The following is a 47230-nucleotide window of genomic DNA, read 5'->3' as shown; positions in this document are numbered from 1 at the left end:
TATGGTGACCCGTGGGGGAATCGAACCCCCGATACCGCCGTGAAAGGGCGGTGTCTTAACCGCTTGACCAACGGGCCATGTTGAGTAAATGGTGACCCACCCGCGACTCGAACGCGGGACACCCTGATTAAAAGTCAGGTGCTCTGCCAACTGAGCTAGTGGGTCATAAAATGGCAGGGGTGGATGGGATCGAACCATCGCATGTCGGAGTCAAAGTCCGATGCCTTACCGCTTGGCTACACCCCTGTGTTGTGGGGTGAGTAATGGGGATCGAACCCATGCATAACGGAGCCACAATCCGCCGTGTTAACCGCTTCACCATACCCACCACAGGATATTTATTCTGTTTAGCACTATCGTGCCTTACAACGATATTTAGTATATCAGCTAATGTTTTTTGTGTCAACCACTTTTTAAAAAACTTTTTTAACTGTTCTACTATCTCATGTTAACCATCTAGTTCATTACATGAGCATCGCTGATGTTTTTAAAGTATATCAAATAATCTTTTTCTTGTAAACCCCTTTTTAATATTTTATTTTCTAATTTTCTCTGATGAAGCTTTCCTTCTATTTATACTTTTATTTTCTATTACATTGTTTACTCTTAATGCTTTTATTTTATATGTATTCTTTTACTTTTGTTAGTAGTATTTAATGTAAAGTATATTCTCAATATTTACCTTATCAATTCATGTTCATCACTATCAACGGTAATCTTTTAGTCTTATTATCTATAGTTTATATCTTTATTTGTTCTTACTTACCAAATATAAAAATAGAGGAACGTCAATTGCTTTCAATCATCGTTCCTCTAGTTCATTTAGGACTATTTCACTGCTGCCCTTTTCCATGTATTTTTTTAATATATTTCAGGTATCACCTTGTATCTAATTTATCTGCTACCAGCTTATATCAATACTATACTTTCTACTAAATTAGCTTAGCTACATCATTTAAATTTTCAGCCATTGTTGGATGTGTAAAGATTTGGTCACGCAAGTATGTATACTTGATGTCATTATCCATCGCCATTTTGATGATGTTGATCAACTCTTCGGAGTTTTTACCAAATAAAGTGGCACCTAGGATCAAACCAGTATCCTTATTAACAGTTAATTTAAATACACCGCGTGGATCTTGGTTTACTGCATGACGCGGCATATTATTTACTGATAATGCCACTGTCACCGCACTTGGATATTGTGCTTTCGCTTCTTCTTCATGTAAACCTACATGGGATAAAGCAGGTGTAATGAAAGTAGAATACGGCACATGTGCACGATTGCCTAACTTATAACTTTCATCTCCGTGCAATACACGATTCACAATGCGGAAGTCATCAAGGGATACATACGTAAATTGTTGTCCTCCGTTTACATCGCCTACGGCAAACACATTTGGAACCGCTGTCATCAATGTATCATCTGTTACGATGGATCCATTAGGGCGTACTTGAATGTCTGTGTGCTCTAATCCAAGACCTTCTGTATTCGCTTTGCGACCTGTAGCATGCAGCAAGGCATCGAAGACAAACTCTTCTCCACTTTCAGTCACCACTACTACAGTATCACCTACATTTTTAATTTCTTTTGTAACAACATTGAAGTGGAAATGAACACCATCTTCTTCTAAGTATTGTTGCGCTAACGCAGCTACGTCTGTATCTTCACGTTTTAAGATTCTGTCGCCACTTTCAAAAGCAGTCACCTCAGCACCTAAACGTGCATATAGATTAGCGAACTCAATACCAATGTTACCGCACCCAATGATACCTAACCGTTTTGGTAATGTAGGCAACGCTTGTAGTTCAGTGCTGTTGTACACAAATTTAGATGTAGATAGACCTGAAATTGGAAGTACTACATTAGTAGCCCCTGTGTTGATGATGATAATTTCAGCTGTCAATGTTTCCACGCCATCTGCTGTTGTTACTTCTACTTCTTTATTGGAAGTAAATTTACCATGACCAGTATACATGGTTACATTCGGATTGGATGTTAACATGTTTAAGTTCTTTGCATTTAACTTTCCTACTACTGTATCACGAGTTGCCTTTGCAGCTTCGTAGCTTTTGCCTTTATCCGCACCAACAATCATCGTTTTTGTAGGGATACATCCGATGTTGATACATGTACCACCATACATAGCTGGATCTTGTTCAATTAAAGCGACTTGTTTTCCTTCTTTGCCAAATGTGGCAGCTAATGTTTTACCTGCTTTACCAAAGCCGATAACGAGTAAGTCATATTGTTTCATTATAGTCTCCCCTTTTGTTAATTCACATGAATAAAAATATATTATATGTTTCATTGTAAATACAATATTGTTTTTATTGTATACCTATTTACTAGGAATTTCAATACTATATATCACAAATGTTTTTCCAGCTACATAGTTTCAACAAGTTTTTTAACTAGCTGCACTTTTAACTAGCTGCACTTAGATACTGTATTTTAATATATCTACTTACTGACAAAATTATCATGCGTTTACCTATTATTTATGAACTTGCCCTATTCGGTTGTATAACTCATACGCAAAACTAGCACTTTCACAAAGAAAGTGCTAGTACGTCACTCACTATAGCACACTTAGGTAAAGAGTTTATTCTGCAATTCGAGCTTGTAAATATTGTTTTACAAATGTTGGCAATACGAATGCAGATTTTTGGATGCCGTAGTTATAGTATTTAGTTGTAAAATCTTGAGCACGATTTGGATCCCATTCTAATGGGTCATGTTTCTTAGATCCCATAGTAAAGCAATGCATACCTGTTGGATATAACGGAATGAATGCTGTATATAGGCGAGTCACAGGGAAATGTTTATTTACATAGTAGAATACATCAGATACTAGTTGTTGATGCATCACTGGAGATTCTGTTTGTTGTACAAATAAACCATCTTCCTTCAAGGCACGATATGTATTTTTGTAGAATTCTTCTGTAAATAAACCTTCACCAGGTCCGATTGGGTCAGAGCAGTCTACGATAATCACATCATAGAAATTTTCTTTTCCCGCTACATGACCAATACCGTCACCAATGGTTACTGTCAATTTTGGATCTTGGCGAATCATAGCGTCAGCAATAGATGGCAAATATTGTTTTGCCAATTCCACTACTTTACCATCAATTTCTACCATTGTCACTGTTTCTACACAGCTATGGCGTACACATTCTCTAGCCACGCCACCATCACCGCCACCAATGATCAATACATGCTTAGGGTTTGGGTGCAAGAATAACGGAATGTGGCTCATCATTTCATGATACACAAATTCTTCTCGTTCTGACGTTTGAAACACACCATCCAACACAAGCATATTACCATATTCTAAACTATGAGCGACTTCTATGGTTTGAAAGTCGGATTTTCCAGAATATAAAATTTCATCCACTTCTGCGCATAATGCAAGATGAGGGGACTGTAATTCTTTAATCCATTGTGTCATTTCTTACTCCTCACATTGTGACTGGATGTATAAAAAAGCTCCACCCAGTAAATTATCTCGTAACCAACGGCGTAGTGAAAAAGTTCGTTCCATACCTTCATCATAGACAACACATCGTGTGTCATCATAATTAACTTGCATAGATACGATAGGAACCCAATGCCATGTAGATAGCCCTTCTTCCTGTCCACGATGACGATTTAAAAAAGCAACAGGACAATTTTGTTCCAGTCCACGTTGTATGAAAGCCGTTACTTCTTCCACCGTATAAGGACTTCCTTTTAGAGGAAAAATCGGCAATCGTTTCACATTATAAGACAGGTTGTTATCTGCCATATATTGGTTGACACCTTGTTCCCACCAAGTACTTTTATAGAGCCCCCCACCATAGCGAGGACGCACGTATTCCCATACTTGGTTCATGCGCACCAAAGCTTGATCACCGTCTACAGCAGTCTCAACAGGTAAATATCCATCGCGGAAAAGGACATAGGAAATGACCTGCGTCGCTGTAGTTGGGCCACAACCTGCTAAGCGTTTCCACGCATCTTCATACCACTCTTGGTCATACCCATAGGAAAAGTTCCCATCCTTTTTTACTTGTAACCATTCAGGATGTTCTAACCGATAGCGTTTAATGCCTGCCATTACGCTTCTACTACCTCAACAGTTTGCATGCGGTCACCTTGTTGGATTTTATCTACTACATCCATACCTTCAATGACTTGACCGAACACAGTGTGAACGCCGTCTAAATGAGGTTGTGGTTCGTACACGATAAAGAATTGGCTACCCCCTGTGTTAGGTCCACGATGTGCCATGGATAAAGCACCCCGAACATGTTTATGTGGGTTGCCTTTAGTTTCACATGGAATTGTGTAACCAGGGCCACCTACGCCAGTACCCATTGGGCAACCACCTTGAGCCACAAAACCAGGGATAACACGATGGAATTTCAAAGTATCATAAAAACCTTCTTTGATTAATTTTTCAAAGTTAGCTACTGTACCAGGAGCTTCATTTTCAAATAATTCGATAACAATGTCACCGTATTCCATATGAATAATTGCTTTTTTCATTACTGTACCTCCAAAAAAGTTCTAATTACATGACCCGCTAAATGCAATCCTGCTACAGAAGGAACAAGTCCACAGGAACCTGGACTTCTTGAATCGTCATCTCGGTTCGGTGTCATCGGTTGTTCTGTAGAGAATAATACAGTTTGCTTTTTAATGCCACGACGACGCAATTCTTTACGCATAACTTTCGCCAATGGGCATGTATGGGTCTTATTAATATCTGTAATCTTCAATTGATCAGGCCACATTTTATTGCCCGTCCCCATAGAAGATATACATGGTATATGACTATTATAACACGTTTCGATGATGGATAGTTTGGCACTTACCATATCGATTGCATCAATGACAAAATCTGGGGCTATATCGGTGATGAAAGTCGGATGACTTTCACCAGTATAGACCATATCATAAGCCTCAATATGTAGATTAGGATTGATTGCTAAGGCTCTCTCTTTTGCGACCTCTACTTTACGTTGACCTACCGTGCTAGGCAAAGCAATAAGCTGACGATTAATATTACTCACCGTCACTTTGTCACCATCGACAATAATTATATGCCCTACGCCAGAACGAACCAACGCTTCTAGGGCAAAGGAGCCTACACCACCGCATCCAAAAAGAAGGACTTTTTTACCTTGTAGGGTTTTAATTTTTTCTTCCCCTACCAACCATTGTAAGCGCGTTAACATATGTTCCATATTAATAGGCTCCTGCTGGGATAATTTCAGTCCAATATCCATCTGGATCAGCAATAAAATAAATGCCCATTGCTTCATTCTCATAGACAACGCAGTTCATAGCCTTATGTTTTGCTAACGCTCCTTCGTAATCATCTACATAGAATGCTAAGTGGAATTCATTATCTCCTAAATTATATGGGCGATCCCAATCACGTAGCCATGTTAATTCTAACCGATGTGGATTGGTACCGTCTCCTAAATAGACAATTTTAAAGGATCCATCTTCCCCATCGATATGACCGACTTCTACTAACCCCAAAGCTTCTTTATAAAAAGCTAGACTTTTGTCCAACTCTTTCACATTAATATTATTATGAGCAAAGCTAAATTTCATACTTCCTCCTTAATTCCTAGTAAATAACAGTATTATTCTAACATAGGTACTACGGGAATACAATCATTGCACCTGAAAGTAGACTCTGCTTCCCTCATCGGTTTTTGTCACCACCAAGTGTGCACCAATTTGTTGTTGTAATTCTGGCACATGGGATATAATGCCTACCAATCGACCTTGGGATTGTAATGCCACCAAAGTTTCCATCGCCACATCTAATGTATCTGGATCTAATGTACCAAATCCTTCATCAATGAACATAGTATCCAAATGAATACCTCCCGCATAGGATTGGATGACATCCGCTAATCCCATAGCAAGCCCTAAGGATGCCAAGAAAGTTTCTCCACCAGACAACGTATTAGCAGGACGGCTTGCCCCTGTATAGGCATCAAAAACAGCAATATCCAACCCCCGTGCGCCACGACCTCCGTCTTCTAAAGATCGTTCCAGTCGATAGCGACCACGACTCATATCATGAAGTCGTAAGTTCGCTGCACTCAATACTTCTTCTAGAATAGCGCCTAGTACATAGCGTTCAAAGCTGACACCTTTCATACCCGTATCCCCACCATTGGCCAAATCGGTTAATCCGAAGATAAATGCCCGACGGTCCGACAACTCTTTGGTATCCGCTTCTAACTTGGCAATCTCTTGGATAGTTTTTTCCTTGGCAGTCACTTGTGATTTCAAGGTACCAATAACTTCCCCTAGATTTTTCAATTCTTGTTGTAATGACTCCACCGACTCCTTTCGAATCTCTTCAGGTACCTTAGCATAAGATGCCAAGTCCTGTTGCACTCCTTCTAAGAGAGAAGTCAACCTCAACGATTCATTGTGATAGGCACTAAAGGTTTCTTTCCATACTGGCAATTTATCAAATGCATGAGATTCCTGTTTAAATGCATCAATGGTAAGAGATTCCGCTGCTAACACTTGCTCGATTTCCTTGTCCAAGAATTCTATATCCTGCGCCATGCGATCCTGTTGTTCTTTAATAGTCCCTATTTCTGTGATGAGCGCCACCTTTTGTTCTTGGCTAGCTTGACGCGCGGCTTCTACCTCTTTACGGTCCGCTTCATACCGTTTCAGAGAATCTGCGAGATCTTTCACCTCAGCCGTATACGTTTCCACCGTAAAAGGAGCTATACTCTTTTCAATACGATGCATTTCTGTTGTCATGTGGTGAACATCTTGTTTAATCGTCTCTATCTGACCAGCTAAAGTAGTCAATTCCAGTTGTTTTGTATGAAAGTTAGCTTCTTCTACTTGTATTGCCTTATGTAATGTTTCTAATCTTTCTTCCAATTCTACTTTAGTGGTTTCAGCAACAACTAACTCATTTTGTATCGTTTTAAACGCTTGGTCTATAGTTTCTATATCTGCAGATACCTTCCACCATTGGAGGCGTTCAGCTACCCTATCTATGTCCTTGACTTGTATAGCCGATTCCAACATATTCCCCAAGTGAATAATAGCTTTTCTTTGCACACCTTCTGTTACATTTGGATAGCTTTCACATAAACGATTCCATTCTTTACTATATCGTTCTACTTCTTCTTCACTGTGGCTTAGCTTGGTTTCTATCGTTGCCACCTGTGTTTGACTAGCTTGGAACTCTCTGCGGAATCTATCTACCGTTTCTCTAACAATGTCTTCCGACGGGGCTTGTGCTAGTTGTGGATGTTCTAAGGAACCACACACAGGACACGGCGAATCATCTTCCACTTGCAAACTCACTTCATAGGCTTGGTGTTGTCGTAATAATTGCTCATTATGATGATATAGACCTTCACGCGTCTTGCAGACCTGTCGTTCTTCCTCCAACTGTTGACTATGAAGATTTCTAGCATCCCAAGCAGTTTGGAGTTTGTTAACAACCCCCTTTAAGGAATCCCACCAACTCCGCAGTTCACTGGTACATAATTTTTCCTCACCTAAGGAAGCATAATTTTGTAACTCTATCTTTATACCTTCTAATGTTTTACGATGCAACTCCAGCTCTGCCTGACTTGTAGTTATCTCCTGTTGTAGAGCCTGTTGTTGCTCCACTTGCTGTGCTTTCGAAGCCTCTATATCAGTCCTTTTTATCACAAGTTCGCCATACCGCTCCACCTCTTGTTGCAAGGCCTGTAATTGGTGATATTGCTCTTGTTGCTTTGCATACATTTCCTCTTGAGCTACTAGCTGTTTCCACTTAGACTCTAAGGTTTGTAAACTTCCTTCCACGGACTGCAACGATGTTTTCAAGGCTTCTAATTTTTCTTTGTCCGTTCTGAAAATATCTTGCAATCTCTCATAGTCTTTCATAGACCTCCGAACTTCTTGCAACCGTTCCCAACGGCTAATAGCCTCCCCTAATGCAAGATGCGCCGACTCTCCTTCTTGATGAGTAGCCACGGCTTGACTGTATTGATCTTTGCGCGATACTAGGTTGGCATAGGTTTCGTACTTAGCATAGGCTGTTTGCAAAACATCGCACTGCTCCTGTTTCTCCTTACGTTCTTTTTCACGAATCCCTAATACAGCACGTTCTTCTTCCGTCAATGCCACTAAGTCCTGTAAGGTATCTACTGTGTAGGTACTCAATAAAAACTCAACCTTTTGTAATGTATCTTGAATCCCTACGGTAGACTCGGCCAATTCCTCTTTCAGTAGGTCTTGCATGCGTTTATACACAGAAGTTTTAAAAATCGTATGTAACAATACTTCCCGTTCTGATGTGGGAGCTACTAATAGTTTTCTAAAATCACCTTGGGGAAGCAAGACAACTTGCAAAAATTGATCCACCCGAAATCCAATGATCTGTTGTACATAGTCACGAATTTCTTGGGCTTTCGTAGTGAGTAATTTCCATTCATCATCAATCCATTCACTGATAGAAGCAGTTGCTAATACCGTTCTTGTACCAGTGCCTCGTTTTTTCTGTAATTCTTGTTTTGGAGTTCTCTCCATCCGATATCGATGATCACCTACTTGAAACTCAAACAGCACTGATGTAGGTGTAGTAGCATCTGCATAATCGCTACGCATATCAGATCCATCACGAAGACCACCACTAGTTTGACCATACAGAGCATATACAATGGCATCTAATATACTTGTTTTTCCTGCTCCTGTAGGTCCTGTAATTAAAAACATGGATTGATTTGCCAATACAGCAAAATCAAGGATTACTTCCTTAGGGTACGGACCAAAAGCAGTCATTTCTAATCGTAAGGGTCTCATGCTTCTTCCTCCCTTAATACACGACGCCACAACTGCTCCATGTAGTCTAATTCTTCTTGTGAAAGTTCTTCATTACGAGCTTCCTTAGCAAATTGGGCAAATAAATCTTTCTCATTTAGTTCCTTGAATCGTTTAGCACCCGTTGTATCTCGCACCACTTCCATACGACCTACTAATTCTAATCGCATACAGTAAGGGAATACTTTTCGCAAGCGGCGCATTCCGTCCACTACAGGTGCGGTATCTAACAATCGTACTTCCACATAATCATTATGATGCCGTGTATGAAGACTTTCATCTGCTAGCAAATCATCAAAATACCCTGTCAAACTCACAAATTGGCGGCGCCCTACAATAGGAATCTCACTGATTGTTGTAGCCCCTTTGCCATCTATATCAACGATAGTGAAACTTTTATTATACCCTACCTCGTCAAAGGAATAGGTCAACAAGGAACCACTATAGCGAATATGGTTAGATCCAATTCGCTGCGGTCTATGCAAATGACCTAATGCCGTATAGTGAAAGTCTTTAAATACCGTTGTCGGTACTTGTCCAGATCCGCCTACCAAGAGAGGTCGTTCGGACTCACTTTCAGCACCACCTGCCACAAAGGCATGGGCCATACACAGAGTACGGCAACCTTTAGAACGACGTGTTGCATAGTCGGACCACCGTTCATAGGCATCAGCAATAGTCCAATTATATTTGTTTGTATCAGAACTTATATCATTTTTCACAGTGCCAATGCCAGACATATCACCATTATCGCTATAAGAAGTAATGTCTAGATTTGCAATACTTGCATCACTTAAAGAAGCAAATAAATCTGCTAATTCACATTGCGTTCTATGCTTTTTAGATGTCTTAACAGATTCGATATTCTCTGTTATTTCTATCGTTTCATTTCCAATACCTTGCCGATTCAGAGCACTTTGCATATCACGCACTTCTCCATATGGTAATGCCCATACATCGAGTTGACCGTGTCCATCTTGGAATAGGATAGGATTCATCCCTTGGTGAGCCTGCCCAAGCAAATAGATGCCATGCGTTTCCCAAGCACTACGCCCCATCGCTAAGCGAGGTCCGCTATCGTGATTTCCAGAAATAACCACCATTGGAATTTTTTCTGTAAATGCTAATCGATGCAGAACAGAATCCCATAACTCAATGGCCTCAATAGGTGGCACTGAGCGATCAAAGACATCTCCACTAAGCACCACTAAATCAATATTTTCATCTTTTAATACTGAAAAAAATTGATGCTCCAACACATGGGCTTGATCCGTTGTTAAATGTTCATTGTAAAATAGTCGTCCCAAATGCCAGTCTGCTGTATGTAGTATGCGCATACTTACACCTCGTTTGCATAAATCTCCCGTAAGATAGAAATTTCTTTTGCATATCCATCTAACTCATTTGGTGTTTCTAAATAGAATGGTAGATGACGTAATTTAGGATGGGTGATGAAATTAGCAATGGCCTCGATACCAATGTGTCCTTCCCCGATTTTTTCGTGACGATCTTTATGAGCTCCTCTAGGATTTTTAGAGTCGTTCAAATGCACTGCATGGATTCTGTCTAAGCCTACAAAATGATCAAACTCCTCCAATACACCGTCTAAATTTTCAATGATATCGTATCCACCTTCATGAATATGGCACGTATCTACACAAACACCAATGTATTCTTTGTGTTTCACGCCGTCAATAATACGTCCTAATTCTTCAAAATTGCGACCTACTTCCGTGCCTTTTCCTGCCATAGCTTCTAATAGAATGGTAGTTTTCATACCTGGAAAAATCACTTCATTCAACATATCTACGATATATTTGATGCCTTGGTCCACACCTTGTTTCACATGGCTACCAGGGTGAAAGTTATATAAATGGCCAGGTAAATACTCCAACCGCTCCAAATCTTCACGCATGGAATTTTTAGCAAACTCACGGAGCCCTGGATCGGCGGCACACGCATTTAAAGTATATGGTGCATGTCCTAATAATTTACCAAATTGATGTTCTTTCAGGAATGTATCTAAAGCTTTCATATCTGCTTCATCAAAAGCACGAGCCTTACCGCCTCGTGGATTTCTTGTAAAGTATTGAAATGTATTGGCACCAATAGACAGCGCCTCTTTTCCCATATGTAAATATCCTTTGCTAATAGATAAATGACATCCGATTGTTAATTGACTCATATATAACTCCTTCTCTTACCGATTCATTTTCTTACTTGTAAGTATATCATGTAACCTTCTATGACATATACAGTTACATAGAAAATAGGGGATAATTGTTTATGTAAGCAATTATCCCCTATTCATCTGTTTCTAATCTAAGACTAGATGGTTTCCATTACTGTTAATGTGAGCTTTTACGCAAACATTCTGGACAAATGCCTTCAAAAGACACATGAAGTCTTGTAATTTCATATTCACTGTGGCGTGCCACTTCTTCTCTTAGACAGTTGACTTGTACATCATGCAAATCATTAATACGATTACACATTGTACAACGTACATGTGGATGATTTCTTGTATCCCAATCATATCGGCTACAGTCATCACCCAAGTCCAAGACACGAACTAAACCAATGCGTTCAAAAATCTCCATCGTTTTATATACAGTCGCCAAGCTCATACTTGGATGGTCTTCCCGCAAACTTTGGTAGATCATTTCCGCAGTGGGATGGTTGTTTTCTGCGTAAAGAACATTATAAATGGCAATACGCTGTGGCGTTACTTTATAACCTTCTTCTCGCAATTTTTGTGCAATATCCATAAAGCACATCCTTTCCACTTGGAAGCTTAACTGTGAGATTAAAACACTATTACTCTAACTATATTATATCAGAAAGTTCATTCCCAAACAATAATCAGAATTGGTTAATTTTAAATATCCTTACTTAAGGAGATTAATCTTTAAAATATGGTTTGAAACCGCTACCTTGATGTTTTTGTTGTTTTTGTCCATCACGGGAACGACGTTCTCCACTATTGGAACGTTGACTGCGATCGCGAGAGGAACGTCTTCTATCTCCGTCACGACGATCATCACGACGGCGACCATCTCTACGACGATCATCACGGCGACGGCCATCTCGACGTCCACTGTCACGGCGACGACGTATACGAAGTGGCGCTTCTTCTGTAATGCTAACAGGAGTTGTATCTGGCTCTTTTGTCAACAATTTCAAAGCAGCAGCCAACAAAGTAACGGAATCGATATCATTCAACAACTCTTCTGCACTAGAACGGTAGCTTGCTAATTCTTCACGATTATCTGCTAAAGCAATCAATTTCTCTACTGCAATTTTTTGTTGACCTTCTAATACTTCTCCTAAGGATGGAGCTTTACGACGAGCAATCTTGCGTTTTGTCAAACGTTCAATAGCATGTAAATGCTCAATTTCACGTGGGATAACAAATGTCATCGCTACGCCTGCCTTACCAGCACGACCAGTACGACCAACACGGTGTACATAGCTTTCAGGATCTTGTGGCAAATCATAGTTATATACATGCGTCACACCGCTAATATCTAATCCACGAGCTGCTACGTCTGTAGCCACTAAGATATCGATAGTGCCTTCACGGAATTGTCGGATGACAGAGTCACGTTTTTGTTGAGACAAGTCACCATGAATGCCTTCTGCCATGTAACCACGCTTTTTCAACGCTTCTGTTACTTCATCTACACGACGTTTTGTACGACCGAACACGATAGCCAACTCTGGCGCTTGGATATCTAGCAAACGACACAATACATCAAATTTTTGACGATCTTGCACTTCAATGTAATATTGCTCGATTAAATCCATTGTCACTTGTGTCGGTTTCATACGGATTAATGTTGGCTCTGTTAAGTATGTTTCTGCCAACTCTTGAATTGCTTTTGGCATAGTAGCAGAGAACAATAATGTTTGACGCTCTTCTGGAACAGCTGTCAAAATTTTATTGATATCATCTACGAAGCCCATGTTTAACATTTCATCCGCTTCATCTAAAATGACAACTTTTACATGGTCAAAAGAAATAGATTTTCGCTCCATGTGATCCATCAAACGACCAGGTGTCGCTACAATCACTTGTGGATGTTTTTTCAACATACGGAATTGACGTCCAATATCTTGACCACCATAAATTGGTAGGGCTTGGATATTTGTATGTTGCGCCATTTTATTTAATTCTTCTGCCACTTGAATAGCTAACTCACGGGTCGGTGAAAGAATCAATACTTGTGGATCTTGGATTGTTGGATCAACTTGCTCTAACGCTGGGATACCGAAGGCAGCTGTTTTACCTGTACCAGTTTGCGCTTGACCAATCATATCTTGACCGGACTTCGCCACTGGAATGGCTTCGCGTTGAATCGGTGTTGGTTCTTCAAAGCCCATATCGTTTAAAGCTCGTAAAATAGGTTCGCTAATGTGTAAATCTTCAAATTTAATTTGCATATATAAAAGGGTCCTCCTTTAAAATCTTGTATATGTATCATGCGAATTAGTATATTATAACACAAGTAAGATGTCCTTGTATATGAGAGTATGATAGAAATCGAGAACTTTCAATGTGTGATGAATCACCTTCCCTATTGTACTACCAAGTATTTCATGGTATACTTTAACGGTATACACGCGCCTATAGCTCAGGGGATAGAGCGCCGGTCTCCGGAACCGGGTGCGCAGGTTCGATTCCTGCTAGGCGCACCACTGATATAACTGGATTCTCACTGTTGTTGAGAGTCCATTTTTTGCATTTGAGCCCAATTTTGAGCCCAATTTAAATTTTCATAAAAAATACCGAAAAGCCCCAATGTTATATCTACTTCAGATAACATTGGGGCTTATTACATTATACTTTTACTTAAATAATTGCTCTTTGATCAACTCTAATAAGGCATCACAGCTACGACTTACATCATCATAGGTTTCGTCAAAATTTCCCGTATACCAAGGGTCTTTTACATCTCGACTTTCTCCAACAAACGTCATAGCCTTATACACCTTATGATCAACCTCATCATCGATAATAAGGCGCAAGTTTCTTGCATTATTTTCATCCATGATGATGAGGTAATCAAAGTTACGGTAATCATCCATCGTTACTTGGCGGGCCTTGCGACGAGTATAAGGAATATCCATTTCATCTAATTTTTGTTTAGTTCCATAATGGGTATCGTTTCCTATCTCCTCACGAGATGTAGCTGCGGACTCAATATAAATAGAATCGGTTAAGCCCGCCTTGTTAACGATATGCTTCATATAAAACTCTGCCATCGTAGAGCGACAAATATTACCGTGACAGATGAATAAGACTTTTACCATACTATCCTCCTTACATACTAATAGTCCTTACAGCATACGCTATAAGGACTATTAGTACAAGATTTAATTAAAAGTTATGTCGTACTCCCGCATCCAGACGCCATGTATTGTCTATAGTAGCACCAAAGTTTTTAGTAAATGTACCATATACGTATGTACTTGGACTAATGCTCCAAGAGCCTCCAATTTCAGCATCAAGCCATGTATCTTTCAAGTCAAGTTCTGTATGCACTGTTGGATTACCTGGCGCTGAATATGTTGTATTCATTTTACCAGAGAATTCGTGAACCAATGCGAGTTTTGCAAAAATGTTGGATGTTTCTGTTTCTCTACCAATGCCAAATCCCAATCGACCTACAGTAGAATTAACAGCATCAGCTTTCACATCCATAGAGCTACCACCAACAACATTAGCATCATAGGATACGCCGTTCAAATGGCCTACAATAAATTCTACGCTAGGATCCATGTAGAAACCATTTTTTTTCTTAATACGTTTACCGTATTCAGCACTTAAAGAGGTACCAAATCTATGATACTCCCCATTCAATTGATGTCCCCCTAATGAGTGAAGTTTGTAAGTATTGGATAAGCGGTTTCCACGAGCGATGATATCTAAGTAACGTCCATCATCATGTTGTTTTGTACCATATAACCCAATACCAACGGTTTTGCTGTCTCCGTTGCCAACGGCATAGGAGTTACTAGACGTACTGTAATCTAGAGCGCCACCAAATGTCCAACCATTGGATACCTTATGATCATAACCAACTTGTACACCATTATATGTCATATGAGCATCAGCACCATTTGTCATGTTAGATTTGCCACCAATGTATTTAGCCCATACACCTTGGTTCGTATTAGTCAAACGAAGGTCCCCTAAACGTCGTTGTAAATCGTTCGTAGTATTGCGCCAAGCCATCGCTGTAGATGCAATAGCAGATTTCGTACCACTTACCAACGAAGATTCACTAGCATGTGTGACCGCCGCGGTATCAGCAACAACAAGATTACCTTGTGCATCAAATGCATTTGTACCAAGTTCAGTCATAGCAGCCGGTCTTGTAATACCTTCATTAACTTGAACAGCTGCAGCTAGTTTCTTATCATTTCCCGTATATTGTAATTTATTGGCTAACGATTTCATTTCTGCACGATAACTTGCATCATCAGTCAAATTCTTAGCACTATCACCTTGTATAGTAATATGACTATGATCAGTAGCATGTTCAATAATGATTTTACCATTATTAGCTTCACTTGCTGGTACACCTGTTTTATAATCAGCATTTACAAAACCACTATAGTTTTGAATCGTAATAGGACGCGCATCGATAGGATGAATCATACCTGCTGCAGTTGGATTTGCACCACCTACAAGATTACGAACTTTACTGCCTTTATATAAGTATGCTGCATCATCTCCTGATGGACGTGGTTTTTTGGGTGTAGGTCGTTCCTTACCAATCCATTCATTATTCCAAGTAGCACCATTTTGTAAATATATATCGGCACCAGAATTATGAGGATTTTTATTACTTTCAGCATATTCATTTAACACAGCACCAATAAGACTAGAGTTAGAGGTTGTAAAAGCGAGTCCGATATTTGCTGCCGCTTCATTAAGATTTGGATTCTCACCATAATCTTTATTAATTAACCCTACATTACCAACAGCTACTAAATCCTTCGTACCTGGGTGTTTACCATCGGTACCTGCATTCACATATACATCGCCCTCTTCTGCCACAACAGAATAGGTATCTGACGTTTTAAGAGGATAGGTTATAATACGACCACCGCCATCAACGATAATATGACCTCGGTGATTCGCTTGCAATCCTACTCCGACAGCGTCAATATCTACATTGCCTTTCACATGAATATTGCTATCACCATAGTCTCTGTCAGGATTATCGTTATGATGTGGCACCTTACCACCAAGACCAGCATAGACAGCACTCATATAATAATGCCCCAAATCTTTTTTATCTGCTGGTGCATCATTTTTTAATCGTACAATAAGATCTTTATCTATAGTCAATTGCGATCCAAATACAGTATAAACCCCTGTTACATTTTTAGATTTACCTGTGTCCATCAAGCTTTTACCATGTACATTTACGGTTAATGTATCTTCTATATGCTTAACCTCAGGTTCCGTTTGCTTTTGATTGCCCAACGATAAACCAATTAAGTTTTCTGCTTTATCACTATACTTAGTAATATCTGTAGCCATTACTGAATAAGACATTCCTGTTACTACTAATGCAGCCATTACGGCTGATACATGACGTGTAATTTTCATAATAACCTCCACACCCAACAACAGATATCAATAATAGATATCAATAAACTACCGTCATTATACATTGTTATTTGTACTTCGTACATACTTATATATCTATAAATATGCTATTATGCATACTTTATATAGTAAAGCATTATTATGCCAATTAGTTATAATTGATAAAATTATCATAAAGATTGACATTGTAAAACAGTGCGTAGCGATACCTTCCAAAAAGAAGCATATGACTGGATTCTCACCTTTGTTGAGAATTCATTTATTTTGCATTTGAGCCAATTTTTAAACCCAATTTGAGTCTAATTTGAATTTTTTTCTTGCCAAACTTAAATGAATAGAGTATACTAAACGCAATTATTGAAAGAAAGGAGTCACTACAATGATGAAGCAAGCCAATTTAGCTACAACAAATGTAAATACATTTTTTTGGTTCTTTATCCACACTGCGGGTAAAGAACTATTTGAGCTACGCTAATTTAGGTAACATCACTGAGTGGCTTTAAATAGTGGTAAGGGCTACCCGTACTAGGTATAGGCGGGTAGCCCTTTTTGCATATCTTCCTATACCACCACTCACGAATACCTACATACACAAGATTTAATTTAGGAGGACAATATGATTATTCGTTTACACACTACAGCAACAGAAGCACAAATTGCAGAACTACGTCAACTACTAGAAGCCACTGGCGTTATATTACATCCTGTCCATGGAGAACAACAAGATATCATCGGTTTAATAGGTGATACATCCCGTGTCGATTTACGCACTATTGAATCCCTTCCATACGTTGAAAAAGTGATGCGTATCCAAGAGCCTTTCAAAAAAGCAAATCGTAAATTCCATCCTCAAGATACGGTGGTTACTGTAGGAAATGCAAAAATTGGTAGCGGTCACTTTGCTATCATCGCAGGCCCTTGTTCTGTAGAAACACCAGAACAAGTCATCGAAGTAGCAAGGGCTGTGAAAGCAGCTGGTGCTGGTATTCTTCGTGGTGGCGCTTTCAAACCTCGCACTTCTCCATACTCTTTCCAAGGCATGGGCCCAAGTGGCTTAGCCTTACTAGAAGAGGCAAAAAAAGAAACTGGTCTACCGATCGTATCTGAAGTTATGGATATCTCCCAATTGGAATACTTCGACAATGTAGATATGTTGCAAATCGGTGCCCGTAATATGCAAAACTTCAACCTGTTAAAAGAAGTCGGCAAATTAAGAAAACCAATCTTATTAAAACGTGGTCTATGTGCTACATACGAAGAATGGTTAATGGCTGCGGAATACATCATGAGCGAAGGTAACGAACAAATCGTTCTTTGCGAGCGTGGTATTCGCACCTTCGAAACACGCACTCGTAATACTTTAGATGTAACCGCGATTCCAATGATGCACGAGTTATCCCACTTGCCAATCATCATGGACCCTAGCCATGCAGCAGGTATGAGCCGTGTGGTTCCATCCTTGTCCTTAGCCTCCGTTGGTGGCGGTGCTGATGGTTTAATGATTGAAGTTCACAATAATCCAGAAAAAGCATTATGTGATGGTCCGCAATCCTTACACCCAGAGCAATTCGCTACTTTGGCAAACCAAGTATTCGCTTTACGTGATGCATTAGGTCATAAATAGGTCACTCCTATGGATACAATTCATATTCAAGCCTCCACTGCTTACGATGTGATTATCGAGCGACATAGCTTGCCTCGCATTGGTAAGTACTTACACGCTATCAAACCTCCTTGCTCCGTCATGATTGTCACCGATGACAATGTGGCCCCTCTCTATGCATCTACAGTTTCTAAATCTCTAGAAACAGCAGGCTACACCGTTCACACCTATACGTTCCCTCATGGTGAAAGTGAAAAGAACGGCCATCGCCTCATGGATCTAATAGAAACATTAGGAACCGCAAAATTGACTCGGAAAGACCTAATCATCGCCTTAGGTGGTGGCGTCGTCGGCGACCTAGGTGGGTTCGCTGCTGCCACCTACTTACGAGGTATCGATTATGTACAAGTACCTACGTCACTGTTGGCTGCTGTCGATTCCTCTGTAGGCGGTAAAACAGCTGTGAACCTAGAGTGTGGTAAGAATTTATGGGGTGCTTTTAAACAACCTATCCTCGTTCTCTGTGATCCAGAAACACTTTCTACCTTACCTAAAGAGGAATGGATTAATGGATGTGGTGAAATTATCAAATATGGTTTCTTAGATCATCCAGAGTTACTAGCTCAACTTCAAGAACGCCCTCTCTTACAATATCCAGAAGATGTAGATAGTATCATCGCTCAATGTGTACGCATCAAAGCTCATGTAGTGGAAGTAGATGAAAAGGAAAGCAGCCTCCGTGCGACGTTGAACTTAGGTCATACCTTTGGACATGGTATCGAGCACGGTAGTGCTTTCACCATTCCTCATGGTAATGCGGTGGCATTGGGATTACTCATTATGGCAAAAGGTGCTGTAGCCAACGAAGAGCTAGACCCTACCATCATTTCTTGTATTGAACAGATACTAATAGCCCATGAATTACCCACCACAACGACGATTTCAAAAGATCTTATCTTAGAAGAAGCTAGTCATGACAAAAAAGCCTCTGGCTCTTCTATTACCATCGTGGTTCCTACCGGATATGGCACGTCGGTGCTAAAAAAAGTTACCTTCCAAGAACTTGGTACCTACTGCCATATGTAAGTATAGTACTCAATGTTTTATAATTAGAATACATTACTAAACTAATTTTGATATACCCCGATTCTAGAGTTACTATGTATGATATATTAAACAAATTATACTTACCTTTTATAGTTATACTTGTAATTATCACCTCATGGTGATAGCTCAACCATAACAGAAAGGATTCCTATGCAACATGTTTCTAATGTGCCCTTATGTGGCACAATCCCATCTATACCGGCTAAGGCTCATGCCCATCGGGCACTCATTGCAGCTGCCCTTGCCACGAGTCCTAGCTCGATTTTAATCTCTCACTCTTCCAAGGACATTGATGCTACTATGGATTCCTTGCGAGCCCTTGGTGCAACGATTACCTATGAAAATGGTGTGGCTCATATTACTCCAGGTCCTCCCCCTTCTATAGGACAAGTATTACCACACGAATCAGGTACGACATTGCGATTACTCTTACCTGTGTCCGCCTCGATTTGTGACACTGTGAAAGTAGATGCCAAAGGACGTCTACCAGAACGACCACTAGAACCATTGTTGAGCGAAATGAAAGACCACGGCGTATCGTTTTCACAAGACGCACCGCCTTTCACTATGGCAGGTCGTCTGCAAGGTGGTACCTTCACCATGACGGGGACCGTAAGTTCTCAATTTTTCTCAGGTCTTCTTCTGGCAGCTCCACAACTGGGGCACACCACCGTTAATTGCACAAGTTCCTTACAATCGAAAGACTATGTGACATTAACCATAGAAACGATGAAAGACTTTGGTGTGCAAGTAACAGAAGGCATCACCAAGGAAGGTTATCCAAGTTTTACTATCGAAGAGAACCAATACTTCCACGGCAATGAACAATACCCCATTGAAGGAGATTGGTCCAATGGCGCCATTTGGCTAGTGGCGGCAGCTATGACAGGGCAATCTATTTCTGTCACAGGTTTACGTTCCGATTCTGTACAAGCAGATAAACGGATTCTTTCTATTTTAGAAAGCGTTGGTGTCACTTGTACGTGGAATGGTACTACTGTCATGGTTACTGGCAAAGCACATCAGCCAATCCATGTGAATTTAGAACAAATACCAGATTTGTTGCCTATTTTATCTAGCTTAGCTTGCTCCATAGAAGGTGAATCTTCTTTCATCAATGGCGCCCGCCTGCGCTTAAAAGAATCAGACCGTTTAGAAGCAGTAGCACAACTTATTCGCGATTCTGGCGGCATTGTTCGCATGGAAGGAGATAATCTATATATCACGGGAACAGGCACTCTTACGGGTGGAACTGTAGACTGCGTGAATGACCATCGTCTCGTCATGGCTGGAGCCTTAAACGCACTCATCGGCACTTCTCCTATGATTTTGAAGGACAGCGAAGCCATCAGTAAGTCGTATCCTCACTTTTTTGAAGACTGGAAACGATTAGGTGGGCAGACACATACTATATAGTAGCATTCAATCTCTGTATATGACGTGACATATGCCTCTTAATGTGGCATATATGTTACCCTAACAAAGGTGTCCTATAGATGTTTCTATATATCTTTTTTATTCTGTTTACTATACACGTATACAACGTATCTACGAATATATAGTAATACATATACCATACTTTATATATAACATACGATAAGGAGTAATTATGGCATCCTATTTCGGTCGCACCGTAAAAGTCTCCACCTTTGGAGCTTCTCACGGTCAAGCTATTGGCGGAGTTGTAGACGGACTTCCTTGTGGGTTTCCAGTCAATCTAGAAACCTTGCAAGATTTCCTAAAACGACGGGCTCCAGGTCAACATCAATTACAAACACAAAGAAAAGAAGCAGATATCCCTGAGTTTCAATCAGGCCTCGTACAAGGAAGACTGAGCGGTTCTCCTTTGGCTTTCACTATTCAAAATACATCACAACGAAGTGGGGATTATGATAACCTACGAGATGTGCCACGCCCATCTCATGCGGATTACACTGCTCGCATGCGCTATGGTGAGTATGTGGATATGCGTGGGGGCGGTCACTTCTCTGCTCGCATAACAGCCCCTGTTTGCGTAGCTGGTGGCATTGCTATACAACTATTAGAATCCATCGGCATTCACGTGCACGCTCACTTAGCGCAAGTGGGCACTGTCCCAGATACATCTATCGATTATACTAACCCACCTATGGACAAGCTCGCTAGTATCAGCACTGAAGCGATTCCTATGTTAGACCCTGTACAACGCCATACAGCAGAGCAACTTGTATTGGAGTTAAAAACATCTGGCGATTCCACTGGTGGTATCGTAGAAGTCTTAGCCACCGGTTTACCTGTTGGCATGGGAAATCCTAATTATGATGGCATTGAAAATCGCTTAGGTGCTACGCTCTTTGGTATGCCTGCGGTAAAAGGCATTTCGTTTGGATCTGGTTTCCCTGGCTGTGCCTCCCGTGGAAGCGAGCAAAACGATCCTTTCATCATCACTGATGAAGGAGTTCGTACAGAGAAAAATAACAGCGGTGGCATCCAAGGTGGTATCACCAATGGCATGCCCCTTGTCATGCAAGTAGGGATTAAGCCCACACCTTCTATTTATCTTGAGCAATCTTCCGTGTCCCTTAGCAACCACAGTGCAGAAGTGTTACAAATTCAAGGTCGCCACGACCCTTGCGTAGCCCTACGTGCCGTGCCTGTGGTAGAGGCCTTGACGGCTCTTGTGCTCTTAGATTTTGTACTGGAACATGATCCACATGTATTCCGTCATTTCAGTGATCGTACGTTGGAGGTGTAAATGTTTGGATTATTAGGCCGTACTTTGGGCCACACCTACTCCCCCATGATTCATCAATCCTTAGGAAATACATCCTATGACATATTTGAAATGGAACCAGACCAACTACAAGATTTTTTTAATCGTTCTGACTTGCAAGGCTTAAATATTACCATTCCCTATAAAATCAATGCCTTACAGGCTTGTCATCACATCAGTGATATTGCAGAAGCAATTGGTTGTGTCAACACTATGGTGCGCGAAGCAGATGGTTCTTGGTATGGGACCAATACGGACTATGATGGCTTCCTAGCTACCTTAGATTGGTCTGGTATAGAAGTGACAAATAAGCATTGTTTAATTTTAGGTGATGGGGCCTCGTCCAATACAGTGCATGTGGCATTAGAAAGATTAGGCGCCGCCTCTATTACCCATATCAGCCGTCATCACTTTCCTACATATGAACACATTGCACAATTTTATGAACGGGCACAGGTAATTATCAACTGTACTCCAGTTGGTATGTATCCTCATTGTCCTGACCAAAGCATCCGATTAGCCCCTTTCACTCACTTAGAAGGTGTTATCGATTTAGTGTACAATCCACATCGTACTGCCATTCTAATAGAAGCGGAATCCTTAAATATACCCCATGTGAATGGCTTTGTATTTCTATTAGCCCAAGCCATAGCAGCCAGCGCATTGTTTTTACATCGCACCTATGATGAAAGTATCCTTTCAGACCTATACAAACAATTTCGACAAGATCAAGAAAATATCATTTTAATTGGTATGCCTGGGTCTGGTAAAAGTACCATTGGAAAAGCCTTAGCTAACCTAACAGGACGACCACTAGTAGATATCGACAGCCGCATAACAGAGGAGATCGGTTCCATCAGTGATTACATTTTAACGCACGGGGAACCTGCATTCCGTATTATAGAATCTAAGATTATCGCCGATGTAGGCAAACAAACAGGCCTCATCATCTCCACTGGTGGCGGTGCCGTCACCATGCCAGAGAACTTTGCTCCCCTAAGACAAAATGGACGTATCTATGAAATTTATCGTCCTTTAGAAGAATTAGATACAACAGGGCGTGTTCTCTCCTCTGGTGGAATAGAACGATTGCAACAATTGTACACAGTACGGGCTCCCCTATATGCACGATTCCGTCAAGCACAAGTTCTAAACACTGGTACTCCTGAAAGCGTGGCTCAACGCATCCTAACGGACTTACATAGCAATCTAGTATAACTTGCTATTAAGATATATACTGTATCAGTCTTTCTTTTCTTATATCTACTCATCACTATTGGTATTCAAAGTTGAATGTATCAGGTAGGTTTCTTATAGATACATGCTACTACAATATATATATAAACTATTGTCTACATCCTCTAGAAAAAAGATATAAAATCATGAGATTATATGAAAGAATGTAATCTATTTTTAAGCATACGCTAAGATATTAATATACGTAATCGGCTTTCAAAGGTGTTTCTTAGAAACACATGAAAGCCTTTTTACTGTCTAACCATAGTAATTCACTACCATTAATTGACATTCTATAGAAAATAGTTTACTATTATCAAATATAAAAGTTTATATTGTATTAAGGAGGTTTTACTATGACGGACTCGCAACAAGAGTTAAAGCGTGGTCTTAAAAATCGCCACGTTCAATTATTAGCCATCGGTGGTGCCATCGGTACCGGTTTATTCCTTGGCTCTGGGCGATCTATTAGTTTAGCGGGCCCCTCTATCCTCCTCACGTATCTAATTACAGGTATTATCTGTTTCTTCATGATGCGTGCTTTAGGAGAGTTATTGCTTTCCAACTTGAATCACCATTCCTTCATCGACTTTGTAGAAGAATATTTAGGTGATCGCGCGGCCTTCATTACAGGTTGGACTTACTGGTTCTGTTGGCTTTCACTAGCCATGGCGGACTTAACGGCAGTTGGATTGTATATGCAATATTGGATTCCCTGGATGCCTCAATGGATACCAGCCCTAGTCGTACTTGTCATCTTATTAGTCATGAACTTAACGGCGGTAAAACACTTTGGAGAAATGGAATTTTGGTTCGCTTTAATAAAAGTAATCGCCATCGTATCACTCATCATCATTGGTCTTATCATGATCCTCACAGGATTCACTACCAATGCAGGAGCGGCTGCCTTTGATAACCTATGGAATTACGGCGGTTGGTTCCCAAATGGAACGATGGGCTTTATCTTATCTTTTCAGATGGTAGTATTTGCTTTCACAGGCATTGAACTAGTAGGCCTCACAGCTGGGGAAACGGAAAATCCAAAAAAAGTGATTCCTATGGCCATTAATAATATTCCATTGCGGATTATTCTATTCTATATCGGATCCCTTGCGATCATTATGAGTATTTACCCATGGATTGCGGTGGACCCAAATTCTAGTCCCTTCGTGGCTGTGTTTAATGCAGTGGGCATCCTAGCTGCTGCAAGCATCGTAAACTTCGTTGTTCTAACATCCGCAGCATCTGCTACGAACTCTGGCATCTTCTCCACGAGCCGTATGATCTACGCATTATCCAAACGTGGACATGCACCGAGCCGAATGAAACGATTAACGAACCATGCCGTACCCTATCAAGCAACACTATTCTCCGCTGCGGCCTTACTATTTACCGTAGTCTTGAACTATGTTATGCCTGAAAGCGTATTTATCATGATTACGTCCATCTCCACATTCTGCTTCATCTATATTTGGGCCATCATCGTCGTATGCCATCTCAAATATCGCAAGCAACGACCAGAATTGGCGAAGCAATCTACTTTCAAAATGCCACTGTACCCATTTATGAACTACCTAATTCTAGTGTTCTTCCTATTCATCTTGGTCGTACTAGCATTACAAAGTGACACACGCATCGCCCTCATGTTTACACCATTCTGGTTCATCCTACTATGGGCCTTCTACTCCATGTTGGCACCTAGCGATGACGACGAAAGCGATACTAACTAACACACAAACATAAAAAAGATCACGATATACTCCAAATACTATGACTTATCATTTGTGAGGAGAATACCGTGATCTTTTTGATTGTACTATGCTTTGACAAATTCATTTATGTATATACTATAACAATATCATATGTCGTTCATAGCAACAGAGAGTTATACATAACAATTTTTGTAATTTCTATAAAAATATGGTATACTATATGTAATAAAAAGAAGGGCCACCAACGTGTCGAAGGCGTTAGGCTCATCTCAAAAGCAAATAAATAGATGCGCCTAACGTATTAAGGTCTAGGAAACCTTATGTCGTTAGGCGTTATCATTATTTATATAAAGCAATGATATTAACTACTAATGTTAAAATAGAAATAATTAAACTAATCTTTTCAAACTTTTTCATAGTACCACCTCCTCCCATAATTAGGAAGAGATGAGCCCAACTCACGTCGGTGACCCTTCTATACTTTCATTATAGCACAAAATATGCAAATCGTTATCTTTTGAAAAATATTTTTAGAAAATAGACGATCTATCCATAAGGAACGCAGCACTAGTGTAGAAGATCTTGCGGCGCCCTTATTGACTAAATCAAACAACACCAAAAACGAGCAACATGTTCCGGAGCAAACCTAACCACTGTATCAGTTTGTGGAGGAATATGTTGCTCGTTTCCTTTGCTATATAAACACGCGCCACAAGATTTCATAACAAAACAAGTGACGCCCCACCTGCGGATGAGTTCTTTCCGTGGGGCATCCAAATTAAACTAAACAAGAAACGGGCAACCTTTAATATAGATATGCTATTACGGATAGAGGTCTTGTGGCGTTTCTTTATTACCTAAATATAACAAACACAAGAAGAGCACGGTGTGCCCCGAACAAACATTATGAAATACCGTTTGTGAGGGGTATGTCGTGCTCTTCCCTTTATCATATTCACATAAGAACGCCACAAGGCACAAACCACAAGTAGTGCTTGCTCGTTTCCCTTAACGTTGATTCCGCCGAAAGAACTCATACACAGCCAAAGCCGCTTTTTTGTTCATTCCCTCCACGCTTTCCAATTCTTCCAACTCCGCCACTCGCATGGCATCTAAATTACCAAAGTGTTTATACAGCGCTTTTCTTCGTTTTGGTCCTATGCCCTCTACATGATCTAGAACGGATTCTAAGTTCCGCTTTCCACGCAATCTACGATGGTAGGTAATAGCAAAGCGATGAGCTTCGTCACGTATTTGTTGGAGCAATTGTAATTCTGGCGTATGATGTTCTAAAATAATACTTTCTGATTCCCCTTCTACGAATACTTCTTCGATTCGTTTTGCCAAAGATATGACAGGTACATCAGTAACTCCCATAGCACGGATGACTGGTAATGCTGCATTTAACTGACCTTTACCACCATCAATGATAATCAAATCTGGCATAGGCCAATCTTTTTCATTGCCGTAACGCCGTTCCATAATCTCCGCCATAGATGCAAAGTCGTCAGGCTTCCCTTGTACTGTTTTTAGCTTGAATCGACGATACTCTCGTTTCGCCGGCTTTCCACTTTCAAAGACGACCATGGATGCCACCGTTTCTGCCCCTTGCATATGAGAAATATCGTAACATTCCATACGCTCTGGCAATCTTGGCAAGCCGAGTACTTCTGCTAATTTTTTCACAGCCCCACCGGACTTATCTATTGTGTATTGCCACTGACGACGACGTTCTGCCAAGAAGTTCTGAGCATTTTCCTCCGCCATCTTGATAAGGTCTTTTTTATAGCCCCGTTGAGGTACAGATACGTCCACTTGTTGCCCTTTCATAGAGGAGAACCATTCACTAAACAGTTCACGGTCCACACTATCCATCGGCAATAGCAATTCTTTAGGTATGAACGTAGATCCTCCATAATACTGTTTAATGAACTCCGTCATCACTAAATCTGGACTATCCCCTTCATGTTGGACAAAGTAATTTTCTCGTCCCAATAAACGACCACTACGAATAAAAAACAATTGAATGCATGCCATAGGACCATCTATGGCCATACCTAGTACATCCATATCGCCTCGCTGTGTGACCATACGTTGCTTTTCTTGTACCTTTTGGATGCTCAAGAGGTCATCTCGATACTTAGCAGCGAGTTCAAACTCTAAGTCCTCCGAGGCTTGCTCCATCTTGGATGTAATCTCTTGGATGATCTGTACTTGTTTGCCTTCGAAGAGAGCTACAATATCATCGATATATCTTCGATAGGATTCTACCGTCACATAGTTCATGCAAGGTCCTTCACAATAATGCATATGATATTGCAAACAAGGTCGTTCTACTTTCATACTTTTACAAGTACGCAATGGATAATAGGAACGCAAAATACGCAGTACATGATGTACCGCTGTCACATCTGTGAAAGGTCCAAAATACTTCGCTCCGTCGCGTTCTAAGCGACGAGTCATAAAGAGTCGTGGAAAATCCTCTTGCACAGTGATCTTTACATAGGGATATGTCTTGTCATCACGAAGCATAATATTATATTTCGGATGATGCTCCTTAATTAAAGTTGCCTCTAGGATAAGAGCTTCCATTTCTGTTTTTGTTTGGATCGTTTCCACATCCCACGCACGACGCATCATGGCGGTTACTTTCACAGATCGATTCACATCTTGCTGCACATAAGACCGCACTCGATTGCGCAAGTTGATGGCCTTTCCCACATAGATGATGCGCTGGTACTTGTCACGCCATAAGTAAACTCCTGGTGTGGTTGGTAGATGACTGACCTTTTCCAGTATATACGCTTGCTGTTCCGAATCACCCATCATCATATCTTGTTGACGTGATGGCTGAAAGTCTACTTCTTCTGCTTGCAATTGTCTATCGATAGGATTCATGGTGTGTCCTCAGTGTGCAACGGATGTTGTTCCATATAGGTTCTAGTTTTGTCTAACACAGGACCTAAGAATTTACCCGTGTAGCTTTCAGGTAAAGCAGCAATCTCCTCAGGTGTTCCAGTACCCACAATGGTACCGCCACGGAAACCACCTTCTGGACCTAAATCGATAATATGGTCCGCCGTTTTGATCACATCTAAATTATGCTCGATTACCACCACAGTATCCCCACCATCGGTTAGCTTTTGCAATACTTCTAACAATTTACGAATATCTTCCACATGAAGGCCCGTAGTCGGCTCATCTAGGATATATAACGTTTTCCCTGTACTGCGCCGGGCCAGTTCAGTGGCTAGTTTCACACGTTGCGCTTCCCCACCAGATAAGGTAGTCGCCGCTTGACCTAAACGAATATAGCCTAAGCCTACCTCTTGTAAAGTTACCAATTTACGGTGAATTTTTGGGATTGCACTAAAGAAATCTACCGCTTCATCGACGACCATGTCCAATACATCGGCAATACTTTTACCTTTGTATTTCACTTCCATCGTCTCTCGATTGTATCGAGCCCCTTTACATACCTCGCACGGTACATACACATCTGGCAAGAAATGCATTTCAATTTTGATGATACCATCGCCACGACACGCTTCACAGCGACCGCCTTTGACGTTAAAGCTAAATCGTCCTGCTTTGTATCCCCGAATCTTCGCTTCATTGGTTTGACTATATAACTCACGGATGGCATCGAACACACCTGTATAGGTGGCTGGATTCGAACGTGGTGTTCGTCCGATCGGACTTTGATCAATATTGATGATTTTATCCACATACTCTAAGCCACGAATCTCCTTATGGGCTCCTACCTTATGATGACTTCTGTAGAGTGCATTGGCTACACCTTTATATAAAATTTCGTTGATTAATGTCGATTTACCGGATCCACTCACACCGGTCACAACAGTAAATAAACCGATAGGGAATTTCACATTCACTTGTTGTAGGTTGTTCTCTTTAGCTCCACGAATCTCTAAACAAGCTTTTGTTGGTTCTCTCCGTTCTTTTGGTAATGGAATATACTTTTGACCACTTAAATATTGACCAGTAATGGATTCTTTCACAGCCATTACCTCTGGTACTGTACCTTGTGCCACGATTTGACCACCATGTTCACCTGCCGCAGGTCCAATATCTACCAAATAGTCCGCTGCTAGCATCGTATCTTCATCGTGTTCTACCACTAACAAGGTGTTCCCTAAATCTCGCAAACCTTTCAGTGTTTCAATTAAGCGGTCATTATCTCGTTGATGCAAGCCAATGGATGGTTCATCTAAAATGTATAAGACCCCAACGAGGCCAGAACCAATTTGTGTGGCCAAACGAATCCGCTGTGCTTCCCCACCAGATAAGGTGCCGGCACTGCGGTTCATGGTCAAATAATCTAAGCCCACATTGTTCAGGAATCCCAAGCGAGCATTAATTTCTTTCAAAATTTGTGCCCCGATGAAATCCTCTCGTTCCGTCAACTGTAGATTACTAAAATAGTCCACCGCTTCACTAATGGTTAGCTGTGTCACTTCATCTATATTTTTATCCCCTACACGGATGGCAAGGGATTCCGGTTTCAAACGAGCGCCCTTACAAGCTGTACATGGTTTAATAGACATATAGGTTTCAAACTCTTCCCGCATGCTATCTGTAGTAGCCTCTGCATGACGGCGTTTAACCATTGGCAAAATACCTTCATATTCAGTGTGGAATGTTTTGACCTCTCCACGCATATTTTCGTAGTCAAAGGTCACTTTCTCAGTACTACCATACATGACTTCTTTTTGTAAGGCTGTAGGCAGTTCTGAAAAACTTGCCTCTAATGTATATCCATGCGCTTTCAACAAACCTTCTAATTGACGCATGAACCACGCATTAGGATTCGAACTCAATGGGGCTACTCCCCCATCTATAAAAGGCACCGTTGGATCTGGAATGACACGATCTTCATCTACCTCCATGGTACTGCCTAATCCCAAACAGGATGGGCAAGCCCCAAAGGGACTGTTGAAGGAAAACATACGAGGTTCAATTTCCGGCAAGGAAATATGACCATTAGGACAGGTAAAATGAACACTAAATTGGTGAGCTGGGCCATCTACCTCTTGAATAATGACAAAGCCTTCCCCATGATGAATAGCCGTTTCTAAGGAGTCCGTCAAACGACTTTCTAAGCCTTCCTTAATAACAAGACGATCTACCACAATTTCAATATTGTGTTTTTTATTTTTATCTAAGTTGATTTCGTCCTCAAAGGTATGAATCTCTCCATTGATGCGAACACGAGCAAATCCATTTTTACGAATTTGTTCCAACACTTTTTCATGGCGCCCTTTTTTGCCCCGTACCACTGGTGCCATCACCATGATTTTTGTACGTTCCGGCAATTTCATGACTAAGTCTGTTATTTGCTCAATCGTCTGTTGGGCAATCTCTTCTCCACAAGTAGGGCAATAGGCACGACCGATACGAGCAAATAATAATCGTAAATAGTCATAAATTTCTGTCACCGTTCCCACTGTAGAACGAGGATTGCGGCTTGTTGTCTTTTGGTCGATAGATATAGCCGGTGAAAGCCCCTCAATGTAATCTACATCAGGTTTATCCATTTGCCCCAAAAACTGGCGAGCATAGGCAGATAAGGACTCCACATATCTCCGTTGTCCTTCTGCATAAATCGTATCAAAGGCTAGGGATGATTTACCGGATCCACTTAATCCTGTTAATACAATAAATTGATTTCTTGGTAGAGCCACGTCAATATTCTTCAAATTATGTTGACGGGCTCCTTTTATAATTAATTGATCTTTCAAAATAACTCCTATTCTTCATTCATGTCTGACCAAATTTGGCGCAATCTGCCCAATTCATCACGCAACTCTGCAGCTCGTTCAAATTCTAATTGTTTTGCCGCTGCTTTCATGAGGCGAGTAGTCTCTTCAATGGCATTGAACACATCTTCTTTCGTTTCGTACTGCGGTTTCTGTGAAAGTGGTTGCCCTCTTTCTGCCACCACTTCTATCGGCGCTGTACTGTCATACACCACAGGACTATCCGCTTTAGACTTGCGACCTTTTTTAGGAGCAGCCACTTCACCTTCTACTTTGGTCAACTCAATTAAGTCTTTCACTTCCTTACGCACTGTTCGTGGTGTAATACCATGCTCTGTATTATAAGACTCTTGCAAGGCACGACGACGTTCGGTTTCATCCATGGCACGTTGCATAGATCCCGTGATGCGGTCCGCATACATGATAACTTTCCCTTTTTCATTACGAGCCGCACGGCCTATGGTCTGAATCAAGGACGTATCACTGCGCAAGAAACCTTCCTTATCGGCATCTAAGATAGCCACTAAAGACACTTCTGGCATATCTAAGCCTTCCCGCAATAAGTTAATCCCTACAAGGACGTCAAAAACACCAGCTCGCAAATCACGGATAATATCAGCCCGCTCAATGGTGGCAATGTCGGAATGTAAATAGCGTACGCGAATCCCCATTTCTTTTAGGTAATTTGTTAAATCCTCTGCCATTTTCTTCGTTAACGTCGTTACCAACACCCGTTCATCCGACTTCGCACGGTCTTTAATTTCTCCTAATAGATCATCCATCTGCCCCTTGATAGGTCGGATTTCGATAATAGGATCTAGCAAACCTGTTGGACGAATGATTTGTTCTGCTACATTCGTCTGTACTTCCATTTCATAGGGCCCTGGTGTAGCAGATACATAGACAATTTGGTTGATTCTCTCTACAAACTCTTCAAATTTTAACGGTCGATTATCCGCCGCTGATGGCAAGCGGAATCCGTAGTCGATCAAATTATGTTTCCGAGCTTGGTCACCATTATACATGGCACGAATTTGTGGCAAGGTCACATGGGATTCATCAATGATGATAAGGAAATCATCTGTAAAATAGTCGATAAGGGTCATTGGCGCTTCTCCTGGTTGACGGTTAGACAACAGACGGGAGTAGTTTTCAATCCCCGAGCAATAGCCCATTTCCTGCATCATTTCAATGTCATATCGTGTTCGTTGCTCCAATCGTTGCGCTTCTAAGAGACGGCCATTTTCATTAAAGTATGCCAAACGTTCAGCCAATTCTGTCTCGATGCGCCCAATGGCAAGGTCTAACTTTTCCTTTGTCGTTACATAGTGAGAAGCTGGATAGATAGCCACATGTTTACGCTCTACAATCACATCACCTGTAAGCACATCAATTTCCACTAAACGATCGATTTCATCGCCAAACATTTCTACACGAATGGCTCTTTCACTGGTACCAGCTGGGAAAATTTCCAACGTATCCCCTTGTACTCGGAAAGTACCTCGCACAAAATTCATATCATTACGAGTGTATTGAATAGATACCAATTTACGAAGTATATCATCACGGCTATATTCTTGACCTTGTCGCAAGGATACACAAAGCGTGCTATAGTCCTCTGGGTCCCCTAAGCCGTAAATGCAGCTGACGGATGCGACGATGATTACATCTTTCCGCTCAAATAAATTCATTGTCGCCGAGTGGCGCAACTTGTCGATTTCTTCATTGATGGACGCATCTTTTTCAATGTATGTATCTGTAGAGGCAATATACGCCTCTGGTTGGTAATAATCGTAATAGGATACGAAGTATTCCACTGCATTCTTAGGGAAAAAACTTTTAAACTCACTAGCCAATTGAGCTGCTAATGTTTTATTGTGTGCAATGATCAAAGTCGGCTTTTGTACGGCCTCAATGAGTTTCGCCATAGTATATGTTTTTCCCGTACCTGTAGCACCTAGTAATACCTGTGCCCATTCCCCTCCTTCGATGCCCTCTGCCAAGGACTGGATGGCCTTTGGTTGGTCACCCATCGGTGAATAAGGGGCCTCTACTTGAAAAGGAATCCCTTCCTCAGGAAAATGATGCAATCCGCTCATAGTCACTCCTTATATTCTCTATCTGTAAACAAGTAACATTCACTTGTATCTATATCTAGTAACTTCTATATTATACCATGAAAGTCCATTTTATTGTACTGTATGTTCGATACAAATACTATATATACCAACCACCTATGCTTATTAGAAAGCAGCCGTTTTGATTTTCTACTATCTCTTAGATTGTTTATATAATCATACGTATTCTTACTATAATTTTCTGAACTTTAACTAATACGAATATCGAGTATACAAAAAGAAAAGCTGAATCTAAGATCCAACTTTTCTCTCACTGTCTACTATATGATTGTAATAATATGTATATCCGTGCCCTATAGTACTTTTACTACAGACTAAGCGCTATTAGCATTAGTCCTATCAATAGGCGCCAGATATCTACCCTTTGCCACGAATACGGCGCAATTCTTCTTCTGTAATTGGCGTATCTCCTTGCAAGTTTTGTGTGGCTGTGTCATCACCTTCTAACATTTCAATGAAGATGGCAATCCCTTTGTCAGATAAATGATGAGTTTCATCACCATGATCATGTTCTAGAGAGTCCTTCATGTTCTCAGCAATACGATGGACAAAATTCCATTGCTCATCCGTATAACTTCCAATACGGTTAGCAATTTCTTTCCAATTGCTCAAGAGTAAGCGTGTAAGAGGACGATATAAATCACCGCCAACAAATTCCATAATATCTACAGCACATTCAATACTGTCCCCATCAATATCATAGCCATTCATTTCATTTTGGTCCACCACATAGTCATATAATTGTTTTCTAGTCATGGTCCACTATTCTCCCTTGTCAAAGAGGGCATTAGCAAATTCTTTTGCATTGAATGGACGCAAATCATCCATTTGCTCACCCACTCCAATCCAACGCACAGGAACACCCAACTCTTCTTTGATAGAGATAACTACACCACCTTTTGCAGTACCATCTAATTTGGTCACCACAATCCCTGTCACAGGTACTGCTTCACCGAATAGTTTTGCTTGGCTTACTGCATTTTGACCTGTTGTACCATCCAGTACTAATAAGGTTTGATGCGGTGCCCCTGGAATTTGTTTGTCTGCCACACGGCCGATTTTCTTCAATTCTTCCATAAGGTTGACTTTGGTATGCAAACGGCCTGCTGTATCTACGATGACTAAATCTGCTTCTTTAGCAACTGCTGAGGCACAGGCATCGAATACCACTGCTGCTGGATCCGCACCTTCCTTATGTTTTACAATCGATACACCTACACGGTCCGCCCAAATCGATAATTGTTCCGATGCAGCGGCACGGAATGTATCCCCTGCTGCAATGATGACTTTTTTGCCTTGCTCTGCATAATAATGAGCTAATTTAGCGATGGTTGTCGTTTTACCAACACCATTTACACCCACCACCAAGATCACTTCTGGTTTGTGGAGCTCCAACACTTCCTCTTGAGCTCCTAGCATTTCTGTAATGCGCTCTTCCATGAAAGGCATCACTTCGCTAGTATTGTTGATAATCCCTTCCGTAACACCACGGCGGATTTCTTTCATTAAATAGGCCGTTGTTTTAGGACCTAAATCACCTACTAGCATGGTAGCTTCTAAATCATCTAAGAAATCATCATCGATTTCAGCATAACCAATGACAATGGTTTCTACTTTTTTTACAAAATTATTTTTTGTCTTTTCTAAGCCCGCTTTCACACGGTCAAAAAAACTAAATGCCATAGTCACTATTCTCCTTCACTTCATCAAAGGCCACAGTTAACAAACGGGATACTCCTCGCTCAACCATAGTCACCCCTTGCAAGACATGGGCCGATTCCATAGTCCGTTTACGATGTGTTACAACAATAAATTGTGTGGCATCCCCTAAATTATGCAAATATTGGCTAAATCGTTCCACATTGGCATCATCTAAAGCAGCGTCTACTTCGTCAAGTACACAGAATGGAGCAGGTCGATAATCTAGCAGTGCAAAGAGCAAAGCTATAACCGTCAATGCTCGTTCCCCACCAGATAATAAGCTCAATTGTTGGCGCTTCTTTCCTGGCGGTTGGATATAAAAATCAATGCCACTTTCTAAAATTGATTCTGGGTTCGATGCCACGATTTGTGCAGTGCCGCCGCCAAACAGTTGAGCGAATACATGTTGGAATTTCTCACGAATATCACTTAAAACACCTTGCAACTGTTCAGACATAGCCCCATCAATTTCAGCGATAACACCTTCGAGTTGCTCTTTAGCTGTCACCAAATCTTCTTTTTGTGCATGATAGAATGCTAATTTTTCTTCCGCTTCTTCATATTCTGCAATAGCATTAGGATTGATTGCACCTAAGCTTTCAATTTGTCTTGCCAAATTCGTCTGTTGTTGTTTCCACTCATTTACGGAACCACCTAAGTGTATATTCTGTGCCTCTTGTTTAGTATACCCTAAAGCGCCTAATTGTTCCAATGCTTGTTCGCCTTGTAATTGATATTTTGTTAACCCTTCTTGTAAGTCTACTAGTTTTTTCTGCACAATTCGTTGCCGCTGCTCATGTTGATTTCGTTCTTCTTGCAATTGACTTAATTGCAACTCCCTGGTACGTACTTTTTCTTGTCCACCTTTACGAGCTTCTCCAATGGCTGCTATCCGTTTTTCTATCGCTTGTTTCTCTGCTTCTAATTCTAAAGCAGGTTCACCACCTAAGCGTATAACGTCCTCACCTAATTGGCTTAATCGTCTATCTAAGCTTGCAATATTCACTTCCTTATCTTTGATATGTTGTTCTAATTGAGCTAATTCTTTTTTGCTTTGTTCTAACAACAATCTAGATTGTTCCCATCGTAAGCGTACTCCTTGCAATTCTTCATTTTGTTCACGTTCTAGTTCTTGTAACGTTTGCTCTTGAGCAACTAAGGTTGCGACTTGCTCTTGATGTCCTTCTCGATTCTCTAACTGTGAAAGTTCATCTGCTAGCCTTTTGATATTCTCTCCTAAGGTAGTTTGCTTTTCTTGAACCTTTTGTAGCTCCTCATGATAGGTCTGCACCATTCCACTTAAGTTAACTTGTTCTCCTTGGGAGCGTTGTTGCTCTTGCTGTAAGCTACGTAATTGCAATTCTTCTTGTTCATAGGTTTGACGTAATCCCTTACCAGACTGTGTCAAAGCTTCCATTTCTTTGTCTAGTCCTTGTAAAGTCTGTTGCAATACCTGTACTGTATCACGTAATATATGAATATCTTGCTGCAATGTATCTTGCTCTTCTTTACGGGACAAGATAGACACTTTTTTCCGTTTCGTAGCACCACCTGTTAGCGCACCACCTGGTTGCAATTGCTCTCCTGTTAAAGTAACAATCCGCAGTTGTTGATGATATTCTTTTTGCAATGCTAATCCATGATCCAAGGTATCTACAATAAGAGTACGCCCTAATAGCTGATTAAATACGCCTGTATATTGTGTATCAAATTGAATGCAGTCTACACCTAGTCCCAATACATAAGGCGATTGTAAGGCTTTATGATCCAGACGTTTTCCTCGTACCATATCCATTGGTAAAAATGTAACACGGCCACCTTGTGTGCATTTTAAGTATTGTACTGCTTCCGAAGCAATCTTTGCAGTCTCTGTGATAACTTGATGAATAGCACCACCTAAAGCAGTTTCAATGGCCACTAAGAATTTTTCTTCCACAGTGAATACATCACCAATAGCTCCACGAATATGTGAAGACCAAGCTTCTTTCGCTTGTAATACATGTTTTGTGCCTTCCAAATAACCTTCATGCAACTCTTCCCAGCTATGTAGCAGTTCTAAGCGCCCTTCTTTAGCTTGCAGTGTTCTTTGTACTTCTACTAATTCCTGATTTTTTTGTCGACGTGTATCCTCTAGCTGTTGTAATGATTGACGTGCTGTCGTCAATGCTTGCTGTGCTTCACTAACAACCTGTTGTTGCGCCTCTAATTGTGCTTGTACTTCTTCTACAGATTGTTCTATATCTTGTAAAGTAGCCTTCAAACGTTGTGCATCATCTTTCTTTTGTGTTTCTAACTCTTCCGCTCTTGCTAATTGATGGCGAGCTTCTTCCAATTCACGAACCACACGAATATGATGCTCATGAGCATGTTGCTCCGCAACACGCATACCATCTAAATTGGCCTTCACTTGACTAAGAGAGTCTCTAGTGCTTTGCAAATTAGATTCCGCTTGTCTTACCTCTTGTCCAATGGATGTTAAGTTACTTTCTTGGTCTTTCAAAGATGTCAAGTCACAATCATATTGTTGTGCTTTAACTTTCAGTTCTTCCTTCCAAGTTCTTAACTGTTCTTCTCCATCTTGTAACTCTTCTACCATATTGGCTTCTTTTAAGCGAGCTACTTCAATTTGTCCAGTCAGTTCCCCTAATTTACCTTGTAAAGTGGCATATTCATCTTCCATACTTTGGTGGGTTTCACGAAATGATTGAAGCTCATTTTGTGTGGTCTTATAGGTCTCTTGAATTGTATCTAAGCTAGTTTCTAATTCTTCTTGCTCACGAAGGTAGGATAAGTTTTCATTTTCTTGGCGTGTAAATAAACGATCCGCCGTTTTATATTCATGAAAAGCAATAGCTCCATCATAGCTACGCTTATCCTGTGATAATGTATTGTACTCACGTGTTACATTAGCTTTCGCCTCTAATTCTACTAATTGATCTCCTAGCGTACTCATCACATCATCTAATCGTTCCATATTACGATCTGTACTATTGATACGCCGAATAGCATCTTCTTTATTCATTTTAAAGCGAGAGATACCTGCCACATCTTCAAATATTAAGCGACGTTCTTCTGGTTTACTATTCAAGATAGCATCGATACGATTCTGCCCGATGATGGCCATAGAATCTTTACCTAAGCCTGTATCAGCTAATAATAGATGAATATCTTTTAACCGGCAATTTCTCTTATTGATTTGGAATTCACTTTCACCATTGCGATACATACGGCGTGTGATAACAACTTCTGCTAATTCTTTGCCCAAAGTGCCATCACTGTTATCAAAAATTAAGTTTACCTCTGCCGTATTGTGAGGGCGACGAGCTTCTGTGCCAGAAAAAATAATATCTTCTGCTTTTTGTCCACGCAAATGGCGTACATTCGATTCCCCTAAAACCCAGCGAATCGCATCAGTAATATTACTTTTACCACTACCATTAGGTCCTACAATCCCAGTCATGCCTGGAGAAAAAGACACTACCGTTTTATCAGCAAAGGACTTGAATCCTTTCATTTCTAGTCGCAATAATTGCATGACTGCTTCCTTTCTATGTATACATAGGTATGTTTCAAATTTACACAATATAACATATTGTTCATACTATATCCTAACCTGACACCTATTTCCAACCTCTCATCACATACTCTCTCTACAGAATATTAGTTAATCCATTGTTGTATAACCATAACCCACTATTTAAAGAACCAAGCTATATAGTATATGATCTATCGTGACATGCAATACTCCAGTATTATTATTTTCCTGTTTTTCTTGCCAAGTCCATTCTATCTGCTTATATTCCTGTCCAAAGTACTCTATATTTCTGTTCTTCAATCCACGTATCTTTGATGTGAAAGGTCTTGGATATTCTACAATGACCTTATGAATCACACCAAATACTTCGAGGTGTTCTTCTATGGTCTGCTGGATAGCTTGAAGCCATTCATAATTGACTACCAATTCTCCAAAGGCAGGAGCATAGGGGCCTCCTACAATACCACGACCAGCATCAAAATCTTCTGTACTTTGTAATCCTACACGTATGATCTGTGTACCTTTGCCTTCTAAATAGGATTTTAAAAAAGAACTATAGGCTACCGCTTGTTCTATTGTTAATGGTACATAACTACCTTCACGGACACGATCAGCTAGTTCGGTATCTTCAATAACAATCACAGGATAAATGCGACATAAGTCAGCCTGTAATTGACCGGCTTTCACCGCTGTTTTTACTAAAGTAGTCCAGGTTTCGCCAGGTAAGCCTGGAAGCAATTGTATACCCAAGGTTATCCCTTGTTCACGTATCATCTTACACGCCTGTTCTACATCTTCTACCGTATGCCCTCGCTTAGCATCTACAAGCATATCCTCATCTAATGTTTGTACCCCTAATTCAATGGTTCTTACACCACTGGCATAGAGTTCTTTCAATCGATCTTCTCTGATGGCATCAGGTCGAGTAGACAAGCGGATTCCTTGAATTAATCCCTGTTGAAATGCTTCTGTAGCAGGTTCTAGCAGCTTATCTTGTACTTCTTGCGCTATCGCCGTAAAGCTGCCACCAAAGTATGCCACTTCCCATTGTCCTTTGTGACCTTGTTCAGATATTGCCTCACGAATGGACCTACGGATAGTATCCACCGATACCATGTCTTGTTGTCCAGAAATACGTGGCTGATTACAAAATACACAAATATAAGGGCAACCAATATGAGGAATAAAAAATGGAAGTAGTCTAGTTTTCTCTTTTTTTACTTTCCTCATAGGATCCCCCTTAACTATAGGTATTTCGTGTATGTAAACAATTCTTTATAAACTACATCATACAAATTGATATATGACAATCCTATCAGTACTTAATAGGTACTCATTTATTGTATCATGACAGTCAGTTTCATGGTATCACAACCATATAATCCATTTTACTCTTATCAAAGAAAAAGGGAGTGGTTCCCCACCCCTCAATCCTTACTATTGTATAAGCTTTTCATAAGCCTCTTTTGCAGCTGCTTGAGCTGCTACTTTTTTATTTCGTCCAGAACCTACCCCTGATGGAATTCCATCAACGACCACTTCCATAGTAAAAAATTTATTATGATCCGGTCCTTCCTCATTAATGACATGATACCATATCACAGATTCTCCTTTTTGTTGTACCAACTCTTGGAGCAATGTTTTAAAATCTTTTCCTACTTTTCCTGAAAGTGCCATTTGGAGATATCCATGCAAATGACTCAAAACAAACTGTTTTCCCACTTCGTAACCACACTCTAAATAGATAGCTCCTAAGACAGCCTCAAAAGTATCTGCTAAAATAGAGTTTCGCTCTGCTCCACCACAATGACGTTCCCCTCTACCTAGTCGTAAGTAGGTACCTAATTCCAACGTACGGCTACATGCAGCTAAAGAACCTTCACATACAGTACAAGCTTTTAAACGAGTTAGTTCACCCTCAGTCATTTCTGGATATGTAATAAATAAATATTCTCCTATAATAAGGTCTAACACAGCATCCCCTAAGAACTCTAAACGCTCATTATGATGTTCATGAGATAATTTATGTTCATTCGCATAGGAAGAATGTGTCAAGGCACGATTCAAAGTACCTATATTTTGTAATGGCAATTGTAAATTCGCAATAAGCTCGTGAAGTGATTCTTCACGAGCCTTGCTAGTTACTTTGCTACTTTTAGGCGCACTCACAATTATGCCTCGTAACGACGAACAACGATAGTACCGTTGTGTCCACCGAAACCAAAAGAATTGGAAAGAGCTACATCAACTTTCATGTCACGAGCTCCGTCAGATACATAATCTAAATCCAATTCTGGATCTGGATTATCAAGGTTAATTGTTGGATGCACTTTGCCAGTCTCAATAGCCATTGCCATAACAATTGCTTCAATAGCACCAGCAGCACCTAATAAGTGACCTGTCATAGATTTTGTGGAGTTTACTGCTAATTTACTAGCATGATCTCCAAATAATTGTTTGATTGCCAATGTTTCATTTACATCATTGATGGATGTAGATGTACCATGAGCATTAATATAATCAACTTCTTCAGGTTTGATACCTGCATCATTTAATGCTAATTCCATACATTTACGAGCTTGTGTGCCGCCTGGTGCAGGAGAAGAAATATGATATGCATCACCATTGGTACCATATCCCACTACTTCTGCGTAGATATGCGCACCACGTGCTTTTGCATGTTCTAATTCTTCCAATACGATCATACCAGAGCCTTCACCCATTACGAATCCATCGCGGTCAGCTGCAAACGGACGAGATGCTTTTGTAGGTTCATCATTACGTGTAGACATAGCTTTCATTGATGCGAAACCAGCTACTGCTGCTGGAGAAACTGCCGCTTCTGTACCACCTGCGAACATAACATCTGCTTGGCCATGTGCAATCATGCGGAATGCTTCACCAATTGCATTAGTACCAGAAGTACAAGCTGTAACAACAGTTTCTACTGGTCCTTTCAATCCTAATTGGATAGATACACGACCAGATACCATGTTAGCAATCATCATAGGTACTGCAAATGGACTTACACGACCTGGACCTTTTTCAAATAGAGTCACATATACATCGTGGATAGAATCAATACCGCCGATACCAGTACCAACTACAGTACCACAACGATCTGCTTCTTCTTTATCTAAATCTAAATCAGCATCTTTTTGTGCAAGCACTGCCGCTGCAATAGCAAATGCTGCAGAGCGGTCCATACGGCGCGCTTCTTTTTTATCAATTCCAAATTGTGTTGGATCAAAATCTTTAATTTCTCCTGCAATACGAGTTGCATAATCACTTGCATCAAATCGAGTAATTGGACCGATACCAGATTCGCCACGTAGCAATGCATTGTAAAAGTCATCTTTACCGATTCCCACTGGTGTCACAGCACCTAAACCAGTAATAACAACACGTCTTTCCATTATTCCACCTCTTTATAATCTCATTTAATCAATGGCTGCTGCCTCTGAAACTAGGCGAGCAAAAATCTCATGCACAGGTAATATGGAATCTACTTTTCGCATATTATTACCTGAGAACACTAATCCCGTTTCCACATCCCCTTGTTGAGCACGTGAAAGGGCTTTAATAATACAGAACTTGTGAGAACAATGCTTCAAGCATCGATGACACTCTGTAGGTGGCGGTACTGTACCGTCTAATACTGTTTCTGCAAACTTATTACGCAACGCTTGTCCTGGAAGTCCTACTGGACTTTGAATCAAGACAATATCTTCTGGAGCATCTGCACGAACGTACATTTTTTTCAATTCATCAGAGGCATTACACTCCACACTAGCAGCAAAACGGCTTCCCATTTGTACACCACTAGCACCAAGTTTAATCATCTCTACAATATCTGCTCCATCAAGAACCCCACCAGCACCAATGACTGGAATGTTTTTTACAGCTGCTACTACTTCTGGTACTAACTCACGAGAGGAGCGGTCTGTACCTAAGTGACCACCTGCTTCACAACCTTCCACAATGACTGCGGAGGCTCCTAATCCTTCAGAAATACGAGCTAATTTAGGCGTGGATACGATAGGTACGATAGGTGTACCAGATTCACGTCCTAAAGCAAACATATCTCTGGAAAATCCAGCGCCAGCTACAACAAGGTCAATGCCCTCTTCAATGGCCGTTTTTACAAGGCCTAAAAATTCTGTAGCGGCTACCATTGCATTTATACCGATAATGCCCGTAGGCGATAATTTTCTTGCTAATTGTATTTCGTATCGTAATTCATCAAAAGGCATGCCAGATGCTGCAATCAGGCCGATACCACCTTCATTTGCAACTGCTGCAGCCAACCGAGCTGTAGACAATCGGATTGCCATTCCACCTTGAATTACCGGTACTTTGGCTACCAATTTCCCTATTCGAAGTTCAGGGAGTTTCACTATTATTCCTCCTATGTGCACATCCACTGAGGGGGCTAAGCCCCCTTTCGTGGTGCATAAGTGCTAAGACTTATTTTGTAGAATCGATGTAATCAACTGTGTCTTTTACAGTTTTGATTTTTTCAGCAACATCATCAGGGATTTCAATATTGAATTCCTCTTCAAATGCCATGATCAATTCAACGATGTCAAGAGAGTCAGCGCCCAAATCATCGATGAAAGTGGAATCGATAGCCACTTCAGATTCGTCAACGCCCAATTGTTCAACAACAATAGCTTTTACTTTGTCAAATGTGCTCATTACATACACCTCCTTTCACATAGTCTATGTATAGGATCTTGCGTTTACATCACCATTCCGCCGTCTACATTGAGAACTTGGCCAGTAATATAACTTGCAAAGTCAGACGCTAAAAATGTTACTACACTAGCAATTTCTTCCGGTTGCCCCATACGACCAAACGGAACTGTAGCTGCAATACCTTCTTTAATTTTTTCAGGTAATACATCTGTCATTGCTGTTTCAATAAATCCTGGTGCTACTGCATTCACAGTAATACCACGAGCCGCTAATTCTTTGGCACAAGTTTTAGTAAAGCCAATTACCCCTGCTTTAGCAGCGGCATAATTGGCCTGACCCACATTACCTGTAACACCAGATACAGATGTCATGTTGATAATGCGACCAGCACGTTGTTTTACCATAAGCTTAGCAACTGCTTTTGTCACTAGGTATACACCTTTTAAGTTGATATTCAATACATCATCCCAGTCGGAATCTTTCATACGAATCAATAATCCGTCACGAGTGATGCCTGCATTGTTTACAAGAATGTCAATATGACCAAATGCAGCTACTGCTTCATCCACCATAGCCTGTACATCCTCAGCATTACCTACATCAGCTTTAATTTTAATTGCTTTACGGCCTAATGCTTCAATGGCATCTACAGTTTCTTGTGCTACTGCTTCATTACCAATAAAGTTTACTACTACATCTGCTCCAGCTTTTGCTAAATCGATAGCAGTGGCTTGCCCGATACCACGGGATGCACCAGTAACTAACGCTACTTTACCTGTTAAATTCATGTTATTCTCCTTGTAAGAATGCAATCGCTGCTGCTAAGGATGCTTCATCTTCAACATTGGCTAATTCCATTGCTTTATTAATTTTTTTAGTGAAACCTGTTAATACTTTGCCAGGTCCTACTTCTACAAATCTTGTAGCACCAAAGTCTACCATGGTAGCTACACAATCTTCCCAAAGTACTGGTGCTGCTGCTTGTTTAACTAAGGCTGCTTTAATAGTAGCACCATCTTTTAGAATTTCACCTGTAATATTCGCTACAACAGGAATTTGTGCATCTTTCACTTCGATTTTGTCTAATTCTTCTTGTAAGCGTTTCGCTGCTGGTTCCATCAAACGACTATGGAAAGGCGCACTAACTGGTAACATAACAGCACGCTTAGCACCAGCTTCTTTCATTTTTTCAGCTGCCACTTCTACGGCTTTTGTAGCACCAGCAATTACAATTTGTCCTGGGCAGTTAAAGTTAACTGCTTGTACAGATCCTACAGTATCATTCACTTCTCCGCAGATGCGAACTACTTCTTCACGTGGTAATGCTAAGATAGCCGCCATAGCGCCTTCGCCCAATGGCACCGCTTCTTGCATATATTCACCACGTTTATGCACTACGTAAACAGCATCTTTAAAATCAAGAACACCTGCTGCTACCAAGGCACTATATTCACCAAGGCTATGACCACCTACAATATCAGGTGTAAAGCCTTTTTCTTTTAAAATTTCATAGCATGCCACACTAGCTGTTAAAATTGCAGGTTGTGTGTTTGCTGTTTTTACTAATTCCGTATCTGGACCTTCAAAACATAATTGTGAAATGGAATATCCCAATGCTTCATCTGCTTGTGCAAAACGCTCTCTTACGATAGGATACGCTTCGTACAAATCTTTCAACATACCTACTTTTTGAGACCCTTGACCAGGGAATACAAATGCTGTTTTCATAAGGCTTCCTCCTGCTTATCGTATAACAGATTTTAAGTTCAACATTACTTCTTCTGCTTCACGAACAATATCTTGAATGATTGTAGCGCAAGGTTTAATATCAGTTAACATACCTGCGATTTGTCCAATCATAACGGAACCATTTTTAGTTTCCCCTTCAATCGCCGCTTTTCTAAGTGTACCAGCACCTAGGTTTTCAAGAGCTTCTTTTGGTGCTCCGCTGAACTCAAGGGATTGATATTTACGAGCTAATAAGTTCTCAATGATACGAACTGGGTGACCTGTTGTCAAGCCTGTCATCACTGTAGAACGATCTTTTGCTTTCAATACAGCTTCTTTATAATTCTCATGAGCAATACATTCTTCAGATACTACGAAACGAGAACCCATTTGAACGGCACTAGCGCCCAATGCTAAGGCTGCCGCCATACCGCGACCATCAGCAATACCACCAGCGGCGATAACAGGTACGTCCACAGCATCTACGATTTGAGGAATTAAACACATAGTTGTAATATCCCCTACGTGACCACCAGATTCAGTACCTTCTGCGATAACTGCATCAATGCCACCACGAAGTAGACGTTTTGCTAAGAGTACAGAGGCTACCACTGGAATTACTTTCGTACCGATTTCTTTGAAAGCTGGTACCCATGTGGATGGATTACCTGCCCCAGTTGTGATAACTGGTACGCGTTCTTCCAAAGCAACTTCCATAACTTCATTCACAAATGGAGACATCAACATGATGTTACAGCCATATGGTTTGCTTGTGCGCTCTTTCAATTTATGAATTTCTGCACGGAATACATCTGGAGGCATATGACCTGCCCCGATAATTCCCAAACCGCCTGCTTCAGATACAGCAGCTGCTAATTCAGCTGTACCTAACCAAGCCATACCACCTTGAAGAACGGGATACTCTATCCCTAATAAATCACAAATATCAGTCTTAATCATCTTGTCCTCCTTAGCACCATTTCATTACTAGACTTGCCCAAGTTAATCCTGCACCAAATCCAGCAACGGCAAGATTATCACCTTTTTGTAATTTTCCTGCACGCACTGCTTCATCTAAAGCAATCGCAATGGATGCTGCTGATGTGTTTCCATACTTAGGTAAATTAATAAATACTTTATCCTCTGTCAGATGCAAACGATCTGCTGCAGATTTGATAATACGAGTATTCGCTTGATGTGGAATAAAGAAATCTAATTCTTCCACTTTCATATTTGCCATTTCTAGAGCTTTCAATACAGTTTTGCCCATTGTTTTTACAGCAAATTTATATACTTCTTGTCCATTCATATGAATGAAAGTTAACCCCTCTTCACGACGTTCCGTAGTCGGTGGCAATGCGGTACCTCCAGATGGAATACATAGATGCATTCCGCCACTTCCGTCAGCCCCCATATCCATACCAAGCATACCATAGCCTTCTTCTACTGAAGATACTACAGCGGCTCCAGCACCATCGCCAAAAAGAACACATGTATTGCGATCTTCCCAGTTTACCACACGAGATAATACTTCAACGCCTACGACGAGGACATTTTTAAACAATCCCGCATTGATATAGGAACTAGCTGTAATCAAAGAGTATACATATCCTGAACAAGCTGCAGATAAATCAAAGGCTGCCGCTTTCGTAGCTCCTAGATTCGCTTGTACTAAACATGCCGTAGATGGAATTGCCATATCGCCTGTTAAGGTGGCAACAATAATACAATCGATATCTTCTGCTGTTAAGTTAGCAGCTTCTAAGGCTTTTTTTGCCGCTTCTGTAGCCATATCTGAAGCATTTACACCTTCTGGTGCAATTCTACGTTCTTTAATGCCTGTTCGTTCTTGAATCCAAGCATCGCTAGTATCTACCATTTTTTCTAAATCTGCATTTGTAAGAACTTTTTCTGGCACATAGCTACCGGTACCAATAATTCCGACTGGCTTATTCAGCATTGTCATATGTTAGGGTCCCTTCTTCTTCAATACTTGAGGAAATATGTTCAATCAATTTCCGTTCTACTAAATCTCCAGCAATTTTAATGGCTGTCATAATTTCCTTAGATTTAGAGCTACCATGGCAAATAATAAATACACCATTTACCCCTAATAGAGGTGCTCCACCATTTTCTGTGTGATCTAGTCGTTTTTTTATTTTCTTAAACACAGGAACAATCAATAAGGCTCCTAGTTTAGAGATAATGCTACTTTGTTTGATGCCTTCTTTTAGAATATCTTGTACCACTGATACAAGACCTTCTGCAAATTTTAGCACCACATTACCTACAAATCCATCACATACTACTACATCTACCGTTCCTTTTGGAATATCACGGCCTTCCACATTCCCTTTAAAAGGGATTGTTTTTAGTTTTTGTAGTAACGGATAGGTTTCTAAGACAACTTCATTTCCTTTAGTGGATTCTTCACCAATATTTAACAAGCCCACAGTTGGGTTAGGTTTACCAAGTAACAACTGCGCATAGTTATATCCCATGATAGCACCTTGCACTAGATGTTTTGGCTTACTATTCGCATTAGCACCAGAATCTAGCATAATTGTCACGCCATTCGCTGTTGGTAATGGTGTAGCAATACAAGGCCGCTCAATCCCCTTGATTCTTCCCAATCCTAGTAAAGCTGATGCCACGGCCGCCCCAGTACTACCTGGTGCAATCACCGCATCACAAACCTTTTCACGAACCAACCGTGTCGCCACCGCAATGGATGCATCTTTTTTCTTGCGTAACGCAATACT

The 47230-nt window shown here is 40.7% G+C and carries 35 protein-coding genes and 5 tRNA genes (1 of these 40 running past the window's edge); 7 read left to right on the top strand and 33 right to left on the bottom strand.

Annotated elements, in window-relative coordinates:
- Window positions 1–2 precede the first annotated feature (2 nt).
- The 15 genes from EO121_RS05090 to EO121_RS05020 form a co-directional block, all read right to left on the bottom strand.
- Window positions 3–77: transfer RNA gene (locus tag EO121_RS05090), tRNA-Glu, on the bottom strand.
- A 12-nt stretch (window positions 78–89) separates the two neighbouring features.
- Window positions 90–165 (bottom strand) — tRNA-Lys (locus EO121_RS05085).
- Window positions 166–171: 6 nt separating this feature from the next.
- Window positions 172–246 (bottom strand) — tRNA-Gln (locus EO121_RS05080).
- 6 nt (window positions 247–252) lie between these two features.
- Window positions 253–328: transfer RNA gene (locus EO121_RS05075), tRNA-His, on the bottom strand.
- Between the two features lie 604 nt (window positions 329–932).
- Window positions 933–2258 (bottom strand): FAD-containing oxidoreductase, encoded by a 1326-nt coding sequence (locus EO121_RS05070; RefSeq protein ID WP_127166518.1) that lies wholly within the window; start codon window positions 2256–2258, stop codon window positions 933–935.
- A gap of 348 nt (window positions 2259–2606) precedes the next feature.
- Complete coding sequence (gene speE / locus EO121_RS05065; RefSeq protein WP_009353503.1) at window positions 2607–3455, bottom strand: polyamine aminopropyltransferase; 849 nt, start codon at window positions 3453–3455, stop codon at window positions 2607–2609.
- A 3-nt stretch (window positions 3456–3458) separates the two neighbouring features.
- Window positions 3459–4103: a hypothetical protein gene (locus tag EO121_RS05060; protein WP_127166516.1), complete on the bottom strand. Its 645-nt coding sequence runs from the start codon at window positions 4101–4103 to the stop codon at window positions 3459–3461.
- Entirely contained in the window at window positions 4103–4534 is a 432-nt protein-coding gene (locus EO121_RS05055; protein WP_127166514.1) for a peptidylprolyl isomerase, read from the bottom strand. The genes EO121_RS05060 and EO121_RS05055 overlap by 1 nt, the downstream gene beginning before the upstream one ends.
- Window positions 4534–5235, bottom strand: coding sequence for a ThiF family adenylyltransferase (locus tag EO121_RS05050; RefSeq protein WP_127166512.1), 702 nt, complete (start codon window positions 5233–5235; stop codon window positions 4534–4536). The genes EO121_RS05055 and EO121_RS05050 overlap by 1 nt, the downstream gene beginning before the upstream one ends.
- Before the next feature lies 1 nt (window position 5236).
- Entirely contained in the window at window positions 5237–5611 is a 375-nt protein-coding gene (locus tag EO121_RS05045; protein ID WP_127166510.1) for a VOC family protein, read from the bottom strand.
- A gap of 63 nt (window positions 5612–5674) precedes the next feature.
- Window positions 5675–8839 (bottom strand): AAA family ATPase, encoded by a 3165-nt coding sequence (locus EO121_RS05040; RefSeq protein WP_127166508.1) that lies wholly within the window; start codon window positions 8837–8839, stop codon window positions 5675–5677.
- Window positions 8836–10194, bottom strand: a complete 1359-nt coding sequence (locus tag EO121_RS05035) for an exonuclease SbcCD subunit D (RefSeq protein WP_127166506.1) — start codon at window positions 10192–10194, stop codon at window positions 8836–8838. The genes EO121_RS05040 and EO121_RS05035 overlap by 4 nt, the downstream gene beginning before the upstream one ends.
- 2 nt (window positions 10195–10196) lie before the next feature.
- Complete coding sequence (locus EO121_RS05030; RefSeq protein ID WP_127166505.1) at window positions 10197–11042, bottom strand: deoxyribonuclease IV; 846 nt, start codon at window positions 11040–11042, stop codon at window positions 10197–10199.
- Window positions 11043–11205: 163 nt separating this feature from the next.
- Entirely contained in the window at window positions 11206–11625 is a 420-nt protein-coding gene (locus tag EO121_RS05025; RefSeq protein ID WP_127166503.1) for a Fur family transcriptional regulator, read from the bottom strand.
- A gap of 133 nt (window positions 11626–11758) precedes the next feature.
- Window positions 11759–13300 carry a DEAD/DEAH box helicase gene (locus EO121_RS05020; protein WP_127166501.1) on the bottom strand — a complete coding sequence of 514 codons (1542 nt, stop codon included), beginning with the start codon at window positions 13298–13300 and terminating at the stop codon, window positions 11759–11761.
- A 180-nt stretch (window positions 13301–13480) separates the two neighbouring features.
- On the opposite strand from EO121_RS05020, the gene EO121_RS05015 reads away from it, so the two are divergent.
- Window positions 13481–13555 (top strand) — tRNA-Arg (locus EO121_RS05015).
- Between the two features lie 150 nt (window positions 13556–13705).
- Here EO121_RS05015 and EO121_RS05010 read toward each other — a convergent pair.
- Both EO121_RS05010 and EO121_RS05005 read right to left on the bottom strand, forming a co-directional pair.
- The gene (locus EO121_RS05010; RefSeq protein ID WP_127166499.1) at window positions 13706–14170 is read right to left on the bottom strand and encodes a low molecular weight protein-tyrosine-phosphatase; all 465 of its coding nucleotides are present in this window, start codon (window positions 14168–14170) and stop codon (window positions 13706–13708) included.
- Between the two features lie 67 nt (window positions 14171–14237).
- The gene (locus tag EO121_RS05005) at window positions 14238–16481 is read right to left on the bottom strand and encodes an autotransporter outer membrane beta-barrel domain-containing protein (RefSeq protein ID WP_127166498.1); all 2244 of its coding nucleotides are present in this window, start codon (window positions 16479–16481) and stop codon (window positions 14238–14240) included.
- A gap of 616 nt (window positions 16482–17097) precedes the next feature.
- On the opposite strand from EO121_RS05005, the gene aroF reads away from it, so the two are divergent.
- The 6 genes from aroF to EO121_RS04975 all read left to right on the top strand — a co-directional run bounded on the left by aroF (window position 17098) and on the right by EO121_RS04975 (window position 24909).
- Window positions 17098–18105 (top strand): 3-deoxy-7-phosphoheptulonate synthase, encoded by a 1008-nt coding sequence (gene aroF / locus EO121_RS05000; RefSeq protein ID WP_127166496.1) that lies wholly within the window; start codon window positions 17098–17100, stop codon window positions 18103–18105.
- Window positions 18106–18114: 9 nt separating this feature from the next.
- Entirely contained in the window at window positions 18115–19170 is a 1056-nt protein-coding gene (gene aroB / locus EO121_RS04995) for a 3-dehydroquinate synthase (protein WP_127166494.1), read from the top strand.
- A gap of 171 nt (window positions 19171–19341) precedes the next feature.
- Window positions 19342–20607, top strand: a complete 1266-nt coding sequence (aroA, locus tag EO121_RS04990) for a 3-phosphoshikimate 1-carboxyvinyltransferase (protein ID WP_127166492.1) — start codon at window positions 19342–19344, stop codon at window positions 20605–20607.
- 193 nt (window positions 20608–20800) lie between these two features.
- A complete protein-coding gene (gene aroC, locus EO121_RS04985) occupies window positions 20801–21925 on the top strand; it encodes a chorismate synthase (RefSeq protein WP_127166490.1) in 1125 nt (374 codons plus the stop codon).
- On the top strand, window positions 21926–23161 hold the full coding sequence (locus EO121_RS04980; protein WP_127166488.1) for a shikimate kinase: 1236 nt from the start codon (window positions 21926–21928) through the stop codon (window positions 23159–23161).
- 374 nt (window positions 23162–23535) lie between these two features.
- A complete protein-coding gene (locus tag EO121_RS04975) occupies window positions 23536–24909 on the top strand; it encodes an amino acid permease (RefSeq protein ID WP_127166486.1) in 1374 nt (457 codons plus the stop codon).
- Window positions 24910–25899: 990 nt separating this feature from the next.
- Here the strand turns inward: EO121_RS04975 and uvrC are convergent.
- From uvrC to plsX, 16 genes are all read right to left on the bottom strand, one after another.
- Window positions 25900–27717 (bottom strand): excinuclease ABC subunit UvrC, encoded by a 1818-nt coding sequence (gene uvrC / locus EO121_RS04970; protein ID WP_127166526.1) that lies wholly within the window; start codon window positions 27715–27717, stop codon window positions 25900–25902.
- Between the two features lie 68 nt (window positions 27718–27785).
- Window positions 27786–30650, bottom strand: a complete 2865-nt coding sequence (gene uvrA, locus EO121_RS04965) for an excinuclease ABC subunit UvrA (protein WP_127166484.1) — start codon at window positions 30648–30650, stop codon at window positions 27786–27788.
- An 8-nt stretch (window positions 30651–30658) separates the two neighbouring features.
- Window positions 30659–32767, bottom strand: a complete 2109-nt coding sequence (uvrB, locus tag EO121_RS04960) for an excinuclease ABC subunit UvrB (RefSeq protein WP_127166482.1) — start codon at window positions 32765–32767, stop codon at window positions 30659–30661.
- A 396-nt stretch (window positions 32768–33163) separates the two neighbouring features.
- The gene (locus EO121_RS04955; RefSeq protein WP_127166480.1) at window positions 33164–33562 is read right to left on the bottom strand and encodes a hypothetical protein; all 399 of its coding nucleotides are present in this window, start codon (window positions 33560–33562) and stop codon (window positions 33164–33166) included.
- Between the two features lie 6 nt (window positions 33563–33568).
- Window positions 33569–34489, bottom strand: coding sequence for a signal recognition particle-docking protein FtsY (ftsY, locus tag EO121_RS04950; RefSeq protein WP_127166478.1), 921 nt, complete (start codon window positions 34487–34489; stop codon window positions 33569–33571).
- On the bottom strand, window positions 34479–38042 hold the full coding sequence (gene smc, locus EO121_RS04945; RefSeq protein ID WP_127166476.1) for a chromosome segregation protein SMC: 3564 nt from the start codon (window positions 38040–38042) through the stop codon (window positions 34479–34481). The genes ftsY and smc overlap by 11 nt, the downstream gene beginning before the upstream one ends.
- Window positions 38043–38204: 162 nt before the next feature.
- Entirely contained in the window at window positions 38205–39272 is a 1068-nt protein-coding gene (locus EO121_RS04940; RefSeq protein ID WP_127166474.1) for an elongator complex protein 3, read from the bottom strand.
- A gap of 207 nt (window positions 39273–39479) precedes the next feature.
- Window positions 39480–40217, bottom strand: a complete 738-nt coding sequence (gene rnc, locus EO121_RS04935) for a ribonuclease III (RefSeq protein ID WP_370447212.1) — start codon at window positions 40215–40217, stop codon at window positions 39480–39482.
- Entirely contained in the window at window positions 40214–41458 is a 1245-nt protein-coding gene (gene fabF / locus EO121_RS04930; protein ID WP_127166470.1) for a beta-ketoacyl-ACP synthase II, read from the bottom strand. The genes rnc and fabF overlap by 4 nt, the downstream gene beginning before the upstream one ends.
- A gap of 24 nt (window positions 41459–41482) precedes the next feature.
- Window positions 41483–42439, bottom strand: coding sequence for a nitronate monooxygenase family protein (locus EO121_RS04925; RefSeq protein WP_127166468.1), 957 nt, complete (start codon window positions 42437–42439; stop codon window positions 41483–41485).
- Between the two features lie 70 nt (window positions 42440–42509).
- Window positions 42510–42740 (bottom strand): acyl carrier protein, encoded by a 231-nt coding sequence (locus EO121_RS04920; RefSeq protein WP_009353552.1) that lies wholly within the window; start codon window positions 42738–42740, stop codon window positions 42510–42512.
- Between the two features lie 44 nt (window positions 42741–42784).
- A complete protein-coding gene (gene fabG / locus EO121_RS04915; protein WP_127166466.1) occupies window positions 42785–43528 on the bottom strand; it encodes a 3-oxoacyl-[acyl-carrier-protein] reductase in 744 nt (247 codons plus the stop codon).
- A gap of 1 nt (window position 43529) precedes the next feature.
- Window positions 43530–44468: an ACP S-malonyltransferase gene (gene fabD, locus EO121_RS04910; RefSeq protein ID WP_127166464.1), complete on the bottom strand. Its 939-nt coding sequence runs from the start codon at window positions 44466–44468 to the stop codon at window positions 43530–43532.
- A 15-nt stretch (window positions 44469–44483) separates the two neighbouring features.
- Window positions 44484–45428: an enoyl-[acyl-carrier-protein] reductase FabK gene (gene fabK / locus EO121_RS04905; protein WP_126938133.1), complete on the bottom strand. Its 945-nt coding sequence runs from the start codon at window positions 45426–45428 to the stop codon at window positions 44484–44486.
- A gap of 10 nt (window positions 45429–45438) precedes the next feature.
- Window positions 45439–46434, bottom strand: a complete 996-nt coding sequence (locus EO121_RS04900) for a beta-ketoacyl-ACP synthase III (RefSeq protein ID WP_127166462.1) — start codon at window positions 46432–46434, stop codon at window positions 45439–45441.
- Window positions 46418–47230, bottom strand: the 3' portion of a protein-coding gene (gene plsX, locus EO121_RS04895) for a phosphate acyltransferase PlsX (protein WP_009353579.1). 216 nt of this gene lie beyond the right edge of the window; 813 of the gene's 1029 nt are visible here — the last part of the coding sequence; its start codon lies off the right edge, out of view — the gene reads right to left on this strand; it ends in the stop codon at window positions 46418–46420. The genes EO121_RS04900 and plsX overlap by 17 nt, the downstream gene beginning before the upstream one ends.

Origin of the sequence: Veillonella sp. CHU732 (assembly GCF_003992085.1) — a bacterium.
GTDB lineage: Bacteria > Bacillota > Negativicutes > Veillonellales > Veillonellaceae > F0422.
Note: the sequence above shows the minus strand (reverse complement) of the source record. Positions and strands in the feature narration are given on the sequence as shown.

Bases quoted from the DNA above. Each gene is read 5' to 3' on its own strand.
- EO121_RS05025 (WP_127166503.1), bottom strand. From the start codon at position 11,625: ATGGATATTGCACAAAAATTGCGAGAAGAAGGTTATAAAGTAACGCCA.
- fabG (WP_127166466.1), bottom strand. From the start codon at position 43,528: ATGAATTTAACAGGTAAAGTAGCGTTAGTTACTGGTGCATCCCGTGGT.
- EO121_RS05060 (WP_127166516.1), bottom strand. From the start codon at position 4,103: ATGGCAGGCATTAAACGCTATCGGTTAGAACATCCTGAATGGTTACAA.
- EO121_RS04920 (WP_009353552.1), bottom strand. From the start codon at position 42,740: ATGAGCACATTTGACAAAGTAAAAGCTATTGTTGTTGAACAATTGGGC.
- EO121_RS04940 (WP_127166474.1), bottom strand. From the start codon at position 39,272: ATGAGGAAAGTAAAAAAAGAGAAAACTAGACTACTTCCATTTTTTATT.
- aroA (WP_127166492.1), top strand. From the start codon at position 19,342: ATGCAACATGTTTCTAATGTGCCCTTATGTGGCACAATCCCATCTATA.
- EO121_RS05055 (WP_127166514.1), bottom strand. From the start codon at position 4,534: ATGAAAAAAGCAATTATTCATATGGAATACGGTGACATTGTTATCGAA.
- ftsY (WP_127166478.1), bottom strand. From the start codon at position 34,489: ATGGCATTTAGTTTTTTTGACCGTGTGAAAGCGGGCTTAGAAAAGACA.
- EO121_RS05040 (WP_127166508.1), bottom strand. From the start codon at position 8,839: ATGAGACCCTTACGATTAGAAATGACTGCTTTTGGTCCGTACCCTAAG.
- EO121_RS05010 (WP_127166499.1), bottom strand. From the start codon at position 14,170: ATGGTAAAAGTCTTATTCATCTGTCACGGTAATATTTGTCGCTCTACG.
- EO121_RS05070 (WP_127166518.1), bottom strand. From the start codon at position 2,258: ATGAAACAATATGACTTACTCGTTATCGGCTTTGGTAAAGCAGGTAAA.
- EO121_RS04900 (WP_127166462.1), bottom strand. From the start codon at position 46,434: ATGACAATGCTGAATAAGCCAGTCGGAATTATTGGTACCGGTAGCTAT.
- uvrC (WP_127166526.1), bottom strand. From the start codon at position 27,717: ATGGGTGATTCGGAACAGCAAGCGTATATACTGGAAAAGGTCAGTCAT.
- aroB (WP_127166494.1), top strand. From the start codon at position 18,115: ATGGATACAATTCATATTCAAGCCTCCACTGCTTACGATGTGATTATC.
- aroF (WP_127166496.1), top strand. From the start codon at position 17,098: ATGATTATTCGTTTACACACTACAGCAACAGAAGCACAAATTGCAGAA.
- EO121_RS05030 (WP_127166505.1), bottom strand. From the start codon at position 11,042: ATGAGTCAATTAACAATCGGATGTCATTTATCTATTAGCAAAGGATAT.
- EO121_RS05035 (WP_127166506.1), bottom strand. From the start codon at position 10,194: ATGCGCATACTACATACAGCAGACTGGCATTTGGGACGACTATTTTAC.
- fabD (WP_127166464.1), bottom strand. From the start codon at position 44,468: ATGAAAACAGCATTTGTATTCCCTGGTCAAGGGTCTCAAAAAGTAGGT.
- fabF (WP_127166470.1), bottom strand. From the start codon at position 41,458: ATGGAAAGACGTGTTGTTATTACTGGTTTAGGTGCTGTGACACCAGTG.
- EO121_RS05005 (WP_127166498.1), bottom strand. From the start codon at position 16,481: ATGAAAATTACACGTCATGTATCAGCCGTAATGGCTGCATTAGTAGTA.
- uvrB (WP_127166482.1), bottom strand. From the start codon at position 32,767: ATGAGCGGATTGCATCATTTTCCTGAGGAAGGGATTCCTTTTCAAGTA.
- EO121_RS04975 (WP_127166486.1), top strand. From the start codon at position 23,536: ATGACGGACTCGCAACAAGAGTTAAAGCGTGGTCTTAAAAATCGCCAC.
- aroC (WP_127166490.1), top strand. From the start codon at position 20,801: ATGGCATCCTATTTCGGTCGCACCGTAAAAGTCTCCACCTTTGGAGCT.
- EO121_RS05020 (WP_127166501.1), bottom strand. From the start codon at position 13,300: ATGCAAATTAAATTTGAAGATTTACACATTAGCGAACCTATTTTACGA.
- speE (WP_009353503.1), bottom strand. From the start codon at position 3,455: ATGACACAATGGATTAAAGAATTACAGTCCCCTCATCTTGCATTATGC.
- EO121_RS05045 (WP_127166510.1), bottom strand. From the start codon at position 5,611: ATGAAATTTAGCTTTGCTCATAATAATATTAATGTGAAAGAGTTGGAC.
- EO121_RS04980 (WP_127166488.1), top strand. From the start codon at position 21,926: ATGTTTGGATTATTAGGCCGTACTTTGGGCCACACCTACTCCCCCATG.
- fabK (WP_126938133.1), bottom strand. From the start codon at position 45,428: ATGATTAAGACTGATATTTGTGATTTATTAGGGATAGAGTATCCCGTT.
- EO121_RS04955 (WP_127166480.1), bottom strand. From the start codon at position 33,562: ATGACTAGAAAACAATTATATGACTATGTGGTGGACCAAAATGAAATG.
- EO121_RS05050 (WP_127166512.1), bottom strand. From the start codon at position 5,235: ATGGAACATATGTTAACGCGCTTACAATGGTTGGTAGGGGAAGAAAAA.
- smc (WP_127166476.1), bottom strand. From the start codon at position 38,042: ATGCAATTATTGCGACTAGAAATGAAAGGATTCAAGTCCTTTGCTGAT.